The sequence below is a fragment of the Brevundimonas vesicularis NBRC 12165 genome (assembly GCF_001592205.1).
Taxonomy (GTDB): Bacteria; Pseudomonadota; Alphaproteobacteria; order Caulobacterales; family Caulobacteraceae; genus Brevundimonas; species Brevundimonas vesicularis.
Window position 1 is genome coordinate 1 of record NZ_BCWM01000007.1, and the last position, 56,834, is coordinate 56,834.

Annotated in this window: 50 protein-coding genes and 2 tRNA genes (1 of these 52 running past the window's edge); 21 read left to right on the forward strand and 31 right to left on the reverse strand. The window is 65.9% G+C overall.

All coding sequences use genetic code 11. The features are described 5' to 3' along the window. Positions 1-64: 64 nt before the first annotated feature. Both BVE01S_RS06715 and BVE01S_RS06720 read right to left on the reverse strand, forming a co-directional pair. Positions 65-138: transfer RNA gene (locus BVE01S_RS06715), tRNA-Gly, on the reverse strand. An 81-nt stretch (positions 139-219) separates the two neighbouring features. Next, a tRNA-Tyr gene (locus BVE01S_RS06720) sits at positions 220-303 on the reverse strand. A 149-nt stretch (positions 304-452) separates the two neighbouring features. Between BVE01S_RS06720 and rlmB the strand changes: the two genes are divergently transcribed. Genes rlmB through BVE01S_RS06740 form a run of 3 tightly spaced genes read left to right on the forward strand, consistent with a single transcriptional unit; the run spans position 453 to position 2,510 of the window. Further along, positions 453-1,337 carry a 23S rRNA (guanosine(2251)-2'-O)-methyltransferase RlmB gene (rlmB, locus tag BVE01S_RS06730; RefSeq protein ID WP_084375326.1) on the forward strand — a complete coding sequence of 295 codons (885 nt, stop codon included), beginning with the start codon at positions 453-455 and terminating at the stop codon, positions 1,335-1,337. Positions 1,338-1,368: 31 nt separating this feature from the next. After that, positions 1,369-2,175, forward strand: a complete 807-nt coding sequence (locus BVE01S_RS06735) for a TerC family protein (protein WP_055754934.1) — start codon at positions 1,369-1,371, stop codon at positions 2,173-2,175. Continuing rightward, positions 2,172-2,510 (forward strand): rhodanese-like domain-containing protein, encoded by a 339-nt coding sequence (locus BVE01S_RS06740; protein ID WP_055808429.1) that lies wholly within the window; start codon positions 2,172-2,174, stop codon positions 2,508-2,510. Before BVE01S_RS06735 ends, BVE01S_RS06740 begins: the two co-directional genes overlap by 4 nt. A gap of 73 nt (positions 2,511-2,583) precedes the next feature. Here the strand turns inward: BVE01S_RS06740 and metG are convergent, their stop codons facing one another. From metG to BVE01S_RS06755, 3 genes are all read right to left on the reverse strand, one after another. Continuing rightward, positions 2,584-4,287, reverse strand: coding sequence for a methionine--tRNA ligase (metG, locus tag BVE01S_RS06745; RefSeq protein WP_066625845.1), 1,704 nt, complete (start codon positions 4,285-4,287; stop codon positions 2,584-2,586). A 54-nt stretch (positions 4,288-4,341) separates the two neighbouring features. Beyond that, positions 4,342-5,688, reverse strand: coding sequence for an MATE family efflux transporter (locus tag BVE01S_RS06750; protein ID WP_066625848.1), 1,347 nt, complete (start codon positions 5,686-5,688; stop codon positions 4,342-4,344). Between the two features lie 63 nt (positions 5,689-5,751). Beyond that, positions 5,752-6,150 carry a DUF1489 family protein gene (locus BVE01S_RS06755; RefSeq protein ID WP_055755036.1) on the reverse strand — a complete coding sequence of 133 codons (399 nt, stop codon included), beginning with the start codon at positions 6,148-6,150 and terminating at the stop codon, positions 5,752-5,754. Positions 6,151-6,254: 104 nt separating this feature from the next. On the opposite strand from BVE01S_RS06755, the gene BVE01S_RS06760 reads away from it, so the two are divergent. Beyond that, positions 6,255-6,545 (forward strand): antibiotic biosynthesis monooxygenase family protein, encoded by a 291-nt coding sequence (locus tag BVE01S_RS06760; RefSeq protein WP_066625850.1) that lies wholly within the window; start codon positions 6,255-6,257, stop codon positions 6,543-6,545. On the opposite strand, the gene BVE01S_RS06765 is transcribed toward BVE01S_RS06760, so the two are convergent. Together BVE01S_RS06765 and BVE01S_RS06770 are read right to left on the reverse strand one after the other, a co-directional pair. Then, the gene (locus BVE01S_RS06765) at positions 6,542-6,913 is read right to left on the reverse strand and encodes a hypothetical protein (protein ID WP_157076441.1); all 372 of its coding nucleotides are present in this window, start codon (positions 6,911-6,913) and stop codon (positions 6,542-6,544) included. The genes BVE01S_RS06760 and BVE01S_RS06765 overlap by 4 nt on opposite strands. A gap of 20 nt (positions 6,914-6,933) precedes the next feature. Beyond that, on the reverse strand, positions 6,934-8,940 hold the full coding sequence (locus BVE01S_RS06770) for an ATP-binding protein (protein ID WP_066625856.1): 2,007 nt from the start codon (positions 8,938-8,940) through the stop codon (positions 6,934-6,936). An 87-nt stretch (positions 8,941-9,027) separates the two neighbouring features. Here BVE01S_RS06770 and BVE01S_RS06775 point away from each other — a divergent pair, with 87 nt between their 5' ends. After that, complete coding sequence (locus BVE01S_RS06775) at positions 9,028-9,639, forward strand: TIGR02466 family protein (RefSeq protein ID WP_066625859.1); 612 nt, start codon at positions 9,028-9,030, stop codon at positions 9,637-9,639. A gap of 35 nt (positions 9,640-9,674) precedes the next feature. On the opposite strand, the gene BVE01S_RS06780 is transcribed toward BVE01S_RS06775, so the two are convergent. After that, positions 9,675-10,574, reverse strand: coding sequence for an enoyl-CoA hydratase-related protein (locus BVE01S_RS06780; protein WP_066625861.1), 900 nt, complete (start codon positions 10,572-10,574; stop codon positions 9,675-9,677). 50 nt (positions 10,575-10,624) lie between these two features. Beyond that, complete coding sequence (locus BVE01S_RS06785) at positions 10,625-12,217, reverse strand: carboxyl transferase domain-containing protein (RefSeq protein WP_055808417.1); 1,593 nt, start codon at positions 12,215-12,217, stop codon at positions 10,625-10,627. 219 nt (positions 12,218-12,436) lie between these two features. Between BVE01S_RS06785 and rpsF the strand changes: the two genes are divergently transcribed. The 8 genes from rpsF (at position 12,437) to alr (ending at position 22,420) form a co-directional block, all read left to right on the forward strand. Continuing rightward, positions 12,437-12,823, forward strand: a complete 387-nt coding sequence (rpsF, locus tag BVE01S_RS06790) for a 30S ribosomal protein S6 (protein ID WP_026108635.1) — start codon at positions 12,437-12,439, stop codon at positions 12,821-12,823. A 12-nt stretch (positions 12,824-12,835) separates the two neighbouring features. Further along, on the forward strand, positions 12,836-13,114 hold the full coding sequence (rpsR, locus tag BVE01S_RS06795; RefSeq protein WP_008259463.1) for a 30S ribosomal protein S18: 279 nt from the start codon (positions 12,836-12,838) through the stop codon (positions 13,112-13,114). Between the two features lies 1 nt (position 13,115). Further along, a complete protein-coding gene (rplI, locus tag BVE01S_RS06800) occupies positions 13,116-13,700 on the forward strand; it encodes a 50S ribosomal protein L9 (protein WP_055754943.1) in 585 nt (194 codons plus the stop codon). A gap of 332 nt (positions 13,701-14,032) precedes the next feature. Continuing rightward, positions 14,033-16,489 carry a TonB-dependent receptor plug domain-containing protein gene (locus BVE01S_RS06805; RefSeq protein ID WP_066625863.1) on the forward strand — a complete coding sequence of 819 codons (2,457 nt, stop codon included), beginning with the start codon at positions 14,033-14,035 and terminating at the stop codon, positions 16,487-16,489. A 338-nt stretch (positions 16,490-16,827) separates the two neighbouring features. After that, positions 16,828-19,206, forward strand: coding sequence for a TonB-dependent receptor plug domain-containing protein (locus BVE01S_RS06810; RefSeq protein WP_066625865.1), 2,379 nt, complete (start codon positions 16,828-16,830; stop codon positions 19,204-19,206). A gap of 161 nt (positions 19,207-19,367) precedes the next feature. Then, positions 19,368-19,733 carry a hypothetical protein gene (locus BVE01S_RS06815; protein WP_066625870.1) on the forward strand — a complete coding sequence of 122 codons (366 nt, stop codon included), beginning with the start codon at positions 19,368-19,370 and terminating at the stop codon, positions 19,731-19,733. A 111-nt stretch (positions 19,734-19,844) separates the two neighbouring features. Further along, positions 19,845-21,335 (forward strand): replicative DNA helicase, encoded by a 1,491-nt coding sequence (locus tag BVE01S_RS06820; protein WP_055754947.1) that lies wholly within the window; start codon positions 19,845-19,847, stop codon positions 21,333-21,335. A gap of 38 nt (positions 21,336-21,373) precedes the next feature. Beyond that, entirely contained in the window at positions 21,374-22,420 is a 1,047-nt protein-coding gene (gene alr, locus BVE01S_RS06825) for an alanine racemase (RefSeq protein WP_066626176.1), read from the forward strand. Here alr and BVE01S_RS06830 read toward each other — a convergent pair. Continuing rightward, positions 22,414-23,061, reverse strand: coding sequence for a Yip1 family protein (locus BVE01S_RS06830; protein WP_055808406.1), 648 nt, complete (start codon positions 23,059-23,061; stop codon positions 22,414-22,416). The genes alr and BVE01S_RS06830 overlap by 7 nt on opposite strands. A gap of 172 nt (positions 23,062-23,233) precedes the next feature. Between BVE01S_RS06830 and radA the strand changes: the two genes are divergently transcribed. The 4 genes from radA to BVE01S_RS06850 are packed head-to-tail and all read left to right on the forward strand — an operon-like array spanning position 23,234 to position 27,576. Further along, complete coding sequence (gene radA, locus BVE01S_RS06835) at positions 23,234-24,604, forward strand: DNA repair protein RadA (protein WP_066625877.1); 1,371 nt, start codon at positions 23,234-23,236, stop codon at positions 24,602-24,604. 31 nt (positions 24,605-24,635) lie between these two features. After that, positions 24,636-25,232, forward strand: coding sequence for a CvpA family protein (locus BVE01S_RS06840; RefSeq protein WP_055808402.1), 597 nt, complete (start codon positions 24,636-24,638; stop codon positions 25,230-25,232). Positions 25,233-25,259: 27 nt separating this feature from the next. Then, positions 25,260-26,765 (forward strand): amidophosphoribosyltransferase, encoded by a 1,506-nt coding sequence (gene purF, locus BVE01S_RS06845; protein WP_066625880.1) that lies wholly within the window; start codon positions 25,260-25,262, stop codon positions 26,763-26,765. A 58-nt stretch (positions 26,766-26,823) separates the two neighbouring features. After that, complete coding sequence (locus BVE01S_RS06850; protein ID WP_066625882.1) at positions 26,824-27,576, forward strand: SDR family NAD(P)-dependent oxidoreductase; 753 nt, start codon at positions 26,824-26,826, stop codon at positions 27,574-27,576. Positions 27,577-27,583: 7 nt separating this feature from the next. Here the strand turns inward: BVE01S_RS06850 and BVE01S_RS06855 are convergent, their stop codons facing one another. After that, positions 27,584-28,471, reverse strand: a complete 888-nt coding sequence (locus BVE01S_RS06855) for an oxidoreductase (RefSeq protein ID WP_066625892.1) — start codon at positions 28,469-28,471, stop codon at positions 27,584-27,586. 144 nt (positions 28,472-28,615) lie between these two features. Here BVE01S_RS06855 and BVE01S_RS06860 point away from each other — a divergent pair, with 144 nt between their 5' ends. Next, positions 28,616-29,494, forward strand: coding sequence for an AraC family transcriptional regulator (locus BVE01S_RS06860; RefSeq protein ID WP_205678505.1), 879 nt, complete (start codon positions 28,616-28,618; stop codon positions 29,492-29,494). A 3-nt stretch (positions 29,495-29,497) separates the two neighbouring features. Here the strand turns inward: BVE01S_RS06860 and BVE01S_RS06865 are convergent, their stop codons facing one another. From BVE01S_RS06865 to BVE01S_RS06900, 8 genes are all read right to left on the reverse strand, one after another. Then, positions 29,498-29,959 carry an NUDIX hydrolase gene (locus BVE01S_RS06865; RefSeq protein ID WP_066625894.1) on the reverse strand — a complete coding sequence of 154 codons (462 nt, stop codon included), beginning with the start codon at positions 29,957-29,959 and terminating at the stop codon, positions 29,498-29,500. Positions 29,960-29,963: 4 nt separating this feature from the next. Further along, positions 29,964-31,583 (reverse strand): ribosome biogenesis GTPase Der, encoded by a 1,620-nt coding sequence (gene der, locus BVE01S_RS06870; RefSeq protein WP_066625896.1) that lies wholly within the window; start codon positions 31,581-31,583, stop codon positions 29,964-29,966. Between the two features lie 31 nt (positions 31,584-31,614). Then, on the reverse strand, positions 31,615-32,997 hold the full coding sequence (locus tag BVE01S_RS06875) for a PQQ-binding-like beta-propeller repeat protein (RefSeq protein ID WP_066625898.1): 1,383 nt from the start codon (positions 32,995-32,997) through the stop codon (positions 31,615-31,617). Between the two features lie 26 nt (positions 32,998-33,023). After that, on the reverse strand, positions 33,024-33,839 hold the full coding sequence (locus BVE01S_RS06880; protein ID WP_066625901.1) for a tetratricopeptide repeat protein: 816 nt from the start codon (positions 33,837-33,839) through the stop codon (positions 33,024-33,026). A 79-nt stretch (positions 33,840-33,918) separates the two neighbouring features. Further along, complete coding sequence (gene panB, locus BVE01S_RS06885) at positions 33,919-34,755, reverse strand: 3-methyl-2-oxobutanoate hydroxymethyltransferase (RefSeq protein ID WP_066625904.1); 837 nt, start codon at positions 34,753-34,755, stop codon at positions 33,919-33,921. Positions 34,756-34,824: 69 nt separating this feature from the next. Then, a complete protein-coding gene (locus tag BVE01S_RS06890) occupies positions 34,825-35,241 on the reverse strand; it encodes a hypothetical protein (RefSeq protein WP_066625907.1) in 417 nt (138 codons plus the stop codon). Continuing rightward, entirely contained in the window at positions 35,231-35,788 is a 558-nt protein-coding gene (locus tag BVE01S_RS06895; protein ID WP_055808384.1) for an RNA polymerase sigma factor, read from the reverse strand. The genes BVE01S_RS06890 and BVE01S_RS06895 overlap by 11 nt, the downstream gene beginning before the upstream one ends. 24 nt (positions 35,789-35,812) lie before the next feature. Further along, positions 35,813-36,211, reverse strand: a complete 399-nt coding sequence (locus BVE01S_RS06900) for a DUF6249 domain-containing protein (protein ID WP_055808381.1) — start codon at positions 36,209-36,211, stop codon at positions 35,813-35,815. Positions 36,212-36,386: 175 nt separating this feature from the next. Between BVE01S_RS06900 and BVE01S_RS06905 the strand changes: the two genes are divergently transcribed. Together BVE01S_RS06905 and BVE01S_RS06910 are read left to right on the forward strand one after the other, a co-directional pair. After that, a complete protein-coding gene (locus BVE01S_RS06905; protein ID WP_055808379.1) occupies positions 36,387-36,626 on the forward strand; it encodes a DUF2188 domain-containing protein in 240 nt (79 codons plus the stop codon). Between the two features lie 7 nt (positions 36,627-36,633). After that, complete coding sequence (locus tag BVE01S_RS06910) at positions 36,634-37,443, forward strand: endonuclease/exonuclease/phosphatase family protein (RefSeq protein ID WP_066625910.1); 810 nt, start codon at positions 36,634-36,636, stop codon at positions 37,441-37,443. Here the strand turns inward: BVE01S_RS06910 and BVE01S_RS06915 are convergent. The 5 genes from BVE01S_RS06915 to BVE01S_RS06935 form a co-directional block, all read right to left on the reverse strand. Next, positions 37,436-37,783 (reverse strand): ArsC family reductase, encoded by a 348-nt coding sequence (locus BVE01S_RS06915; protein WP_066625913.1) that lies wholly within the window; start codon positions 37,781-37,783, stop codon positions 37,436-37,438. The two genes, BVE01S_RS06910 and BVE01S_RS06915, sit on opposite strands and share 8 nt — an antisense overlap. A 62-nt stretch (positions 37,784-37,845) precedes the next feature. After that, positions 37,846-38,913, reverse strand: coding sequence for a sensor histidine kinase (locus BVE01S_RS06920; protein WP_084375327.1), 1,068 nt, complete (start codon positions 38,911-38,913; stop codon positions 37,846-37,848). Positions 38,914-38,944: 31 nt separating this feature from the next. Then, positions 38,945-39,880 carry a winged helix-turn-helix domain-containing protein gene (locus BVE01S_RS06925; protein WP_066625918.1) on the reverse strand — a complete coding sequence of 312 codons (936 nt, stop codon included), beginning with the start codon at positions 39,878-39,880 and terminating at the stop codon, positions 38,945-38,947. A gap of 374 nt (positions 39,881-40,254) precedes the next feature. After that, positions 40,255-40,971, reverse strand: a complete 717-nt coding sequence (locus BVE01S_RS06930; protein WP_066626180.1) for a hypothetical protein — start codon at positions 40,969-40,971, stop codon at positions 40,255-40,257. A gap of 54 nt (positions 40,972-41,025) precedes the next feature. Next, positions 41,026-43,644 (reverse strand): TonB-dependent receptor domain-containing protein, encoded by a 2,619-nt coding sequence (locus BVE01S_RS06935; protein ID WP_066625921.1) that lies wholly within the window; start codon positions 43,642-43,644, stop codon positions 41,026-41,028. A 175-nt stretch (positions 43,645-43,819) separates the two neighbouring features. Here BVE01S_RS06935 and BVE01S_RS06940 point away from each other — a divergent pair, with 175 nt between their 5' ends. Beyond that, positions 43,820-44,908: an ABC transporter ATP-binding protein gene (locus BVE01S_RS06940; RefSeq protein ID WP_066625924.1), complete on the forward strand. Its 1,089-nt coding sequence runs from the start codon at positions 43,820-43,822 to the stop codon at positions 44,906-44,908. A 158-nt stretch (positions 44,909-45,066) separates the two neighbouring features. Here BVE01S_RS06940 and BVE01S_RS06945 read toward each other — a convergent pair whose 3' ends face one another. The 7 genes from BVE01S_RS06945 to BVE01S_RS06975 all read right to left on the reverse strand — a co-directional run. Then, complete coding sequence (locus BVE01S_RS06945) at positions 45,067-48,282, reverse strand: discoidin domain-containing protein (RefSeq protein WP_066625927.1); 3,216 nt, start codon at positions 48,280-48,282, stop codon at positions 45,067-45,069. Positions 48,283-48,300: 18 nt separating this feature from the next. After that, positions 48,301-49,116 (reverse strand): carbohydrate ABC transporter permease, encoded by an 816-nt coding sequence (locus BVE01S_RS06950; RefSeq protein WP_055754970.1) that lies wholly within the window; start codon positions 49,114-49,116, stop codon positions 48,301-48,303. Continuing rightward, entirely contained in the window at positions 49,113-50,045 is a 933-nt protein-coding gene (locus BVE01S_RS06955) for a carbohydrate ABC transporter permease (protein WP_174523848.1), read from the reverse strand. Before BVE01S_RS06955 ends, BVE01S_RS06950 begins: the two co-directional genes overlap by 4 nt. Continuing rightward, on the reverse strand, positions 50,042-51,325 hold the full coding sequence (locus tag BVE01S_RS06960; protein ID WP_205678506.1) for a sugar ABC transporter substrate-binding protein: 1,284 nt from the start codon (positions 51,323-51,325) through the stop codon (positions 50,042-50,044). The genes BVE01S_RS06955 and BVE01S_RS06960 overlap by 4 nt, the downstream gene beginning before the upstream one ends. Continuing rightward, a complete protein-coding gene (locus BVE01S_RS06965; RefSeq protein ID WP_066625929.1) occupies positions 51,322-52,788 on the reverse strand; it encodes a glucoamylase family protein in 1,467 nt (488 codons plus the stop codon). The genes BVE01S_RS06960 and BVE01S_RS06965 overlap by 4 nt, the downstream gene beginning before the upstream one ends. Before the next feature lie 75 nt (positions 52,789-52,863). Continuing rightward, positions 52,864-55,935 carry a TonB-dependent receptor gene (locus BVE01S_RS06970; protein WP_066625931.1) on the reverse strand — a complete coding sequence of 1,024 codons (3,072 nt, stop codon included), beginning with the start codon at positions 55,933-55,935 and terminating at the stop codon, positions 52,864-52,866. A gap of 49 nt (positions 55,936-55,984) precedes the next feature. Then, on the reverse strand, positions 55,985-56,834 hold the 3' portion of the coding sequence (locus tag BVE01S_RS06975) for a LacI family DNA-binding transcriptional regulator (RefSeq protein ID WP_205678507.1). It continues 221 nt past the right edge of the window; the window shows 850 of its 1,071 coding nt (coding positions 222-1,071); the start codon falls outside the window, past its right edge; it ends in the stop codon at positions 55,985-55,987.

The window sequence follows — 56,834 nt, forward strand, 5'->3', positions numbered from 1 at the left end:
TGGCCAAACTCCTGATGGCCCGGGTCCGTCAGCGGAGGGGCGCGATGCTGATCTTTTAAAAACCTGGAGCGGGTAGACGGGATCGAACCGACATCCTCAGCTTGGAAGGCTGCTGCACTACCATTGTGCTATACCCGCGCGGAGACTGCGGAAGTTCTTTCGGAACGCCGCAGCCGGTTCCTCTCCGTCGTCCTGATCCGTCGCATCCGTCAAGGCGCGTGGTGGGGGAAGAAGGACTCGAACCTTCGAAGCTTACGCAGGGGATTTACAGTCCCCCCCCTTTGCCACTCGGGACATTCCCCCAGCGCGCCTTGTCGAACCGTCGGACCCCTCGTTTCCGCCCATAAAGAAGCGGGACGAAACAAAAGCCTTCGGCTTGTCGCCTCCTCTAGGATAGAGGGGGCGCCCAGACCCGAAAGCCCTTGGGGCTCCAAATCGGAGGGCGTCTTATAGTGTCGTCGAAATCAGAACGCAACGACCGTAAAAGCGGTAAAAAACCCGTCTTCGGAAACCGTCCCGACGGCCCCCGTGACAAGGGCCAAAAGCCCGCTGCGCAAGGGTTTGGCCGGCGCGAGGAAACCCCTCGCCAGCCCCGTTCGCCCGATCGGGGCAAGTCGGACGCCGATAATTTTCTGTGGGGCCGACATCCGGTTTTGGCCGCTCTGGCGAATCCCGCCCGTCGCGGCATGGGTCGTCTGCTGGCCACGGCCGAGCGCGCCGCCGAGATCGAGAACAATGCTCTCGCAAACGGCCACAAGATCGAGGTGGTCGAAATCCAGGCCCTGACCCGGATGCTGCCCCCCGGCGCCGTGCATCAGGGACTGGCCTTCAAGGTCCAACCGCTGGAGGGCGTGTCGCTGGAAGAGCTGGCCGAGCCGGCTGAGGGCGTCATCGTCATGCTGGATCAGCTGACAGACCCCCAGAACGTGGGCGCCATCTTCCGATCGGCCCTGGCCTTCGGCGCGCGGGGGATCATCGTTCAGGACCGGCATGCTCCGGCCCTCGCCGGCGCCCTGGCCAAGGCGGCCGTCGGCGCCACCGAACGCCTGCCCCACGCCCGCGTCACGAATCTGTCCCGTGCGCTGGAGCGTCTGGCCGATCTGGGCTGGCGCGCGGTCGGCCTGGACGGCACGGGCGAACAGACGCTGGAAGAAGCGCTGGATCATCAGCCGACCGTTCTGGTCATGGGGTCCGAAGGCGACGGCATCCGTCGTCTGGTCGCCGAACACTGCGACGTCCTGGCCAAGATCCCCATGCCGGGCGGATTCGAGAGCCTGAACGTGTCCAATGCGGCGGCGGTCGCGCTTTATGAAGCGGCGCGCGCGCAACGCGGCTGACAGAACGCCGCACCGAGGCTAAGGAGCGGAAATGGAATTCCTCTCGTCTCCCGAACTCGCCAGCCAAGCCACGGCCCTGGGCCAGGTCTTGCTGATGGATCTGGTCCTGGCCGGCGACAACGCCGTCGCCGTGGGCCTGGCCGCCGCCGCCCTGCCCCAGGACCAGCGCAAGAAGGCCATTCTGATCGGCCTGGCCGCCGCCGTCGTCATGCGAATCGGTTTTGCGCTGATCACCGTGCAGCTTCTGGCTCTGGTCGGCCTGTTGCTGGCCGGCGGCCTGCTGCTGCTGTGGGTGTGCTGGAAGATGTGGCGCGAACTGCGCGAGCAAGCGACGCACGACCAGGCCGAGGCCGAAAAGGAACTCGAACTGGCCATGAGCATCGAGCACGGCTCTGGTCCATCGCCCGAGGAACTGGGCCTGAAGCGCAAGAGCTTCGGCGCCGCCCTGCTTCAGATCATGGTCGCCGACATCACCATGTCGCTGGACAATGTGCTGGCCGTCGCCGGCGCTGCGCACGAACACCCCTGGATCATGGTCTTCGGCCTGGTCCTATCGATCGCCCTGATGGGCGTCGCCGCCACCTATATCGCCAAGCTGCTGCACCGCTTCAGCTGGATCGGCTACATCGGTCTGGTCGTCGTCCTTTATGTCGCCCTGCACATGATCTGGGACGGCGCCCGTCAAGTGGTGGTGCGCACCGGCCATATGGACGAGTTCAACGCCTCGGCCCCCGCCTTCCTTGAGATCGGTCCCGAGGAAGCAGCCAAACATCTGGGCCAGAAGCGCACCGAGGACAGCCCGACGCCGGCGCCCGCCGAACCGACGGTCGCGCCATGACCGTCGCCACGGTCACCGTCGAAGAGGCCGCCGCCTGGCTGCAGGCGGGCGAAGCGGTGCTGATCGATGTGCGCGAGCCGGACGAGTTCGCCGCCGCCCGCATCGACGGCGCGATCCTGGCCCCGCTCAGCCAGATGCCCGCCGCCTGGGAGGCGCTGGACCTTCCGGCCGACAAGAAGATCATCGTCCAATGCCTCAAAGGCGGCCGCAGCCACCAGGTCTGCGCCTTCGTCGGCCCGACCGGTCCCGAGGGCCAGCCGCTGTTCAACCTGACCGGCGGCATCCAGGCCTGGAATGCGGCGGGCCTTCCGGTCGTGTTCGCCGAACAGGACTGATCAAAGGCCGCACAGACAAAAGCCGCGCTCGATCCCGAGCGCGGCTCTTTCTTTGCAACACACGTGGGGTGGATCAGGCGTCCGCGCCGCCGAAGCGTTCGGACCATTCCGCGACCTGGGCGTCCTCGATCTTGGCGAACAACACGCCCTGAGCCTCGACCTTGCCGCCGACAGGCAGACGAGTCAGCAGATCCTCGTCGGCGCCGGGCCAGCTCAGGTCCTCCACCCCAACCGACGCCGCGATCTTGGGCGCGGTGAAGGGCAGGATCGGCGCGGCCAGACGCGCGAATAGGGCGACCAGATTCAGACCCGTGCGCACCCCCACCGCCGCGCGGTCGCGATCGGTCTTCAGCGCCGTCCAGGGCGCCGCGACCTGCAAATACTCGTTGCCCAGCACCCAGGCGGCGCGAATGGCGACAGCGGCCTTTCTGAACTCCATCGCCTCCAGCTGTTCGGTCGCCTCGGCGACGGCGGTCTTGATGTCGGCCTCCAGCTGGATTTCGACCGGTCCCGCCTCGCCGCCCTCGGGCACCACGCCGTCGAACTTGGATTCCGCGAATTTGACGATGCGGTTGACGAAATTGCCCAGCACATCCGCCAGGTCCTTGTTGGTCGAGGCTTGGAAATCCTCCCACGTGAAGGCCGAATCCGCGTGCTCCGGCCCATAGGCCGTCAGTCGCCAGCGCCAGTAGTCGGCCGGCAACAGCTCCAGCGCCTGATCCATAAAGACGCCGCGCTTTTGGCTGGTGGAGAACTTGCCGCCGTACCAGTTCAGCCAGTTGAACGCCTTCAGCTGGTCCACCGTCTTCCACGGCTCGCCCGAGCCGATGATGGTCGCGGGGAAGCTGACGGTGTGGAAGGCGACGTTGTCCTTGCCCATGAACTGGACATAGCGAACGTCCTCCGCCCCCTCGTCCAGACGCCACCAGTCACGCCACGATCCGCCCGTCGCCTCGGCCCATTCTTCGGTCGCGGCGATGTACTCGATGGGGGCGTCGAACCAGACGTAGAAGACCTTGTCCTCCATGCCCGGGCGCGGGAAGCCGTCCTTGGTCACCGGCACGCCCCAGGCCAGGTCGCGGGTGATGCCCCGGTCGATCAGCCCCTCGTCCAGGTGTTTGTAGGCGATGGACTTGGCCAACTGTTGCCAGCCTGTCTTGCCGTCGACCCAGGCGCGGATCTCGGGCTCGATCTTGGTCTGGAGCAGATAGAGGTGACGCGTATCGCGCACCTCCAGATTCTTGGAGCCCGACACCGACGAATAGGGATCGATCAGGTCGGTCGGATCCAGCAGGCGTCCGCAATTGTCGCACTGGTCGCCGCGCGCGCCGACATGGCCGCAGTGCGGGCAGGTTCCCTCGACATAGCGGTCGGGAAGGAAGCGGGCGTCGTCGATCGAATAGATCATCCGATCCACCCGCTCCTCGATCAGGCCGTTCTTCTCCAGCGCCTCGGCGAAATGCTGGGTCAGGCGATGGTTCTGCGGGTTCGACGACCGGCCGAACCAGTCGTAGCTGAGTCCGAACGCCTGACCGGCGGCCTTCTGGATTTCGTGCTGCTCGTCGCAATAGGCTCGCACGTCCTGGCCGGCGGCGGCGGCGGCCAGTTCGGCCGGGGTGCCGTGTTCGTCGGTGGCGCAGATATAGAGGACCTCATGCCCCTGGGCCCGCTTAAACCGCGCCCAGACGTCGGCCGGCAACATCGAGCCCGCCAGATTCCCCAGGTGCTTGATGCCATTGATGTAGGGCAGCGCCGAGGTGATGAGGATGCGGGCCATGATCGTCCAGGTGTTCGGGGAAGCGCAGGGATATAGAGCGGCGGCGCGGTTTCCTCAAACGCCTTGCGGCAGACGGCGCGCAATACGGATGAAACGCCCGGTCAGCAGGGTCGAGGACGCCAGGCTGGCGATCACCACCGCCCAGACCAGGCCGTTGACGCCCATTTGGTGCGCCAGCACCCAGCCCAGCGGCATCATCACCGCGCCGTAGGCGGCGAAATGCATGATGGTGGGCCACCAGACGTCGCCCGCCGCGCGGTTGGCCTGGGCCGCAACGACCTGAATGCCGTCCGCCACAAAGAACAGCGTCGCCAGCACCAGGGCCGGCGCGGCGATGGCCAGCAGGGCTGGATCTCGATTATAGGCGCCGACGATCAGGTGGGCGCTGGGCCAGACCAGAAGGGCGACCACCAATGTCAGGGCCGTCACGACGCCCAGCCCCACCAGACCGGCGCGCAAGACCCCTCGCCCGTCGCCGGCGCCGTAGCTGCGGCCCACCAGCACCGCCGTCGCCGACGACAGCCCCATCGGCAGCATGAAGACGATGGCCGAGACGTTGAGCACCACCGCCCAGGCCGCCGTCTCCGCCGTGCCGATTTGACCGGCGAAGAAGGTGAAGCCCGAGAAGGCCCCGACCTCGATGAAGTAGGAGGCGCCGGCGCCCAGGCCGACCTTGACCTGTTCGCGCGCGGCCTCGGGATCGCGCTCGGGCTTGTCGAAGATGCCCAGCGCCCGCGCCTCGGGTAGACGCAGGATGTAGATCACCAGGAAGATCGCCAGCGCCGCCCGCGCCCCGAAGGTCGCCCAGGCCGAGGCGAAGGCGCCGTCGAAGCCGAAGCCGAGCAGGTCCGGCACCAGTACGATGTTCAGCGCCAGATTGACCCCGTTCGCCACCCACATGGCCACCATGCCGGGCTTGGGCCGGCCCAAAGCCTCCAGGAAGAACTGGCCCGTCACCGAGATCAGATAGAAGGGCATGGACAGGGCGAAGACGACCAGGGCAGGCCCGGCGCCCTCCGCCAGACCATCCTCCAGCCCCAGCTTGCCCAGTCCCCACGGGCCAATGGCGATCAGGGCGATCATCGACACCACGCCGATCTGCAACGAATAGGTCAGGCCGCGACGCAGCACTGAGCCGACAGCGTGCCGACGCCCCTCGCCCAGCATCCGCGCCGTCATCACCTGCACGCCCAGCATCAGGCCGACCGCCGTCGTCACCACGATCGACGTCGGCGCCCAGGCCAGAGAATGGAACGCCAGTTCCTGGCTGGAATAGTTGCCCACCACGATGGCGTCGGTCAGCCCCATGGTCATGATGCCGATGCGCGCCAGGATCACCGGCCATGCCAGGTTCAGCAGGTCGCGGAAGGCGGTACGGGTCTGGAGGCTGAGCGCGATCATCGGACGCGGCACAGGCCACGCTGACCCGCCGGGGTCAACTCCCAAAACGTTGAGGGCTTGGCCTTACCAGGCGCCCAGTTCGCGAAGCTGACGCACTAGTTCTTCCGGAGCCTCGCCGGCGTCGAGGTCGGTCAGATCGACCGGCGCATCCTTGGGCTCGAAATATCGCCAGCCCTGGAAGGGTCGCCGGGCCATGGGCGCGGTGCGGATGACCTTGGGTTCGAGCGTGATCTCACAGCGGCTCTGCTTGCCCTCGCCCAAGGTTGTGATGTCCAGCACCGGTTGGCGACAGACGATCGTCCCCTTCACCACCCAATAGAGCGAGCCGCCGTCCTCGATCTCGGTCGCCCGTTTCGGCGTCATGCGTGTGTGGACGACGAGCGCCCCGCCCCGGGCGGCGCGGGCCTCCAGCCATTCGACGTCCGGCACCCCGACGCCCAGCTTGATCATGTGAAGCGGCATGGCGCCCACGTAGTGCCCCTTAGGCGCATTGGCCAGATTCTTAATCTAAAGGGGCTAGCTATGATCGCGCGCCGCTCAGCTCGCCCAGCGCGTTTAGGACCAGTATGTACGGATTGATTACCCGCCTGACGGCCCATGCCGGCCGCCGCGACGAACTGGGCCTCTGCCTGCTGGATCCCAATGTGAAGCGACCGGGCTGCCACAGCTATGTGCTGGCGCAGGATCCGAAAGACGCCGACGCCCTGTGGGTCACCGAGGTGTGGATGAGCAAGGCGACGCACGACGCCTGGTCGGCCAGCATCCGCGAGACAGGCGTCATGCGACCCGCCTTGGCTCTGATCGCCACCTTTGGCGACACCGTCTTCACCCGCCCCATCGGCGGCGTGGGGCTTTAGTCTTCTGACTTCTCTACAGCGGCAGCCGCATCGCTGAGCGCAAGCTGAGCGAACCCCATTGAGGCCATAAGGACTTCTAGGCTGCACCGCACGCCGTGATCCTCGACCATCTTGACCCTTTCAGCGTCCGAAAGACCCGATCGATAGGCCACCAGCACCCGGTCCCATCGGGTCACATTTCCACGCCCCGCAAGCTTGCCCATATAAAAGGTGACATTGGAGACGGTGGCGACGTTCTGCGCCTCATCGACGCCGGCGGTCTCCATCGCCACCACGACGCACTGCATATCCGCAAGGTCCGCGCCTTCAACCCGAACTGTCTGCATCTTGGGCTCGCTCGCCAGGCTCGCCAGCAGCGCCAGAGCCAAAAGTCCCCCCAATCCCACGATCACGCCTCGCCCTTGATGCGCGCCAGTTCGAAGCCGTCCACGACCTGATCCCCGACCAAGGCGGTCACGCTTTCCACCACGCCGTCGAACGGCGCCGTCAGGGCGTGCTCCATCTTCATGGCTTCAAGCACCACGACCGGCTGGCCCTTGGCGACGACATCACCGACCTTGGCAGGCGTGGCGACGATCTTGCCCGGCATGGGTGCCAGAAGGGAACCGTCGGCAATCACAGTAGCGCCCTGTCCGCTGGCGCGGAACCAACCAATTTTGAAAGCTTCACCGTTGCGGAAGACTAGCTCCGGCGTATCCGCATTGCGGAAGCGAACTTGCGAGTCCCGACCATCGACGTCGATACGGCTCCTTATGTCGCGAAGACTGCTACCAGGATGAACCTCAACGACGAAGTCATCGTTTCTGATGGACACGTCGAAACCATACGCGTCTCGCGGTTTCAGCCTCGCAGCGGACTGCTCTCCGTTTATCGAAACAACGGCGCATGCGGCGCCCGATGCGTTCAACCGAAAGCCGAACAAACCGTCTCCGTTCGAACTCCATGGTGAGGGCTGGCCGGAAGAATGCCCGGCCCATCGTGCGTGTGATGCGAGAAGGCCAGCGACGGCGGCCGCCAGCGAAGGTCTATCGGCCTGACCGGATAACGCCCCTTCCTCCGCCGCGATGAAGCCCGTGTCCACGTCTCCCGCGACGAAGCGCGGATGCTCCAGACAGCGTTTCAGGAAGCCGGCGTTGGCCTTGACCGGCCAGACCTCGACCTCGCCCGCCGCCTCGGCCAGCCGCGCCGCCGCCGCCTCGCGCGTGTCCTCGTGCACGATCAGCTTGGCGATCATCGGATCATAGAACTGGCTGACCTCGCCGCCCTGCTCCACGCCGGTATCGACGCGGATCCCGTCCGGCATGACAAAATGCTCCAGCTTGCCGATGGAGGGCAGGAAGCCGTTGGCCGGATCCTCGGCATACAGCCGCGCCTCCATGGCCCAGCCGTTCAGCTGGATCTGATCCTGCTTCAGGGGGATCCGCTCACCCGCCGCGACGCGGAACTGCCATTCGACCAGATCGACGCCCGTCACGCTCTCGGTCACGGGATGCTCGACTTGCAGCCGGGTGTTCATCTCCATGAACCAGACGCCGTCCGCCTTCAGCCCGTCCGAGGCGTCGGCGATGAACTCGATGGTCCCGGCCCCGACGTAGTTGACCGCCCGGGCCGCCTTGATCGCAGCCCCGGTCACGGCGGCGCGCACGGCCTCGCTCATGCCCGGCGCGGGCGCCTCTTCGATCACCTTCTGGTGGCGGCGTTGCAGCGAACAGTCACGCTCATAAAGGTGGACGACCTCGCCGTGCTTGTCGCCGAACACCTGCACCTCGATGTGACGTGGGCGGGTGATGTAGCGTTCAATCAGAACCCGGTCGTCGCCGAAGGCCGCAGCCCCCTCGCGCTTGGCGCTGGCCAGACCGGCGGCGAAATCGGCCGGATCATCGACCCGTTTCATCCCCTTGCCGCCGCCGCCCGCGACCGCCTTGATCAGCACCGGATAGCCGATCCGCGCCGCCTCGGCCGTCAGGGTTTCCTCCGACTGATCGGCGCCCTGATAGCCCGGCGTCACCGGCACCCCGGCCTGGATCATCAGCTCCTTGGCCGCGTCCTTCAGGCCCATGGCGCGAATTGAGGACGGGTCCGGCCCGATCCAGATCAGGCCCGCCGCCGCGACGGCCTCGGCGAAGTCGGCGTTCTCGCTCAGGAAGCCATATCCGGGGTGGATCGCCTCGGCCCCCGTCGCCTTGGCCGCCGCCAGCACCTTGGCGCCGTCCAGATAGCTTTCGCGCGCGGCCGCCGGGCCGATCAGCACCGCCTCGTCGGCCTCGCGCACATGCAGCGCGTTGGCATCCGCCTCGGAATAGACGGCGATGGTGCGAATCCCCATCCGCTTGGCGGTGCGGAAGACACGGCAGGCGATTTCGCCGCGATTGGCGACAAGGACGGACTTGAACATGAAGCGGTCTTAGCCGGATCGTGCGCATCAGGCGAGAGGCAGAGCACGACCCTTCTCACGCGACGCGGCAGGCGTTAAGCCCCTCCGATGTCCCTGCGCCCCCTCTTCGTCACCCAGGTCTATGAAGCCTCCCTTGCCGAAGGGCGTGGCTGGCCCGACTTCAACGAACAACTGATCGACGTCATCCGGATGATGGCCGAGGAGGACGAGGCCGGCCGTCGGTGGTGCAAGGCCAACGCCTATCGCGGCTATACCTCCTACGGATCGCTAAACGACCTGCCCCAGCGGTTCCCCGAGTTCGCCGAGCTGAAGCGCCATCTGGATCGCCATGCCGTCGCCTACGCCAAGGCGCTGAACTTCGACCTGGCCCGCAAACCCCGCCTCGACAATCTGTGGGTCAACATCTTGAAGCCCGGCGGCGGCCATACGGGTCACATCCACCCGCACGCCTTCCTGTCCGGCACCGTCTATATCGACGTGCCAGACGGGGCCTCATCGCTGAAGCTGGAAGATCCCCGCCTGCCCTTCATGATGGCCCGACCGTCGGTGACGGATGAGGCGAGCGAGGCCGAGCGGCCGTTCGTCTATCTGCAGCCTCAGGCAGGCACGGTGCTGATGTGGGAAAGCTGGCTGCGGCACGAGGTGCCGACCAACCTGGCCAAGGCCGACCGAATTTCGATCAGCTTCAACTACGCGTGAAATCGGCCGCCGTTTCCGGCGGCCGATCAGCGCAATCAGACCGTCCAGCTGGCCTTGCGCTTTTCCAGGAAGGCGGCGACGCCCTCGCGGCCTTCGTCCGATACGCGGGCGCGGGCGATGCGTTTGGCGGTTTCGTCCATCAGACCGTTGTCGATCTTGTGGTGGGCGATGTCGTTGACCAGACGCTTGGCCTCACCCATCGCGCCCGGCGCATTGTTGGTCAGGCTGTCGCTCAGCATCGAGATGAACTCGTCCACCGATCCTTCGGGCAGAACCAGGTCGATCAGGCCGGCATGGGCGGCGTAGTCGGCGTCGAAGGCGTTGGCGGTCAGGAACAGCTGGCGGGCGCGGCGCGCGCCGACGGCCTCGATGACATAGGGAGCGATGGTCGCCGGGATCAGACCCAGCTTGACCTCGGAGAAGGCGAAGCGCGCCCCCTCGACCGCCACGGCCATGTCGCAGGCGGCGACAATGCCCGCTCCGCCGCCCATGGCGTTGCCCTCGACCACCGCCACCGTCAGGGCGGGAATGTCGTGCAGGGCCTTCAGCATTTTCGCCAGGCCCATGGCGTCGTCGCGGTTGTCGCTCTCGGACCAGCCGGCGGCGTCGCGCATCCAGTTCAGATCGGCCCCGGCGCTGAAGGTGCCGCCCGCCCCCCGAATGAAGACGGCCCGCACCCGGTCCGCGCCATGCAGCGTTTCGAACGCCTCATGCAGGGCCGCGATGGTCGCGGCGTCAAAGGCGTTCTTCTTGGCCGGCCGGTTGATGGTGACGAAGACGACGCCGTCGGTGGTCGAATCGATCTGCACCAGATCGTCGTCGGCGTCCGGCGCGGCATCGGGCACCAGCGGCTGGGCGATGCCGTTGATCTCGGCCGCCTCGGCGTCGGTGACGTCCAGGGCGTTGAGGTCGTCTTCGGTCGGTTGATCGGCCATGAGTGTCTCCAAACTGCGTGTCCGCTCACAACGAGGCGCGGACCAATAGGTTACATCCGGAACAGGCCGAACGTCGTCTCCGGGATCGGGGCGTTCAGGCTGGCGCTGATGGCTAGGCCCAGCACATCGCGCGTCTGGGCCGGGTCGATGACGCCGTCGTCCCACAGGCGGGCGGTGGCGTAATAGGGATTGCCCTCGTCCTCATACTTCTGGCGGATCGGCGCCTTGAAGGCCTCGGCGTCGTCTGCGCTCCAGGTCTCGGCGTCGCGGTGTACGGTCGCCAAGACGCTGGCGGCCTGCTCGCCGCCCATGACCCCGATCCGGCTGTTAGGCCAGGTGAACAGGAAGCGCGGCGAATAGGCCCGGCCGCACATGCCATAGTTCCCCGCCCCGAAACTGCCGCCGATCAGGACAGTGAACTTGGGCACTTCGGCCGAGGCTACGGCCGTCACCAGCTTGGCGCCGTCCTTGGCGATGCCGCCCGCCTCGTATTTGCCGCCGACCATGAAGCCCGAGATGTTCTGCAGGAACAGCAGCGGAATCTTGCGCTTGCAGGCCAGTTCGATGAAGTGCGCGCCCTTCTGGGCGCTCTCGGAAAAGATGACGCCGTTGTTGGCCAGGATGGCGACCGGATAACCCCAGATGCGCGCGAACCCGCACACCAGGGTCGAGCCGTACAGGCTCTTGAACTCGTCGAACTCCGACCCGTCCACCAGCCTGGCGATGACCTCGCGCACATCATAGGGGGCGCGGACGTCGTCGGGGATCAGGCCGTACAGCTCCTCTGCGTCGAAGGCCGGCGCGCGCGGTTCGCGCACATCCATCTCGACGGCCTTGGTCGTGTTCAGATTGGCGACGATGGAGCGCACGATCTCCAGCGCGTGCTCATCGTTCTCGGCGACATGATCGACCACGCCCGAGCGACGACCGTGGGTCTCCGCCCCGCCCAGTTCCTCCGCCGAGATGACCTCCCCTGTCGCCGCCTTCACCAACGGCGGCCCGGCCAGGAAGATGGCGCCCTGGTTCCTGACGATGATCGTCTCGTCCGACATGGCCGGCACATAGGCCCCTCCGGCGGTGGACAGGCCCATGACGCAGGCGATCTGGGCGATGCCCTTGGCGCTCATCCGGGCCTGGTTGAAGAAGATGCGGCCGAAATGGTCGCGGTCGGGAAACACCTCGGCCTGGTGCGGCAGATTGGCTCCGCCGCTATCGACCAGATAGACGCACGGCAGACGGTTCTGCTCGGCGATTTCCTGGGCGCGCAGGTGCTTCTTCACCGTCATGGGGAAATAGGCGCCGCCCTTCACCGTCGGGTCGTTGCAGACGATCATGACCTCGCGGCCCGAGACCCGGCCGATGCCCGCGATGACGCCCGCCGCCGGGGCCTCGCCGTCATACATGTCGTGTGCAGCCAGTTGCCCGATCTCCAGGAAGGGCGAGCCGGGATCCAGCAGGCGCTCGACGCGGTCGCGCGGCAACAGCTTGCCGCGAGCGACGTGACGGTCGCGCGACTTGTCGGACCCGCCGCGCGCGGCCTTGGCCACATGGTTGCGCAACTCGGCGACCAGGGCGCTGTTGTGCGCGTGCAGGGACTTGTATTTTTGGCTTTGCGGATCGACCGCGGACGTCAGCTTCGGCATGGGGCTGGTTTAGGCGGGGTCGAGGGGCGCCACAAGCGTCTGCCGCCATCCTTGCTTCCTCGCCCCTTTTCGCCTATAGGCCCCGCCTTTCCAGGGCTTCGGTCCTGTCGCGGAGCACCAAAGGGTTGGACGTTCGGTCCGGCCGCCGCGCCAGGAGCCATCGTGGAGACCGACTTACCCGGTCGTTTCCGCGCCGATGCCCACAAGGGAGACTACCGCATGGCTCTTTACGAGCACACGGTCATGACGCGCCAGGATATCTCGGCGCAACAGGCCGAAGCGCTGAATGACACCATCAAGGATCTGATCGTCGCCGGTGGCGGCTCGGTCGCCAAGATCGAATACTGGGGTCTGCGCAACCTGACCTACCGCGTGAAGAAGAACCGCAAGGCTCACTATTCGCTGCTGGCCGTCGACGCCCCTCCGGCCGCCATGGCCGAAGTCGAGCGTCAGCTGTCGATCAACGAAGACGTGCTGCGCTGGCTGACCGTCCGCGTCGAGGAACTCGACCTGGAACTGTCGCCGCTGCTGGCCCGCCGCGAGCGTGAACGCGAGCGTGAGCGCGAGCGCACCCCGCGCGACGACGCCGCCGCCGACGCCGAATAAGGAACCCGGAACATGACCGATACCACCGCCCCGACCCCGGGCGCACCGGCGGGCTCCGGCGCCGCCGGCCGCCGCCCCTTCTATCGTCGCCGCAAGGTCTGCCCGTTCTCGGGCGCCAATGCGCCGAAGATCGACTACAAGGACGTCAAGCTGCTGCAGCGTTACGTCTCCGAACGCGGCAAGATCGTGCCTTCGCGCATCACCGCCGTCTCCCAGAAGAAGCAGCGTGAACTGGCCAAGGCCATCAAGCGCGCTCGCTATCTGGCCCTCCTGCCTTACGTGGTGAAGTGAGATGAAGGTCGTTCTGCTTGAACGCGTCGAGAATCTCGGCGCCATCGGCGACGTCGTGTCCGTCAAGGACGGCTTCGCCCGTAACTTCCTTCTGCCGCGCGACAAGGCCCGCCGGGCCACCGCCGCCAACCTGAAGGCGTTCGAACTCGACCGCGCCGCCATTGAGCAGCGCAACGAGAAGAACAAGGCCGACGCACAGAAGGTCGCCGACAAGATCGACGGCCAGACCTACGTCATGATCCGTCAGGCCGGTGAAACCGGTCACCTGTACGGTTCGGTCGCCGGTCGCGACGTCGCCGAGGCCATCCAGGCCGAAGGCGGCAAGGTCGAGCGCTCGCAGGTCGTCCTGAACACGGCGATCAAGAGCCTGGGCGTCCACGAAGTGCCGGTTCGCCTGCACGCCGAGGTCCGCGCCACGGTCAAGATCAACATCGCCCGCTCGATGGACGAGGCCGAGCGCCAAGCCAAGGGCGAGGACGTGATCCGCAGCCAGTTCGACGATGAGCGCCAGGCCGCCGAGCAATCGGCCCAGGAACTGATCGAAGGCGGCGCCGGTCAACAAGAAGGCTTCGGCGACGAAGCCTGATCCGACCGGATCCCAAACGACATCAAGGGCGCGTCTCGCAAGGGACGCGCCCTTTTTGCTGCGCGGCAGACGGTCGCCAACCGCACGGCCGATCGCCACCTTGATCTATGACAAGATTACAACAAACCCAGATCATTGATCTCCCAGACGGACATCTAGACATTAAGCTTGCTTGACGTCGTCACATTGCGGTCACAGCCTGCAATCGCGGCTCGCGTTTCGATTATACGCGCAAGATTATTGCGCCTCTCGAGAAGCTGGCTCAGGGCGACGGCATGGCGGCCTGCCGAGCGCCGACACAGAGGGCTGTCGTGCATCGTCGGGGACTATCAATGAAAATCGGATACGGTCGTCAGGCCCTGTTGGCCTTTGCCTCCACCAGCGCGCTCTTCATCGCCTCATCGGCGTTCGCCCAGACAACCCCTCCGCCAAGTGAAGCCACCGATGTCGATGAGATCGTCGTCACCGGCACGCGCACCGTTGGGCGCAGCCGGCTCGACAGCGTCGCGCCCGTCGATGTCATCACCGGCGAAACTCTGGCGAAACAGGGCACCGGCACAGAATTGGCCGCGGCCCTCGCCGCCACCGCGCCGTCCATCAACTTCCCTCGTCCCGCCATTTCCGACGGCTCGGATCATGTTCGTCCGGCAACCCTGCGCGGTCTGGCTCCTGACCAGACCCTTGTCCTGATCAACGGTCAGCGCGGCCATGTCGGCGCCCTGGTCAACGTCAACGGCGCGCTTGGCCGTGGCTCCACAGCCTTCGACCTGAATACGATTCCGTCGATCAGCCTTGGCTCGGTCGAAGTCCTGCGTGACGGCGCTTCGGCGCAATATGGCGCCGACGCCATCGCCGGCGTCATCAATCTGCGTCTGCGCCAGGCGTCGAGCGGCGGCGGCATCACCGCCAACTACGGCATCTACGACACCGACTTTACGACCGCGCGCGGCGAGCACAGCCGCCGCGACGGCGAACAGACCTCGCTCGCCGGCTGGATCGGCCTGCCCCTGTTTGGCGACGGCTTCCTGACCCTTTCGGGCGAAGTCCAGAAACGCCAGCCCACCAATCGCTCCGACTACGCGGCGACCACCGCCGTCAACGGAGGCAGTGCGACCACCGTCATCGGTCGCTTCGGCGATCCCTATACAGAAGCCTACACCGGCTATTTCAACGCCGGAAAACCGCTTGGCGGCGAATGGGAAGCCTATGCCTTCGGCGGCTATCAGAAGCGCAAGTCCGAGGCTGCGGCGACCGCCCGCGCCTTCAACAACTCAAACAACGTCACCGCCATCTATCCCAATGGCTTTTTGCCAATCATCGCCGCCGACATCGACGACTACAATATATACGGCGGCCTGAAAGGCCCCGCCGCCGGCTTCGACTGGGATATCTCGGTCGGGTACGGCCGAAACGAGTTGGACTATCGCGTCCTGAACTCCCTGAACGCCTCCTATGGCGCCGCGTCTCAGACCCAGTTCGACGCCGGCGGCCTCAGCTACGGTCAACTGACCATCGGAGTGGATGCGGTGAAACAGATCGAGGTCAATCTGTATGAACCGCTCAACGTCGCCTTCGGCGTCGAATACCGTCGCGAAGACTTCAGCGTCTCGGAGGGCGAACCGACGTCCTACAACAAGGGGCCGGTCACGGCGGGCGGCGCCGGATCACAGGGCTTCCCCGGCTTTGCGCCATCCAACGCCGTTGATGTCGATCGCAACAACGTCAGCGCCTACATCGATCTGGAAGGTAAGTTCTCGGAGCAGTTCACCGTCGGCGTCGCTGGTCGCTACGAGGACTATTCCGATTTCGGGGATCGGTTCACCGGCAAGATGTCCGCCCGCTACGATTTCACCGACGCCTTCGCCCTGCGCGGCGCGATCTCGACAGGCTTCAAATCGCCGGCCCTGCAGCAACAATACTTCAGCTACGTCGCCACGAACCTGGTGGCGACGGGCGCCGGCGTCGTGCTGCAGCAGAATGGCTCTTATCGGGTCAATGACCCCATCGCCATCGCGCTGGGCGCCAAGCCCCTGGAACCGGAAACCTCGACGAACTATTCGGCGGGCGCGGTCTTCCGCAGCGGCGGTTTCGAACTGACGGTTGATGCCTACCGGATCGAGGTTGATGACCGGATCATCTATTCCGAAACCCTGGGCGTTTCGCGTCCCAGCCAACCTGCCGCATCCACCGCCGCCATCCAGGCGCTGCTCGCGCCGTACGGCGTGACCGGCGCAAGGTTCTTCCTGAACGGCGTCAACACCACGACCAGCGGCGTGGATGTAGTTGGTCGTTATCGTACGACCCAGGATTTCGGCCGGTTCGACTTCACCCTGGCCGGAAACTTCAACAACACCGAGGTCACGCGCACCCCGCCCGTGCCCAGCAATCTGGCCATCGCCCCGGCTGGCGACTTCCTCTTCGACCGCTCTTCCAAACTGTCGTTTGAGCAGGGCACGCCGGAACGGAAGATCGTCGCCAGCGTGGACTGGTCGCTGAGCGACTTCGGTGCGACGTTGAAGGGCACCAGCTACGACAGCGTTCTTGTCGCCAACAACAACGCCACCCTGGACTACGAAACGGGCGACGCGCTTCTGGTGGACCTAGAGGGTCGCTACACCCTGCCCTTCGGCGTCTCGCTCGCGGTCGGCGTGAACAACCTGACCGACGAATATCCAACCGCCACGCCGACCAACATCAACGGCGCGACGGGTTCGGTGGGTTACCCGAGCTATTCGCCTTACGGCTTCAACGGCCGCTTCTTCTACGGTCGTCTAAGCTACAACTTCTAAGTCAACCGACATCATGCCGGAATGGGGCGCTCTTCGGAGCGCCCCATTTTGCGTGGCGATAGATTTCCTACTGACTGCTGCAAAAAACATGGCTGCCTGCGTCGATTGACCCGCCGCACCTTCGCCCTGATATGGCCATGACCGCCGGGACCTCCCCGACCTTGCGGTTGGAGAGGCAATGAAGATCACCACCCATATTACGGCGGCGCCGCCCGCCATCACGCGATGTTGCGGCTGAGACCGCAATACACCTGAACTTCAGATCGACTTCAAAGCCCGTCGCGATCAGCGGCGGCGATGCGCGCTCGCGCCAAAAACAGACTTTAGGAAATCTCTCAATGCGCTCTCTTTCTCAACGGGCCGCCGCACCGGCCCTGCTCGCCACCGTCTCGACCTTCGCCCTGCTGACCGCCGCCCCGGCCTTTGCTCAGAACGCCGAACCCGTCGCCGGTGAGGCGGCGCAGGTGGACGATATCGTCGTGACCGGCACGCGGGTCCAGAACCGGTCGCGCCTCGACACCCTGGCGCCCGTCGATGTCGTGACGTCCGAGGCGTTGCAGACGCGCGGCACGACCGAGTTCGCTACCGCCCTGGCCCAGGCCGTGCCGTCGCTGACATTCCAGCGGCCGTCGGCCAACGATGGCTCGGACTCGATCCGCCCGATCACCCTGCGCGGCCTGTCGCCGGACCAGACGCTGGTGCTGGTCAACGGCACGCGTCGCCATGCGTCGGCCCTGGTCAACGTCAACGGCGTGGTGGGGCGCGGGTCGGCCGCCGTCGACTTGAACACCATTCCGACCGGCGCTCTGGACCGGGTGGAGGTGCTGCGTGACGGCGCCTCGGCCCAGTATGGCTCGGACGCCATCGCCGGCGTGGTGAACCTGCGCCTGAAGGAGGCCTCCAGCGGCGGCGGCGCCAGCGTGACCTACGGCCAGTATTTCACCACCGTGAAGACCGCGCGCGGCGAACGCGACGAGACCGACGGCGGCACCGTCACGGCCTCGGCCTGGCAAGGGTTCTCGCTGGGCGACGACGGCTTTCTGACCCTGTCGGCGGAGTATCTGAACCGCGAGTCGACCAACCGTTCGGACTATGACTCCCGCGCGGCGGCGAACGGCGCGATCACCGCCCGCTTCGGCGATCCAGATGTGGAGCAGTGGACCGTCTTCGCCAACGCCGGCAAGGGGCTGGGCAACGGCTGGGAGGCCTATGGCTGGGCTGGCTATCAGGACCGCGACAGCGAAGGCGCCGCCTTCCCTCGCCTGTCCGACAACGTCAACAATGTCGCCTCGATCTACCCGAACGGCTTCCTGCCGAAGGTCGCCATCAATTCGAAAGACGCCTCGCTGGCCGGCGGCCTGCGCGGCGAACTGGCGGGCTGGAACACAGACATCAGCCTGACCTATGGCCGCAACGCCTTGGACTTTCGCACCGAGGATTCGCTGAACTCCACCTACGGCGCGACTTCGCCGACCAGCTTCGATTCCGGCAGCCTGATCTACGACCAGCTGGTGCTGGGCGCCGACTTCAGCCGTGAGTTCGAGGTCGGTCTGTCCGGCGGCCCGCTGAACTTCGCCTGGGGCCTGGAGCAGCGCTGGGAAAACTACAAGATCGAGGCCGGCCAGCCTGAAAGCTACAACCGCGGGCCGTTGGGCGCCAACACCGCCCTGACCGGCGGCGCCCAGGGCTTCGTCGGCTTCCAGCCCTCGAACGCCGTGGATGTCGACCGCGACAACTTCGCCGCATACGCCGACGTTGAAATTCCCCTGACCGACAAGCTGCGCGTCGAGGGCGCCGTTCGGTTCGAGGACTATTCCGATTTCGGCGACACCCAGACGGGCAAGCTGTCGGCCCGCTATGACTTCACCCCCAGCTTCGCCCTGCGCGGTTCGGTCTCGACCGCCTTCCGCGCGCCGTCGTTGCAGCAGTCGTATTTCACCTCCACCGCCTCGGTGATCCAGAACGGCGCCGTCGTCGAAACCGGCACATTCCCGGCCACCAGCGCGGTCGCGACGGCTCTTGGCGCGCGTCCGCTGAAGGCTGAGACCTCGACCAACTACTCGGTGGGCGCCGTGGTGCGACTGGGCCGGTTCGACCTGACGGTCGACGCCTACAAGATCGACATCGACGATCAGATCGTTCTGTCCGAACTGATCCGTTCTCCGATCCTCGACCCTCTCCGCGTGCAGGCGGCTCGCTTCTTCCTCAACGGCGTTTCGACATCCACCAAAGGCTTAGACATTGTCGGCCGCTACCGACTGCCTACTGACCAAGCAGGCAACTTTGACTTCACGGTCGCCGCAAACTTCAATGATGTGTCTCTGAACACAGCGCTCGCGCCGACCCTGTTCGCGCGCCAACGCATTCTGACCATCGAAGACGGCACGCCCGACACCAAGGTCTCGGCGTCGGCGGACTGGAGCCGGGACAAGTGGGGCGCCACGGTTCGCGCCACCTACTATGGAGATGTGCTGCAACCCGGCTCGACGGCGGCGAATGACTACAGCACCGGGGCCAAGACGGTCGTGGATTTGGAAGGCCGGTTCCAGCTTACGGAACGTGTCGGCGTGGCGATCGGCGTGGACAATGTGTTCGACGAATATCCGGACTTCGTGCCGGCGTCGCTGAACTCCAATGGCGTTCTGGGCTTCCCCTACTATTCGCCCTTCGGTTTCAACGGTCGCTACGGCTATGCGCGCCTCAGCCTGAAATGGTGAGGTCGGCCTGATCGCCAATGAGGCAGGGGCGCTCTTCGGAGCGCCCTTTTCCTTGTTTGCATTACGAAACCTTCAGCTTGACCGTTCCGCTTCGCCCCAGTTGCGACATATATCGCCGTTCAACCTGAGCGTGGCCGGAGGGGGCTTTGGAGGGGGACCAGATGAAGACCAGACTGATCGCAGCCGGCGTCCTGGCGCTGTCGCTCTTCGCCGGCGCCGCCAGCGCCATGACGGTTCAGGAATTCCTAACCACCGCCAACGCCATTCCTCAGAACCCCACCGCTCTCCTGCGCTCGGACACCCGCCGTCTGATGGCCGAGTTCCGGGGCGCCGTTCGCACCGTCCGCGCCGAACAGAGCCAGGCCAAGGCGGCCGGCCGTCAGCCTGCGACCTGCATGCCGGACAAGGTCAGCGTCTCGCCCAACGCCATCCTGAGCCGTTTCAACGCGATTCCGCAAAGCCGTCGCAACATCAGTGTGACCCAGGCCTTCCGCGAATGGATGGCCCACGACTATCCCTGCGCCTGACGCACTCCGATTGAGGAATTCCGGTTCGTCCCCAAGGCGGGATGATCTGTCCACGGTCCAGGCGGCGTCCGCGTCTGACGCAGGGGCGTGAGAGGGCTAAAGCGTTAATCGATGAACGCCTTCGCCCCCATGCCCTTTTCGTCGTCTCCGCTGGACTCCGGCGGCGTCAGTTCGATGCCGCACAATCTGGAGGCCGAGCAGGCGCTGCTGGGCTCGCTGATGTTCGACAACGCCGTGTTCGAGCGGTTGAACGACCGGCTGCGCGGCTCGCACTTCTACGAACCCTTCCACCAGCGGCTGTTCGACGCGATCGAGGACCATATCCGCCAGGGGCTGCTGGCCGAGCCCACCATTCTGATGGAGCGGTTCAAGCAGGATCCGGCGTTCCAGGAGTTCGGGGGCCTGCGCTATCTCGCCGATCTGGTCGACCGCGCGCCGCCCGCCGCCAACGCGCCAGACTACGCCCGCGTCGTCTATGATCTGGCCCTGCGCCGCGACCTGATCCGCATCGGCGGAGACATGATCAAGGAGGCGCCCAATCCGGAGACGCCCGCCGACGAGCAGATCGAACAGGCCGAACAGACCCTGTATTCCCTGGCCGAGACGGGCAAGCCTTCTTCCGGTTTCGTCAGCTTCTCCAACGCCTTGTCCGGCGCCGTTCAGATGGCGGCCGAAGCGTATCAGCGCGAAGGCAAGCTGGCCGGTCTGGCTACCGGCCTGAACGATCTGGACCGCAAACTGGGCGGCCTGCACCCGTCCGACCTGCTGATCCTCGCCGGCCGTCCGTCGATGGGCAAGACGGCGCTCGCGACCAACATGGCCTTCAACGTGGCGCGCGCCTATCAGTGGGAGCCGACGCCGGAGGGCCGCAAGACGGTCAACGGCGGCGTCGTCGCCTTCTATTCGCTGGAAATGAGCGCCGAACAGCTGGCGATGCGTATTCTGGCCGACGCGTCAGGCGTGTCCTCGGACAAGCTGCGCAAGGGCGAGATCGACGCCACCGACTTCGGCAAGCTGCGCGACGCGGCGGTCGAGATCGGCGAAAGCCCCCTCTACATCGACGCCACCGGCGGCCTGTCCATCTCCAAGCTCGCGGCCCGCGCGCGCCGCCTGAAGCGCATGGAACATGGGCTGGACCTGATCATCGTCGACTATCTGCAACTGGTCACGACCGGCAACAGCGGCGGCCAAAAGAACCGCGTGCAGGAGGTGTCCGAAATCACCGGCGGGCTGAAGGCCCTGGCCAAGGAACTGTCGGTACCGATCATCGCCCTGTCGCAGCTGTCGCGTCAGGTCGAGCAGCGCGACGACAAACGCCCGCAACTGTCCGACCTTCGCGAATCCGGCTCGATCGAGCAGGACGCCGACTGCGTGATGTTCGTCTATCGCGAAAGCTACTACCTGGGCCGGGCCGAGCCTCGTGAGGGGACCGAGGAACACCTGCAATGGCAGCAGGACATGGACCGCCTGCAAGGCCAGGCCGAGGTCGTCATCGGCAAGCAGCGCCACGGCCCGATCGGCATCGTCAAACTGGCCTTCGACGCCGACACCGTCCGCTTCGGCAACCTGGCGCATGGCTATGAGGAAGTCAGCTACGAGTAGCCTCTTCCATCGGCGCGGTGTTGGCGCATAAGGACGCCATGACCGCATCGACCCCCGCCGTCCTCTCCGTCGATCTGAACGCCCTGGCGTGTAACTATCACACGCTGGAGGCCGTTAGCGGCCAGCCGGTGCATCCCGTGGTCAAGGCGGACGGCTATGGGCTGGGCGCCCAGGCCGTGGCGACGCGGCTGATGGCCGAGGGGGCGCGGACCTTCTTCGTGGCGCGGGCGGCGGAGGGCGTGCGGCTGCGGGCGGCCTTGGGCGCCGACGGTCCCGTCATCTATGTGCTCGACGGCTGCCACGGCGACGATGCGGCGATGCTGAAGGCGGCTGACCTGCGGCCCGTGCTGAACCATCCCGCGCAGATCCAGGCCTGGAAGGCGGCGGGCGGCGGGACCTGCGGCCTGCAGATCGACACCGGCATGAACCGGTTGGGTATTCGGCCCGAGGACGCGCCCGAGGCGTTCGACGGCCTGGCCTTGGTCCTGACCCACCTCGCCTGCGCCGACGAACCGGCCAATCCAATGAACCGGCGCCAGCGTGACGCCTTTGCGGGCGTGCTGGATCGCTATCCTGGCGTGATCCGGTCGTTCGCCAACTCCAGCGGCTGTTTCCTGGGCCCGGACTTCGCCTTCGACACCGTTCGGCCGGGCATCTGTCTTTACGGCGGTGGTCCAGAGGGGCGTCCCGATTCCCGGATCGCACCCGTGGCGACGCTGACGGCCGAAGTGCTTCAAGTTCGCGACGTGCCGGCGGGCGAGAGCGTCGGCTATTCCCGCGGCTACATCGCCGAACGCCCCATCAAGGTTGCGACCGTGGCGGCCGGCTATGCGGATGGATTGCTGCGATCCTATTCGCCCAAGGGCGTCGTCTGGATCGCCAACGAGACCCGCCCGCTGCTGGGTCGGGTCTCGATGGATGTCTGCGCGGTGGACATCACCGGCCTGGATGTCGCGGTCGGCGATCCGGTCGAACTATTCGGCCCGCACCGCCTGTTGGACGACGCCGCGGCCGCTGCGGGGACCATCAGCTATGAGCTGCTGACCTCGATCACCCCCCGCGTGCCGCGCGTCTATTCTCAGTAGCCGGCGCCCATTCCCGCGAGCCCGGCCATGCCGACCGACGCGGCGACGAAGCTCATCGAAATGGCTCCGACGATCGCCGAGATGATGAAATACATCACGACGCCGGCGATCACCGTCACGATGAAATAGCCGACCTTCTTGTCTTCCGGCACCTTCATCAGGATCGGCAGGCCGACGAACAGCAGATAGAAGCTGTACAGGCCCAGGATGGCCAGAATGCCCAGCATCGGGATCAGGCCGAACACGCCCGCCAACCAGGCGGCGGTCCAAGAATAGACGGCCAGCTTCATGGCCTGAACCTTATTGGCCGTCCCGCCGAAGTTCGGCGCCAGCGCATTGATGATCAGTCCCAGCAAGAAGACCCCCAGCAAGGACATGCCGTAGCTGACGAGCGCCACGACGATCGCGCCCACGATCGACAGCTTCACGCCCATGATCGGCATCAGCTGACCGCCGAGCAGCGAACAGACCGGGCCGATCGCCGCCAGGATCATCGCATAGCGGGTGAACAGGCTTTTGGTCGTGGCGAACTCGCCGTCGATCTTCAGCCATTCGGACTTGGGTTGCAGCAGTATGCCCTTGACCCGCGCGACTAGGGCCGGATCGACAGCGGGTTGGGAGTGGGTCGTCGGATCGGTCATGACAGGCCTCGGCGAGAGAAGATGGGCGGATGTTGACGTTGCGTCGCTTCAAGAAGCAAGGGTGTGCGACACATTCTCAATCCTTCAGTATGGCAAAGGTTGCGCCTGCGACCGAAACTGTCGTGAGCCGAGGCCATGTCCGGCGCGACCGTTCGATCTGCTAAGGAAGCCCATGGCTCGCGATTCCGCCCTCTACGTCTGTCAGTCCTGCGGCTCGGTCCACAGCAAGTGGTCGGGCCAGTGCGGCTCCTGCGGTCAGTGGAACACCTTGAGCGAGGAAAGCCGCTCGGCCCCGCCGGGCGCGATCAAGCCGTCGGCGGCGGCTTCGGCCCGCACGCGCGGCATCCAGTTCGAAACGCTTCAGTCCGACACGCCAGAGCCGCCGCGCATCACGACGGGCGTGGCCGAGTTCGACCGGGTCTGCGGCGGCGGCGTGGTGCCCGGCTCGGCCATCCTGCTCAGCGGCGACCCCGGCGTCGGCAAGTCCACCCTGTTGCTGGAGGTCGCAGCCAAGGCGGCGCTGCGCGGATCGCGCGTGGCCTATATCTCGGGCGAAGAAGCCGTCGAGCAGATCCGCGCCCGCGCCAAGCGGATGGGTCTGGCGGACGCGCCGGTCAATCTGGCGGCGGCGACGGCGCTGCGTGAAATTCTGGGCACGCTGAAGCGCGAACAGTTCGACATCGTCATCGTCGATTCGATCCAGACCCTGTGGTCCGACGTCCATGAAAGCGGCCCCGGCTCGATCACCCAGGTCCGGGCCTGCGCCGGCGAAATGGTGCGACTGGCCAAGTCGCAGGGCGTCGCGGTGGTCCTTGTCGGCCACGTCACTAAGGACGGCCAGGTCGCCGGCCCTCGCGTGGTCGAACACATTGTCGACGCCGTCATGACCTTCGAAGGCGAGCGCGGCTATCCGTTCCGCATCCTGCGCGCCGGCAAGAACCGCTTCGGCGCCACCGACGAGATCGGCGTGTTCGAAATGGGCGACGCCGGTCTGCGCGAGGTCGCCAACCCGTCCGCCCTTTTCCTGGGCGAGGGCAAGGAGCGCGCGCCGGGCGCCGCCGTCTTCGCCGGGATCGAGGGCTCGCGTCCCGTCCTCGTCGAAATGCAGGCGCTGGTGTCCAAATCCGCCTACGGCACCCCGCGCCGCGCCGTCATCGGCTGGGAGACGGGGCGTCTGGCGATGGTGCTGGCCGTGCTGGAGGCCCGCTGCGGCTTCGGTTTCGGCGATCAGGACGTCTATCTGAATGTCGCCGGGGGCCTGCGCATCAATGAACCGGCGGCCGACCTCGCGGCGGCGGCGGCGCTGATCAGCTCGGCGACCGGCGTTTCCCTGCCCCAAGGCTGCGTCGTCTTCGGCGAAATCGGCCTGTCGGGCGAGGTCCGCAGCGTCGGCCGCGCCGAGGCCCGGCTGCGCGAAGCGCAAAAACTGGGCTTCGATCAGGTTCTGAGCCCGACTTTGACCGCCAAGACCAAGGGGGTGAAGGTGACATCCGTCACGCGCCTGACGGATGTGGTCGAACGAATCTCGCAGAACCGCTATTAGACCCTGGTAGCAACCGCAGGATCCCGCACGCGTGACCGGATACGACGTCTTCGCCATCGTGGTGATCCTGTTTTCCGTCGCCGCCGGCTGGGTGCGCGGCGGGGTGCGCGAGGTCATCACCCTGCTCAGCGCGACCCTGGCGGCCCTTGTCGCCCTGATCGCCCTGCCCTGGACCGCCGGCGTCACGCGCGCCTTCGTCGATCCTGAATGGGCCGGGTCGATCCTGGCCGCCGTCCTGACCTTCTTCGTCGTCTATTTCGGCCTGCGCCTGGTCGGCTCGATGATGTCCAAGAGCGCCAAGGACCATCCGCACCTCGGCGTCATCGACCGCATCTTCGGCCTGTTCATCGGCGGCATCCGTGCGCTGGTCCTGATCGGCGCGGTGCATCTGGTCATCGTCGCAGCCCTGCCGGGCGAGCGCACGCCGCTGTGGCTTGGGAAGGCGGCACTCTATCCGGTCAGCGCCATGGGCGCGCGGATGATCCAGATCGTCCTGCCCAGTATCGGGCGTGGCGCCGACGCCATCACGCCGGTCGTGGATTCGTCCGTACGCCGGGGCTTTTCGGACGACGAAGCCTTGCCCCCGACGCAATCAGAGCCTAACTCGCGCCGCGAAGCCGCCCCTTAAGTTTCCCCCGGTCATCGGAGCCCCACGATGCGCCACCATATCGCCGATCCCGTCGTTCAACGCGAGCACTGGCGCGAGCCGGAGGATGATCAGCTCCGTCTGGAATGCGGCGTCTGCGGCGTCTGGGGCGCGGACGAAGACGAAGGCTCTTCCGTCGTCGCCCTGGGTCTTCACGCTCTTCAGCATCGCGGCCAGGAAGCCTGCGGCATCGCCAGCGTCAAGGACGAGCGCTTCTACACCGAACGCCACCAGGGCCTGGTGGGCGAGGCCTTCGGCGGCGCCGACCTGATGACGCGGATGCCCGGCCGCGCGGCCGTGGGCCACACCCGCTACTCCACCGCCGGCGGCAGCTTCCTGCGCAACATCCAGCCGATGTTCGCCGATCTGGACCAGGGCGGCATCGCCATCGCCCACAACGGCAACCTGACCAACTTCAAGTTCCTGCACGCCCAGTTGGTCAGCGAAGGGGCCATCTTCCAGTCGACCTCGGATTCCGAAGTGATCCTCCACCTGATCGCGCGCAGCCGCAAAGCCAAGATCGTCGATCGCTTCACTGACGCCCTGGCCCGGATCGAGGGCGGTTACGCCCTGGTGGCCCAGACCCGCACCAAGATGATCGGCGCCCGCGACCCGCTGGGCATTCGCCCGCTGGTGCTGGGCCAGCTGGGCGACGGCTGGGTTTTGGCGTCCGAGACCTGCGCCCTGGACATGATGGGCGCCACCTTCGTGCGCGATGTCGAACACGGCGAGATCGTCGTCATCGACGACAGCGGCCTGCGCTCGCTCAAGCCCTTCCCCGCCCGCGCGGCGCGTCCCTGCCTGTTCGAGTACGTCTATTTCTCACGCCCGGATTCGGTCGTGAACGGCCGCTCCGTCTATGAGGTCCGCAAGGAAATGGGTCGCGGCCTCGCCCGCGAACTGGGCGTCGAGGCCGACATCGTCGTGCCGGTGCCCGATTCCGGCGTTCCGGCGGCCCTCGGCTACGCCCAAGAAAGCGGCATCCCCTATGAAATGGGCATCATCCGCAGCCACTATCTGGGCCGCACCTTCATCCAGCCCAGCCAGGGCGCCCGTCAGAAGGGCGTGCGGATGAAGCACAGCCCCAACAAGTCGGCCCTGGCCGGCAAGCGCGTCGTGCTGATCGACGATTCCATCGTGCGCGGCACCACCTCGCTGAAACTGGTCCGCGCCGTCCGCGCCGCCGGCGCCACCGAGGTCCACCTGCGTTCGGCCAGCCCGCAAATCCTCTTCCCCGACTTCTACGGCATCGATATGCCCGAGCGCGCGCAGCTGCTGGCCGCCAACAAGACGCTGGAAGAGATGCGCGACATGCTGGAGGTCGATTCGCTCGGCTTCCTGTCCATCGACGGCCTGTATCGCGCGATGGGTGAGACGGGCCGCAACGCCGCCGCCCCGCAGTTCACCGACCACTATTTCACTGGCGACTACCCCACCCGCCTCTTGGATCGCGAAATCGAGGAAGGCGGGCGCGAGTTCGGCGCCAAACAGCTGTCCTTGCTGGTCAGCGCCTAGGGCGAAACCTGAGCGCGCGGGCCTTGGCTTGAGGGCCGAGGCCGCGCTATCAGCGGCCATGTCCGAACTTCCCCTGAACGACCGTATCGCCCTCGTCGTCGGCGCCTCGCGCGGCATCGGTTATGAGAGCGCCCTGGCCCTGGCCAAGGCCGGCGCCCATGTCATCGCGACGGCGCGCACCCAGGGCGGTCTTGAAGAGCTGGACGACGCCATCTTCGCCGCCACCGGGCGCCATGCGACCCTGATCCCGTTCGATCTGGTGGACGGCGGGGCCATCGACCGGCTGGGCGGCGCCATCTTCGAACGGTTCAAGAAGCTGGACATCTGGGTCCATTGCGCCGCCACCATGGGCCCCTCGGGCCTGACGCCGGTGTCGCACGCCGACCCGCGCGAGTTCGCCAAGGTCGAAAAGACCAACTTCACCGCCGTCTATCGCCTGATCCGCTCGCTGGAGCCGCTGCTGCGCGCCTCCGACGCCGGCCGCGCCATCCACTTCACCACCAGCGTCGCCAGCGCGCCCAAGGCCTTCTGGGGCATGTACGCCGCGACCAAAGCGGGCGCCGAGGCCTTGGTGAAGGCCTGGGCCGACGAGATCGAGAGCACGCCCGTCCGCGTCAGCATCGTCGATCCCGGCCGCATGCGCACCGCCATGCGCGCCCAGGCCTATCCGGGCGAAGACCCGTCCGTCCTGCCCCACCCCTCCAAAATCGGCCCCCTGGTGGTCGATCTGGCCCGCCCCGACGCCAACCCACCGCTGACGATCCGCTTCCGCGATTGGGCGGCCGGACCGACGACGGAAGCACTGGTCTAGGCTGGGATCAGCCCCAGGCGCCGCCTAGCCTTGGCTCTTCGCGGAAGGTGAAGTCGCCGTCGGTTGAGGCTGAAAGATCACGCCAGGCCTCCAGTTCGGCCCTCAGGCTGTCCGCCTTCATCTCGACCACGCCGATGGCGTCCGTGCCCGCTGACCATCGCACCGGCGGGTTTTCCGCATTCGCCAAGACGACCAGGGCCTGACCCAACTTCGCAGGATCGCCCGCCTGATTATGGCTGCGCGCGTCATAGAAGGCGCGGATGGCGCGCGATGCTTCGGCATAGTCGGCGATGGGATTATCGCCGTATCGGATCGACGAGGCGTCGAGGAAGTCGGTGCGGAAGAAACCCGGCTCGACGATGGTCAGATGTATGCCGAACGGACGCACCTCTTGCGCGACGGATTCGCTAAAGCCTTCGACCGCGAACTTGGACGCGCAATAGATCGCGCCGCTCTCACCGCCCATCAGACCGCCGATGGACGAGATGTTGAAGACATGGCCCGACCTCTGCGCGCGCATGATCGGCAACACCGCGCGCGTCATGTCGAACAGACCGAAGACATTGGTGTCGAACTGGGTGCGCGCATCCTGGGCGCTGGTCTCCTCGAAAATGCCGAGGTGGCCATAGCCGGCGTTGTTCACCAGAACGTCGATGCGGCCGAAGCGCGCCATGACGGCCTCGACGGCAGCGGCGATGGCGGTCGTGTCGGTGACGTCCAGGGCCAGGCTCAGCACCGTGTCGCTATCCGGTCCGAAGGCCTTGATCAGGGCGTCGCGGTTTCGACCTGCGACGACAACGCGGTCGCCCGCGTCCAGCGCCGCGCGTGCGATCCCGGCGCCAAGGCCGCGCGCCGCACCGGTGATGAGCCAGGTCTTTTGGTTGGTTGTTGTCATGGGAAATCTCCTCTGCCTGACCGGACGGAGAAGACGCGGTTTCAGGTCGACGACGTTAGGGCGATCTGGTCGAAGGCTTGCACGATCCTGTCAAACCGCCCTCGCCCGCTTGCGAATAGCCGGTGACCGGCGCTGAATGCCGCCATGAGCCTCTTGCCCGAAATGAGCGATATCGTTGCGCGTCACGCGCCGCCTGATCTGTCGCGATCGGCTGTGCCGGGGCTGCGCCTGTATGGCAGCAACGCGCAGACCCGGCTGGTCCCCGTCGCCTATGATCCGATGCTGTGCCTGGTCGTGTGCGGCGCCAAACAGACGATCCTGGGCGAGACCGTCTATTCCTATCGCGCGGGCGATTGCCTGGTGGTGTCCGCCGAACTGCCAGTGTGCGGCAGCATCGTCGAGGCGCCGTATCGCGCCCTCAGCTTCGACCTCGACCCCGCCGCCATCGCCGGCCTGATGCTGGAGATCGACGTCCCCGCCCCCTCGGATCAACCGCCGCCGACCGGCATCCATGTAACACCGCTGGAGGACGACCTGCTGGAGCTCATGGCGCGCCTGCTGCGCCTTCTGGACCGGCCCGAGGAGATCGCCGTCATGACGCCGATGATCGAACGCGAACTGATCTGGCGCCTGCTCCACAGCCGGCACGCCGCGACCGTGCGCCAGATCGGCTCGGCCGAAAGCCGCCTGTCAGGCGTCAGTCGCGCCATCAACTGGCTCCGCGCCCACTACGCCGAACCCATCAGGCTTGAGACCCTGGCGGACATGGCGGGCATGAGCCTGTCGACGTTCCATCGGCATTTCCGCACCGTGACGACCATGAGCCCGTTGCAGTTCCATAAGCAGTTGCGGCTGCGCGAAGCCCGCGCCCGGCTGTTGACGGGCGTCGAGGGCGCAGCCGAGACCGGCTTCGCCGTCGGCTATGACAGCCCGTCCCAGTTCAGTCGCGAATACGCCCGTCAGTTTGGCCTGCCGCCGGGCCGCGACGCGGTCCGCATGCGTCAAAGCCTGATGATGGGCTGAGCCTCAGAGCGTATCGAGGATATCCGCCAGTTCCGCCGGCCAGATCGTCTCGGCCGAGGCGCGAATGTCGTCGAGGCTCCACCAGCGGTGATCGACCAGAACCCCCTGTTCTTCCACGGTCCAGCCTGCGCAAGACAGGTCGAACGCCTCGGTGCGCAGCAGGAAGAATCTCTGATCCACATCCGCCATCCGGCCGTCTGGCAGGCGGAAACTGACGCGGACCTGGGCGACCTGCGGGCCGGGGTCTTCGACGACCAGCCCGGTCTCTTCGAACAGTTCGCGGCGCGCGGCGTCCTCGAAGGTCTCGCCAGTCTCGCACCCGCCGCCGGGCGTCGCCCAGAAGGCCGTGCCGGCGAGCGGTCCTTTGGAAAACACGAAGTGGAACAGCAGCACCCGCCCCTGCCCGTCCAGGATCAGCCAACGCGAGGTGGGCCGGGCGGGAAGCGCGCTCTCGGCCTCGCTCACGCCGTCACTTCTTGGCGCCGCCCTTTTGTCCCGTGCGGATCCGGCCCGAACGCGACACCTGGCGGGCGCCGCCGCGCGCGCCCTTCTGGATCGCCACGGACGAACCGGCCTTTTTCGACGCGCTGGACTTCAACCCGCCCAGTATCTTGGGCTGGGCCTTGCGGGTCTTCTTCTGCTCCAGCGCCTTGCCGGGCAGTTTGGACAAGGCCTCTTCCTTCTCGGCCTTCTTGACGCGGCGCGGCGCGGTCTTGGCGTCGCCCTTGTAGCGTTCGGGCCCGGACTTGGCGCCGCCCTCGGCATAGGGGTTCACACCGCTGGACTTGACGTTCAGACGGATCGGCGTGCCCGGCAGGTCGAAGCTCTCGCGGATCGAGTTGACCAGATAGCGCTTGTAATGCTCCGGCATCGACTCGGCGCGGTTGGCCATCAGCACGAAGGTCGGCGGGCGGGCCTTGGTCTGGGCGATGTATTTCGGCTTGATCCGCTTGCCGTCCACGGCGGGGGGCGGGTGCCGCTGGGTCGCCATGGAAAGCCAGGTGTTCAGGTCCTTGGTCTTCACCTTGACCGACCAGGTGTCATAGGCCTGAAGCACCGCCGGCATCAGCCGTTCGACGCCGCGCCCGCTGTGCGACGACAGGGCCACGAAGGGCGAACCCTTCAGTTGCGGCAGCTTGTCCTCGGCCATGCCCTTCAGCTTGGCCATGCGCGACTGGGGCTCGTCCTCCAGGTCCCACTTCGACGCGACATAGACCAAGGCGCGGCCCTCGCGCTCGACAAGATCGGCCAGTTGCAGGTCCTGGGTGTCGAAGGCGTCGTCCTTGTCCATCATCAGGATGACGACTTCGGCGAAGGTGATGGCCCGGATGGTGTCGGCGACCGACAGCTTTTCCAGCTTCTCCTGCACCCGCGCCTTGCGACGCATCCCGGCCGTATCGACCAGACGGATGTTCTTGCCCTCGAACTGCCAGTCGACCGAGATGGAGTCGCGGGTGATGCCCGCTTCCGGCCCGGTCAGCAGGCGGTCGTCGCCGATCAGACGGTTGATCAGGGTGGACTTGCCGGCGTTCGGCCGGCCGATGACGGCGATGCGGATCGGCTTGTCCGGCTCGTCGATCTCCTCGACGAAGATGTCCTGTGAGGCCGCAACGATGGCGGCGTACAGATCGGCCATCCCTTCGCCGTGCTCGGCCGAGATGGCGACGGGTTCGCCAAAGCCCAGGGCGTGCGCCTCGCCGACGCCGCCGCCGCTTTCGCGGCTCTCGGACTTGTTGGCCAACAGGATGATCGGCTTGTGCACCCGGCGCAGGCGCTCGGCGAAGATCCGGTCCAGCGACGTTACGCCCTCGCGGGCGTCCATCATGAACATGACCAGTTCGGCGTCGTCCAGCGCGGCCTCGGTCTGCTCGCGCATCCGGGCTTCCAGACTGTCGTCGGTGACGTCCTCGTATCCCGCCGTGTCGATCAGGGTCAGGTCCATGTCGCCGATGTTGCCGTCGGCGTATCGCCGGTCGCGGGTCACGCCCGGGCGATCGTCGACGAGCGCCAGGCGCTTGCCGACGAGGCGGTTGAACAGTGTCGATTTGCCCACATTGGGGCGGCCGACGATGGCGACCTTCAGAGCCATGTCGGCCTTCTAGCTTAGTTTGGGCTGAAAATCAGCGGATGCAGATCAGTTGGCCGTTGTCGGTCAGCACATAGAGCGCGCCGTTATAGGCGGCCGGCGCGATATAGGCGGGCGCGCCCAGCTTCAGCGTCGTCTGCGCCACGCCGGTCTTCGGATCGAAGGCGACGGCCTCGCCGAACGAATTGACCATCACCAGACGGTTGGAGGCCAGCAGCGGGCCAGACCATTGCGGGCGGATGGTGCGACGGCCGAAGGTCAGGAAACCGCCCTCGCGGCGCTCGCGGCCCTCGTTCAGTTCGCGCGTCCAGTAGATCTGGCCCGTGTCACGGTTGGCCGTGATCAGCTGACCCGACTTGGACACCACGAAGACGGCGTCTCCGACCGGCAGAGGCGCGTTCACGCCCGTCACCGGCAGCTGCCACTTGGGCTGGCCCGAACGCAGATCCAGCGCCGACATCACGCCCGAGTGGCTGACGCCATAGACCATGCCGCGGCTGATGACCGGACGGCCCGCCACGTCTCGAACCTCAGACAGGGCGCTGGTGCGGCTGGTGCGCGACAGGGTCTCTTCCCACACCGCCTGGCCGTTCAGGGCGCTCAGCGCGACCAGCTGGCCCGAGGCGAACGGGGCGACGACGGTCGTGCCGCTGACGGCGGGGCTGGAGGCGCGTATGACGCGCGCCGGCTCGGCGATGCCGCGATAGGTCCAGTCCTGGGCGCCGGTGTTGGCGTCAAAGGCGAACAGCTGGCTGTCCACGTCCACGACGAAGACCCGGTTGCCCGAAACGGTCGGGGCGCCGTGGATCGGGGCGTCCACCTGCTGGGTCCAGACCACAGCGCCGGTGTTGGCGTCCAGCGCCGTCATCGAGCGATAGCCGGACGAGACGAAGACCTTGCCGCCGCCCACGGCGACGCCGCCGCCGAAGCCGCCGTTGCGGTCACGATCGGCGTTCTTGACGTTGGCCTTCCACAGGATCGCGCCGGTGTCGGCTGAAACCGCCGAGACGGTCGATTCGCCGTCCAGCACGAAGATCTTGCCGTCGGCGGCCACGATCGGGGCCATGACGTTGCCGACGTGGGCCGATCCCGAGCCGACGCCCCGCTTCCAGGCGATCTGGAAGTTCGGCGCCGCAATGACGTGCTCGACCAGGTTCTCGGACGTGCCGCCCGGCTGCGTCCAGGCCGTCACGGCCTGCGGACCCGGCAGGAAGAAGTCGCGACCCGACAGGGCGGCCGACGGCGACAGGCTCTGTTCGAACTCCAGCACCGAGATGCGCTGGCCGGCCGAGGCGGTCGCGCCGGCGTCTTCCTTGCCGCCGCCCAGACCGAACGGCAGGTTGCGGCGCACGGTGCCGCAGGACGCCATCGTTGCGGCGACGCCGCAGATCAGCGCGACTTTCAGAACTCGGTTCATCGGGGGCGTCCTGTAAGGGGTCGTCACTATTGGGCGGCCGGCGCGGCGGCGGGAGCCGCCTGAGCTGGGGCAGCCTGGGCCGGAGCAGCCTGAGCCGGTGCAGCCTGGGCGGCCGAGGGCGTCATCGCGTTCGCAGCGCCGGCGGCCGGCGGCGTCGCCTGGGCGGCGGCGTCGATGATGGGCTTGATGGCGGCTGCGGTGCCGGCGTCGATGGATTCTACGGCGATCTGGGCGCGCTGACGGATCGAGTCCGGCACGTCCTGACCCAGTTGCAGCAGCACGAAGGCCTCGCGCGCTTCCTTGGTCTTGCCGTGTTGCAGGCGCGCCAGGGCCAGGGCCTCCTGAGCGAAGGCGTGCAGCGGGCGCTTGTCTTCGGCCAGCGGCGTCAGGCGCGTTTCGATCTCGGCCAGCGGCGCGGTGTCCATAATCAGGAAGGCGGCCTTAAGGGCGGGCGGGTCCGACAGGATCGGATCGCTGGACGCCTTGGCGGCTTCGTCGAACAGGCGAACCGCGTCCTGGAACTTGTTGGCGCTGACGGCCAGGCCGGCCTGCTGCTGCAGGGCAAGGACCTTGTAGGCGCCGTTGCCTTCCTTGATCGCTTCCTCGAAGGCGGCGCGGGCGTCCATCGGCTTGTCGGCGCGCAGGGCCTCCATGCCGCGATCATAGGCTTCGGCGGCCTTGGCGGCCTTGTTGGAGTTCAGGCTGTCCCAGCCCCACCAGCCCAGGGCGCCGATCAGGGCGACGACCAGCACCACGCCGAAAACGGGCAGCCAGGTCTTGGCCAGGCGCTTCAACTTGTCGGAGCGAAGCTCCTCCTCGACCTGCTCGAAGACATCAACCACTGAAACGTCGCCCCAAAATCGCGAAATGCAAACCGGCGCGGACCCTAGAAGGTCGGCTCCCCGCCCGCAACGTCGTCCGTTACTGCGAAGCCGGCTTTTTCGAGAAGTAGGTCTCGACTTCGGCAGGAAAACGGCGGGTTTTCACATCACTGGCGAAAGCGGCGGTCGCGCGGTCGATCTCGGTGCGCAGATCGGCGTATTTACGCACGAACTTCGGGGTCCAGTCGAACATGCCGAGCATGTCGTTGATCACCAGCACCTGACCGTCGCAGGCGGCCGAGGCGCCGATGCCGATGGTGGGCGCGTCGATCGTTTCGGTGATCTCGCGCGCCAGCGATTCGGCGACGCCCTCGATGACGATGCAGAAGGCGCCGGCCTCGGCGACGGCCTTGGCCTCGGCCAGCACCCGATCACGCTCGCTCTCGGTCCGGCCCTTGGCCTTGAACCCGCCCTCGGCCAGGATCGCCTGGGGCCGCAGGCCGACATGGCCCATGACCGGAATGCCGCGCTTGACCAGAAAGGCGACGATCTCGGCCATTTCAATGCTGGTTTCCAGCTTCACCGCCTGGGCGCCCGTCTCCTTCATCACCCGCACGCAGTTAGCGTAGGCGGCTTCCTTGCCGCCTTCGTAGGAGCCGAACGGCATATCCACGACCACCATGGCCCGCTTGGCGCCGCGCATGACGGCCTGCCCGTGCAGGATCATCATCTCCAGCGTCACGCCCACGGTATTGGGCAGGCCGTGCACCGCCATCCCCAGGCTGTCGCCGACCAGCAGCACGTCGCAGTGCGGATCCAGCAGGGCCGCCATCGGCGCGTCATAGGCCGTCAGGCAGACGATCGGCTCGCCGCCCTTGCGCCCCGCGATATCGGGCACGGTAATGCGTTTGACGCTCTCTTGGGTATGGACGGACATCGCCGGGCCTCCTGACGTGAAGGGGTCAGATAGGCCCCTGCCCCGCCGGTGTCACCCTTGCAGCCGCGCTCACACGTCCTGCGACAGCTTCGCCACGCCCGCCGCCATCAGGGCGACCAGGGCCCCGGCGACGATCCAGAAGGCCATCATGCCCGAGCCGTTCATCACATCCAGCGACCCGACGCCCAGACCTTGCAGGCCCAATCCATCCAGACCCGATTGCGCTGCGCCCTGCGCCGTAGCGGCTGCGGCCCTGAGGCCTTGCGCCAAGGTCGTATCGCCGTCGGCGGTGAAGTTGATGTTCACCCCCTCGCGCACCGCCAGCACGCCGCCGATCAGTCCTGCCGCCGTCAGGGTCAGGGCGCGCCATCGCGACCGCGTCTCCATGCGCGCTTGCACCGTCGCCAGGAACAGGGCCTCGTCCGGCAGCCTCGGCGCCTGGGCGAACAGCCTTTCGATCATCGGATCGAATTCGTCAGCCGACATGGACCGACCTCCCGCCTGAGCCGTGCGCCGGTTGAAGCCGCGCACGGAGTTTATCCAGACCACGTTTGACATGCGATTTCACCGTGCCAAGCGGCAAATTCATGGCTGCCGCGATTTCCGGATGTGACATCCCCGCGCCGTGGCACAGGGAGACGCAGACACGCTCGGTTTCGCTGAGCGTCTTCAGCGCTTCGTCCAGGTCCATCAGACCGCCGCGATCGACGACCACATCCGCCTGATCGGCCTCGATCTCGGCGACGTAGCGCGCCTCCTTGGCTACCCGCTTCAGATAGAGCCGCGCGGCGATCTTCTTGATCCAGCCCGCAAACGTCCCCTGCCCGCGAAACTCCGCGCACCGCTGGAACCCTTGCAGAAAGGCGTCCTGCGCCACGTCGTCGGACAGGGACGGCGTCGCCCCCATCCGGCGCAGCAGCCCCCGCACGGCCGACCCGTGCCGACGCACCAGCTCGCCATACTCCCGCCGACCGCCGGCCGCCGCCTGGGCGGCCAGCTCGACATCGTGGAAGTCTCTCAATGATTTGACCATGACATTTCCCCCTTCCGGCGGACGTCAGTCTTTGTTCGGGTTGAAGAAGCCCAGGATGATGAAGGCGACGCCGATGGCTGCGGGAATACAGGCGATGCCCAGCAACGCGCCCTGGCCATTGCCGCCCCAGACGTGCGTCGTGCCCTGAACGACGATGCCGAACCCGGCGATGCCGATGCCGCTCGCCAGGCTGAGCACGCCCTTGCGAATGTCCTTGCTGCGCGACGGCAGGCCCTTCTGAACATCCTTGGTCATGACATCGAGCAGTTCGGGCGGCAGTTCCTGACCCTTGTCGACGGCGAGACGCACGGTCTCCTGCATGTCGCGCTTTTCGCGGTACTTCAGGAAGGTGGGGCCGAAGACGATGGCCGTAATCGTGCCGAAGACGGCGAAGATGGCGAAGATCGGAATGAAGTCTTCCATGTCGAGTATCCCTTGAACCGTTGCAGCAGCCTGATGCGGCGGCCTTCTGATCACAAGAGGCTGGCCGACACCTCAACGGATGCGCGTCGTTGCGTGAAATCTTCGTAAGGTCGCCGTTTCGGCCGCCGCCGGTTCGGTCTAGGGTCCGGTTTCATCAATCTCAGGAGCGCGTCCCATGGCCCATGTCACCTATCGCATCGTCGAGCATGACGGCGGCTGGGCCTACAAGTCCGGCGACACCTATTCCGAGACCTTCGCCACCCACGACGACGCCAAGGCCGCCGCCGTGCGCGTCGCGCGCGAACAGCGCGTGCCGGACCAGACCGCCGCCATCGAATACGAGACCGCCGCCGGCGAATGGGTCACTGAGAGCGCCGACGGCCACGACCGCCCCTCGACGGACGTCGAGGGCTGAGGCCGAGATGATCCACCGTCGCACCCTGCTGGCCGCCGCCGCCCTCGCGCCGCTGGCAGGCTGCGCCACGGCCCCAAAGTCTAAGACGCCCACCGAGCTGAAGCTCGTCACCTTCAACATCTGGCACAATATGGGCGACTGGGCCGCCCGCCGCCCGTTGCTGGTCGCTGCGCTGAAGGCCCAGGACGCCGACGTCATCGCCCTTCAGGAGGTGCTGGAGGACGCCAATGTCGGGCTGGAGAACCAGGCCCGGATGCTGGCGCGCGAGCTGGGCGGCTATCATGTCGCCTTCGTCTCGACCGACGCCGAGGGCGCCCCGCGCCGCTATGGCAACGCCCTGCTGACCCGCCTGCCAGTTCTGGCCGAGGCCTCGACCAAGCTTGAGCCGCTCGACGATTTCCGCACCGCGCTTCGCCTTCGCGTCGCGGTCCAGGGTCGCCCGGTCGATGTCGTCGTCACCCATCTGGCGTGGCAACAGGACGCCGGCCCGGTCCGCGCCCGCCAGATCGCGTCGCTGCTAAGCTGGCTGCCGCAGGACGGCACGCCCCTGATCGTCATGGGCGACTTCAATGCGACGCAAGAGGATTCCGGCCTCGCGACCCTGACGGGCCCCCGCTTCTTCAGCGCCCTGCCCCGCGGTTCGGTCACAACCACTCTGAACCCGGCCAAGGGTCACCCCGAGCGCGTCATCGACCACATCTTCGTCGAACAGGCCGCCTTCACGCCCGGCGAGGCCCGCCGCTTCGGCGATACGCCGACCAACGGCGAATATCCGTCCGACCACTTCGGCGTCGTCGCGACCGTCCGGCTCAGGTAAGCGCGGCCGCGTAGGCCTCGGGCTTGAACCCCACCAGCCGCCGATCCCCCAGATCCAGCACCGGCCGTTTAATCATCGACGGCTGGGCCGTCATCAGCGCGATCGCCTTCTTCTTGTCGATGTCCGCCTTGTCGGCTTCGGGCAGCTTCTTGAACGTAGTCCCGGCCCGGTTCAGCACCGTCTCCCAACCGTGCTCGTCGACCCACTGGCCCAGCCGCCCCGCATCCACCCCGGCCTTCTTGTAGTCGTGGAAGACGTAGTCCACCCCCTGCTGCTCCAGCCAGACCCGGGCCTTCTTCACCGTGTCGCAGTTGGGAATGCCGTAGAGGGTGTAGGTCATGGGTTTCTCGGAGGTCGGGGATCAAGCGAATGCAGCCGCTTTCGCCCCCTCGCAAGGCATCGTCAACTGTCGGTCAGACGCGACGCCGGCGCTGTGAACGTCGCCGAGAACCCCTCCACGCCGTAACGAAGATCCGCGCCGCCGCACCCCAGCAGGCCTCTCGCGAGCAGTTTGACGCCAAAGCCGGTCTTGAGCGGCGGATGGGCCGGCGCGCCCCCGCCTTCGATCCACGTCAGGACAAGTTCACCCTCATCAAACCGCCAATCGACCGAGACCCGGCCGCCGGGCTTGGCGAGGGCGCCATGCTTGAACGCGTTCGTCGTCAGTTCGTGGATGATCAAGGCGACCGTCTGCGCCACACGCGGCGACAGGTGCACCGACGGCCCCGAGATGGAAACCGGCCTGCGCACCAGATTACCGACCGCGTCGCGAACAATCTCACCGAGGTCGCCGCCATTCCACGCCTTTTCATCCAGCGTCTGCTGGGTCTTGGCGATGGCGTTCAGTCGCTCGTCGAAACGCTCCAGCACATCCCGATCGACGCCCGACAAGGTGCTCCGGGCGACCGCTTGAACCAGCGCGAGCGTGTTCTTCACCCGGTGGCCGCATTCGTCGACCAGCATCTGCCGGTGTTGCTCGCCCCGCACCCGCTCGGTCGTTTCGATGGCGATATTGAGAATGCCGACGATCGCGTCGCCATCCCGCACGGGGCTGTAGGAAAGCACCCAGCAGGTGTCTTCCGAATAGCCGTTTCGAACCATCGTCAGCGGCAGGTCTTCCAGAAAAACGGTTTCGCCTGCCAGCGCGCGCTCCGTCAGAGGGCGCAAATCGTCCCACACCTCATGCCAGACCTGATCCAGCGGACGGCCCAGGGCGTTCGGATGCTTTTGTCCGAGCAGCGGAATGTAGGCGCCGTTGTAGAGCAAGGTGCGCTCCGGGCCCCACATGACGCTGGCCGCGAAACCCATTCCCATCATCATTTCATAGGTAATGCTCAGCGCGGGCGACCAATCGCGCTTTGGCCCAAGGGGCGTCGTCGCCCAGTCGAACGCATCAATAAGGGCTGGCATCGGTGCGGCCCCTGTTGACGACGGCATTCGACGAGCAATCGACGAATGCAGCCCCAGCATCAATCTGTGATGCGAACCTCATCATCGTCGTTCAGAACAAACGAATGGTTTCGCTTGGCCGATCGACGATCACGCCCGCGACATAGAGTTTGCGCACCAGCTGCTGCGTGCCGAGGATCGTCCGGCTTTGGAAATCGAGCCAGTTCGCGACCAGGGTCTGATCCGGCAGATTGATGTCTCTCTTGCCCGCGACCCGGATGACCAAGCCTGCCTTTTCAAGCTGACCCAAGTGCCGGCGAACCGTTTCGTCGTCCATTCTGGCGGCCTTTGCGACCTCGATCACGCTCACCGGCCCGAACGGCGGGTTCAGGGGGCCAAGACAGCCGGCGTCCGGCTCCTGAACAACCCGCAAGGCGCTTCCGGTGAGATGCGACAGCCAAAGCAGGACGTAGTGCGTCGTCAGGCTGATTTCGGGCTTCAGCGATCGGGCGTGCTGGATGCCTTTCAGGACGTGCGCCGTCATCAGCCGCGTCGCCAAGCCTGCGACTGGCCAGGCTGGCGTGACGACCCGGTCGCCGTCGCGGGCGCCGCATGCGTTCAGCATCGCCAGCCCATCGACGAACTCCACCGTGGCCAAAAGGAAGGCTTCCATCGCGGACTTGAACGGTTTCGACTGCGACACCTCGGCGCGCAAGACGAAGCCGCCGTCGGTCCGCACCAGCACGCCCCGCTCCACCAATCCCGCCAGTTTGGTGCGTGCGCTCTCGCGCGGCACGCCCAGGGACATGGCGATGCTGATTGCATTCACAGGCCGCCGCAGGGCGTTCGGCAAAATGCGGGCTCCAATGGAAGAGTCGCGTGCCGCACCTTCGTCGTCGGCGCCTCTGACGTTTGCATCCACGACGCCCGCCGTCAGCAGCGCGGATATCAGGTCCTCGTCGATCCAGGTGCGGGATGCGGCGATGAAATCGAGGGTCAGCTTCGTATTCAGCCAAGCGACCTGAGCGGCCTGTAAACGCAGAGACATTGGCGGACCGTTTGAGGCTTCGACGAACACTGTCGCCCTCGCTCGCGCCCCTGTCGACAAGGCAACTACCGAAAATGAGGTTTCGAGACAGATGCGGAGCGACGACCGATCCACGCACAGAGGCGCCCACCCTTGCCGTCATTGTTCGCCGACAAATCCTCTTTAGTCTCGGGCGCTTAGAGACGGCCTTCGTCAATCGACATTACGTGTCCCTGAAGGGCACTATGATGTCGACGGGTCTTTGAAAACAGCAGCGCTCAGGAATTGCACCACCTTGCACTTTGCACGCCCTTTTTCGGCGCCGTGCAATTTCGCTCTTTCGCTGATTTCAGACGAATTAGACGAATTAGACGGTGTTTTTGTCAGGCGACCGTCTAGGCCGCGAACCCGGCGAAGACGCCGATGACCATCACGATAAAGGTCGCAACGACGCTGGACAGACCGATGGCCGTCATCACGACCAGGCCCTTGGCCAGGCCGGGGACCACGCCCCGATACCACCGTACCCGCCCCATCCGCATGAAGGCCACGATGCCCAGCACCAGCGTCAACAGGCTGCACGCCGCAGCCAGCGGGCCGGGGCTGAACATGAACCAGGCCAGCGGCAGCATCGGCACGGTCCAGGCGTTCAGATAGGCGAAGGCCGCGCGGAATCCGCATCTCAGGCCCAGGTCCTCGGCATCCCACAGGCGAAACAGCGGCATGGCCGCCAGGGCATAGAGCGGCGCCATGATCGGCACGGCCACCAGCGACATCCAGCCGTCGGCGTCGGACATGAAGGCGTCGCGCGACTTGCCCGCTTCCTGAAGCAGGGGGTTCAGCACTTCGGCCGGCATGCCTTCCAGGTAGAAGCTCAAGCCCCCGCGCAGAAAGACGATCAGCATCAGGATCGCGTTCAGCGCCAGATACAGCTTCAACGGCTTGGCGTAACGCCCGCCCCCCGTCGGCCCCTCGATCATCCAGGCCTGCAGCACCAACCGGGGCCGCACCAGCAGGTCGCGCGCGGTCCGCATCTCTGCGCCGCCAAAGCCCAGCGCGTCCTCGGACAGGTCCTTGAACGCCTGCTTGCGCGTCGTCTCGCCGTCGGTCATCGGATTCTCCCCTAGGGGATGCATACACCGCCCGATTGACCGCGCAACCGCCGATCAGAACCGCTTGCTCAGGCCGATGCTGACCACCCGTCCGCGCGGATCGGCCACGACCGGGTCATAGCCCAGGGCGAACTGCGCCAGCGGCGGGGCCTTGTCGGCCACATTGACCACCCCGACCGACAGATCCAGGTCAGCGCCGATCGTGCGGCTGTAGAGCAGGTCGATCGTCGTCTGGCTGGCGATGCTGGCGTCGGTGATGCCGCTGCGGTCGTTGGCGTATCCGTCGGTATAGTGGACCAGGGCTGTCATCGCATTCGCCCCGCCACTCCAACCCAGGGCGAATTCCCCGCGATTGCGTGGCAGGGATCGGCCGATGTTGTTCAGGTTGGTCGAACCGACGCCCGACACTTTGGCGGCCGACGCGTCCAGCCGGATGTCATAGGCGTCCACATAGGTCCAGGTCGCCGAGGCCGTCGCCTCCCCGCCCCACAGACTGCGCCGATAGCGGGCCGACAGGTCAATCCCTTGGGTCTCGATGGACGAGGCGTTGACGAAATACAGCTGGACGAAGGTCAGGGCGCCGCTGGCCGAGCGGGTGATGCGGCTCTGGGCCTCCGTGCCGGTCCGCCCCGCCGCCGTGTCGGCCGCCGCCTGGTTGATGATGGCCTGGGCCGACTCCTTGACAACCTGATCGGCATAGTCGAACCGCCAGGCGTCCACGCCCAGTTCCAGCCCCTCGATCGGCGTCCAGACCGCGCCCAGGTTCAGGCTCTCGGACTTCTCGGGCTTCAGGTTGGCTCGGCCCGAGGTCAGGGTGTTGACGAAGACGAACGCACCCCGGTCGAACACTGACGGCTGCGACGCCTGCGCCCCCGACTGGGCATAGACCGACGGCGCCCGGAACCCCTGCCCCCACGACGCGCGCAGGGCCAGGGCGTCGTTGACGTCCCACCGGATCGCGGCCTTGGGGCTGAACCGGCCCTCGTTGCCGTCGTAGGATTCGTAGCGCCCGGCCAGTTGCGCCTCGATCCGGTCGCCCAGATGGAGGCGGGCTTCGGCGAAGGCGGCCAAGGCTTCCTGATCGCCCTCGAAGTCCGGCGACACACCCGCCGTCAGCAGATCGCCCCGGTTCACCAGATCGCTCCAGTCGTGACGGAAGCCGCTGCGGCGATACTGGGCGCCCACGGCGACATCGACCGACCCGCCGTCCCAAGCCAGGGCCTCGCCGCTGGTCGAGGCGTCCGCCGTCGTCAGGGTCGCCGCGCCCCGCAGGCCGGTCGAGCCGATCAGGCTGTCGATCAGCGCGGCGCTGTTCGCCGTTCCGCTCCCCAGATAGGCGCTGCCGAACGGGTTGAAATACTGGCAGGCGCCGACGCCGGGCGTCCCCGTCGCGGGATTGCAGCCCGCCCCGCCCCGGCCATTCAGCGCATTCTGCAAGGCGCTGCCGATGGTGTCGGGCTTGTCATAGGCGACGTGCTGGCGGCTGCCGGTCGCCGACAGGTTCCAGGTCCAGCCATTGCCGAAGCGGCCATCCAGCCCGGCCGCCACACGCCATGTGCGATAGTCGAACTCGGCCTGGGACGCGCCGGCCTCCGCCCCCAGCAGCCGCCCCCGGAACAGCACCGTCTCGCCGAACGGATTGTCGGGATGGCTCGCCGGCACGGTCAGCGACCGCGCCAGGATCGGCAGCGACGGCGACTGGCGCGCGATGGTGTTCGTCGCCGACCACGCCCCTTGCAGCGACAGGATCATGTCGCCCACAGGCCGCCGGTAATCCGCGAACAGCTGCGTGCGCGTCTCCTCCGGGACCAGATCGAAGAAGTCCGAATAGTCCAGCCGGCAGAAGGCGTCCGTGGGCGAGTTCAGATAGGCGCTGCCGAACGCCGGATTGCCGCACGCCGGATCGGGCGAAAAGCCATTGCGGCTGGGTCGGAAATAGGAACCCGGCTGGCCATAGCTGGTCACGGCCGTCCAGGCCGCGCGGCCATAGCGTTCGGCCTGGGTGAAGTCCCGCTCGTCCGACCCAAGGGCCGAGCGATGGAAATGCGAGGCCGCCAGCGTCAGCTCGCCGCCCAGCAGTTTGAACCCGCCGAGGGCCTCGATCACGCTCTCTTCCGACCCGTCGGCGACGGCGTATTTGGCGCTGATCTCGGGACGGTCCACGCCCCGCCGGGTGATGAAGTTGACCACGCCCGCCACCGCGTCGGAGCCATAGACCGCCGAGGCGCCGTCCTTGACCACCTCGACCCGCTGAAGCGCGATCATCGGAACCAGCGAGTTGATGTCGACGAAGCCCGAGCCGTCCGTCGCCACCACGGCGCTGTTGGTCCAGCGCTGTCCGTCCACCAGGACCAGGGTCGAGCCGAGGCCGAGATTGCGCAGGTTGAACTGGGCCGTGCCCGAACTCTGCGGCTGGTTCAGTTGATCGACCTGGGCCTCCGATCCCGAATTGGCCGTGACCAGCCGGACAAGTTGAGAGGCATCGGCGATCCCAGCGGCGGCCACCGTTTCGCGGGCCACGGTCTCTACCGGGGCGATCCGCTCGCCGCCTGCGATGCGGGAGCCGGTGACGACCACATCGTCCACGCGCGACGCCTCCTGGGCCTGGGCGGCCGCAGCCGTCGCCAGCCAGACGATCGAGGCTGTCGTCATCAAGAAGTTGCGCTGCGTCATTCGGATACTCCCCCCGCGATTGGCAGCGGGCTTCTATCCAGCACTTCGTTTTTGCGAAAGCCCAATTTTGCAGATTTGCAATTTCAGTTGGCGGCGAGACATCGTGCGCCATTGATCCCGCCATGTAACCGGTTACGGTGCGACAAAACAGAAACGGTTCAGGGAAGCAGGAAGCATGGCGAACGTCCGTCTGGTCGACGTGAAAAAGGGGTTCGGCGCCGTCGAGGTGCTGAAGGGCGTCGATCTCGAGATTGCCGACGGCGAGTTCGTGGTCTTCGTCGGCCCGTCGGGCTGCGGCAAGTCCACCCTGCTGCGCACCATCGCCGGCCTGGAAGAGGCGACGACGGGCCAGGTTCTGATCGGCGACCGCGTGGTCAACGATCTGTCGCCCTCCGACCGCGGCATCGCCATGGTGTTCCAGTCCTATGCCCTCTACCCGCACATGACGGCCTATGAGAACATGGCCTTCGGCCTGAAGCTGGCCAAGACGGACAAGGGCGAGATCGACCAACGCGTGCGCGCCGCCGCCGAGGCGCTCAGCATCACCGACTATCTGGATCGCAAGCCCAAGGCCATGTCGGGCGGTCAGCGCCAGCGCGTCGCCATCGGCCGCGCCATCGTGCGCGAGCCCGAGGTCTTCCTGTTCGACGAACCCCTGTCGAACCTGGACGCCGCCCTGCGGGTGCGGATGCGCTACGAGTTCGCGCGGCTGCACGCCGAACTGAAGACCACCATGATCTACGTCACCCACGACCAGGTAGAGGCCATGACCCTGGCCGACCGGATCGTGGTGCTGAAAGGTGGGCGGATCGAGCAGGTCGGTGCGCCCATGGAGCTGTACGAACACCCGGCCAATCTGTTCGTCGCCGGCTTCATCGGCAGTCCCAAGATGAACCTGCTAAAAGTAGAAATCGTCGAGGCGTCTGCCACCGGCGCGACGGTGAAGACGACGGCCGGCGAGACGATCCGCGTCGCCGTGGATACGGCCTCGGCCAAGCCGGGCGATGCCGTCACCCTGGGCGTCCGTCCCGAGCATCTGACCACGACCGGCGACGGCGATGCGCTGACCGCCGAGGTCATGTTCGTGGAAACCCTGGGTGCGACGACCATGGCGCACCTGAAGCATCCAGCGTCCGAAGACACGCTGACGGTTCAGCTGGCGGCTGAACTCCGCGCCAAGGCGGGCGAGCGCCTGACGCTGCACGTCCCCGCGAAACAAGCGCATCTGTTCGACGCGGCCGGTAAGGCGTTCCAGAGGCTCTGATCCCTCTCCCATTGGGAGAGGGCTTGAGCGCACGAGAGCGTTAGCGATCGTCCTTCGCGCGAAAGGGTGAGGGTCTGATGGTGCGACCTAGCCTACCGGCCGCCCCTCATCCGGCCTTTCGAGCCACCTTCTCCCAAGGGGAGAAGGGACGCAGGTGGTCAGCGCAGTTCCACCCGCCGCGTCCCCGCCGGAATGAGCAACTCGTCGCCCGACCACGTCGCCGCACGACCGTCGATCCGTGCCTGCTCCGGCCGCCCCTGCCCGGCCGGCCATTGCAGCACGAACCCACCCGGCGGCGTCGCTTCACCGCTCAAAGTCAGCACATAGCCCTGTCGCTCCTTGCGATAGCCATAGGTCAGCGGCCCATAGGCGGTGCGCAGATTCCGCACTCCGACGCCTTCTTCCGTATCCAGCCACGCCTCCGGCACGCCCGCCGCCAGCACCAGGGCGTGATCGCGGTCCCGCTCATAGGCGAACAGATCGAGCGCCGAGCGGATATAGTCCGAGCTGATCCAGGCGTGCGGCATGTCGCCGATAAAGCGTGGCTCGCGCTTTTCGCGGCCCACGACCTCGGCCCATCCGTTCCAGGCCTCGGGCCGGCGGTCGGCCATCAGGAAGTCCAGCACATCCAGCGCCCGGTCTTTCTGACCCAGCCGCACATAGGCGCCGACCAGCCGCCATTCGTAGGGGGTGTAGTCCTTCCACGCCGTGCGGTTGGTCACACGGTTCTGGAAGTTTTCCCAGTAGCGATCAAAGGTTCGCGCCATAAGCTCGGGCGGCAGATTATCCTGTTCGCCCGCTGGCGACAGGGCGATGGTGGTTGAGGTGGCGTCGAAATCGCCCCGGTCGGCCGCCCCGGCGATCCAGTCGATGCCGTGATGGGCCGCCGTCGCCGTGATCGACGCCCGGATGTCGGCGGCGAACTGATCCCGCGCTGCCGCGTAGCGGGCCGCAGCCTCTACATCGTTCAGGGTCTCGGCGATGTAGACCGCGTCCTTGTAGCCCAGCAGGCCCCAGAAATCGTCCCAATAGGAATAGGCCGCCTTGTCCGAATAGCCCTCGTGGCTGATCGTCGGCGGCAGCAGGCCATATAGGTGACGCTGGTCCGGCGCCTGGAAGGCCGCCGTCCGGGTCGAGGCGCGCAGCTCGTCCATATAGGCGATCGCCTTTTGCACCTGCGGCCAGACCTGGCGCAGCAGGGCGTCGTCCCTAGTGTAACGGTAGGTCTCGGCGGCCAGAAAGACGAACTCGCCGTGGCTGTCGTTCTCGGGCACCGGATCGGCGCCGCGCGCATCGACGCAGCACGGGACCTTTCCGTTCTCGAACACATAGGGGGCGTACCAGCGCAGATAGTCGGCGGAATGCTCGGCCATGCCCAGCCGGTTCAGCCCCTCGGCCATCATGGCCCCGTCGCGGATCCAGGAGCGGTTGTAGCTGCGGGTTCCCGGCTGAAGGATCGGCCCCTGACGCGACATCAGCATATGGGACAGCGAAGATTTCAGCGCGTCCTCGATCCGCTGGGCGGCGGGCGGCAGGGTCAGGTCCACCCGATCCAGTTTCGCGCGCCATTCGGCCGCCAGCCGGGTCTCGACCGCCTTCAGCACAGCCGCCGCCTGCCCCACGGGCTCGGGCGCCAAGGCGTCGCCGGATAGCTGCGACACCCAGCCGACCGTGCGCGTCTCTCCGGGTTGCAGCGTCACCTCGTAGGTCAGGGCGCCGGCGGCCAGACCCGTGGCGTCGGTCGTCGCCATGACCTCGCCCGCAGGTCGCCGCGCGGATGGCAGGATCAGGGACTGCGGATCGCTGCCGGCGTCGAAGGTCGCCAGCGCGACCTGATCCGGTGCCGCCAACGGCTGCACCCGCACCGTGTCGTTCAGATTCAGTTCGGCGCCGTCCCAGCCGATCGTCTCCACCGGGCTGACGCCGCCGGGAATGGCGAGGAACTGACGCGGCGCATTGACCTGCATGGGGCGTGCGGCCAGGGCCAGGGTCAGGGTGCGCGGCCGGCTGGAGGTGTTGGTCAGGTCGTAACGGGCCCACAGCTGCGCCTGATCGGGCGGCCCGTCGGCGAAGCTGGTGATCTTCAGCGTCCAGTCGTCGGCGGTCCAGGTCACGGACGGGATGGGCAGGTCGCCGTCCTTCAGCCCTTGTTCGATATTGACGTCGGCCCAGGTGATCAGCCGCCCGTTATCGACGACGAACGGCTCGATGCTGGGTCCGGCGCGGCGCAGTTCGATGGCGCCGTCCTCGCCGATCAGGCCGCTCTCGCCGCCCCCATCGACCCCGACCAGGGTCCAGTAGGACTGCTCGCCGGAGAAGCCGCGCGGATAAAGGCCGCGGCGGTTTTCCTTGGTGACAGCTTCCAGAAAAACCGTGGGGTCCGCGCCGAACGTCAGCGGTTCGACCTCGATCTCGTTCAGCGCGTAGGTCGTGGCCTGGGCCGCGCCCAGCCGCTGGCCCGCGCCGGACGAGCCGACCACATCGGAGGCAGGAACGGGCTTCAGCGGCTTAAGTCTCAGCCAGCGCGCCGTCGCCTCGGGCGTCCTCAGCCAGTCGACGCCGCCGTTGCCGCTCGTGACCGTCGCCAGTTCGCGCCAGTCGCGCCCGTCGATCGAGGCCGAAACGCGATAGTCGCTCGCCGCGCCCCGCTCGCCCCAGCGCAGGGTCAGGCCGCCGAACTCGCGCTCGTAGCCCAGGTCCAATGTCAGGGCCGACGCCTCCCCCACCGGCGGGGTCCAGGCGGTTTTCGGGTCGAGATCGACGGCGTTGGCGGCGGTCGAGTTCGTCTGCCCATCGCTGGCGATCGGTTGGGGCGGGACCAGCGGATCGACCGGCAGGGCGCGCAGGGTCAGTTGGTCGATCTCGACCGAGCCCTTGCCGCCCTCGGCCGCGACCACGACGAATTCGACCCGCTCGGCGCGACGCAGGATGGTTTCGGGGCTTGGTCCCCAGGCTTTGGAGACCTGACGGCGTTTGATGACAAACTTGGTCCAGCCGTCGGAAAAGTCGTAGCGCGCCGTCTGCTTCCACCAGACATTGTCGGCCGAGGCGTCGGTCAGCTTGACCTCGAAGGTATTGGTCGGCCCGGCGCCCCTCACCCAGAAGCTGATCTCGTAGTTCTCGGGCAGGTCGAACGGCAGCGGGCGGCTGAGCACCGCATAGCCCGCCTTGCCGTCGAAATCGTAATCGAGCCGCACGGCTCGACCGTCATGGCCGGCGACGGCGGAGACGGCGGCGTGAACGTCGGTCGAGGCGCTGGCTTCCCACCGCGCCGCGTCGTCCATGCTGTCGAGAACGCGCGTTTCCTGGGCGATGGCGGGCGCGGCCAGAGCGAGGGTCAGGACCGAGGCGGCGGCCAGCAGGAGATTACGCATCGAAACTCGCAGTTCTGGTCAGCCCTTCACGCTGCCCGCGAGCATGCCGCGGATGTAGTAGCGTTGCAGGGCGAGGAAGAGGATCAGCACGGGCGCGACCGTGACGACGGCGCCGGCCATCATCAGTTCGATGTCCTGCACATGCTCGCGCGACAGGGCCGCCAAGGCGACCGGCAGGGTGTAGTTCGACTGGTCCGTTAGGATGATCAACGGCCACAGGAAGTCGTTCCAACTGCCCAGGAAGACGAACAGGCCCAGGGTCACGATGATCGGCTGCAAGGTCGGCAGGACGACGCGGCGGAATATCTGGCCCTCGCTGGCGCCGTCGATGCGGGCCGCCTCCAACATCTCGTCGGGAATGCTCAGCGCATACTGGCGCACCAGGAACAGGCCGAAGATGGACGCCAGCCACGGCACCAGGGCGCCGGCGTAGGTATTCACCAGGCCCATCGACTTCAGCATCAGGAACAGCGGCAGGGTGCCGATCTGGGCGGGCACCACCAGGGCGGCGACCAGGAACTGGAACAGCCGCTCGCGCCCGGCGAACTTCAGCTTGGCGAAGGCGTAGCCGGCCGGAACCGTGAACCCCAGCGCCAGGATCGTCGCCAAGGTCGCAAGGGCGAAGCTGTTCCACAGATACCGCCCCATACCCTGATTCAGGAACAGATCCCGATAATGCTCCAGCGTCCAATGCGAAGGCAGCAGCGGCGGCGGGAAGACCGCCGCCTCGCCGGTCGCCATGAAGCTGACCGACACCATCCAGACCAATGGGAACAGGACGATGATGGCGATGAGGCCGACGGCCAGATTGAGCAGGATCGCGCGGAGTTTCACTGATACGCCCCCACCCGCTTGGCGACCGCCAGCTGGACCAGGGTAATCGCGAGGATACAAAGGAACAGGATGAAGGCGACGGCGCTGGCGGAGCCCAGGTTCCACCATTTGAAGCCCTCTTCGTACATGAAGTAGAGCACCGTCACCGTGCTCTGGGCCGGTCCGCCCTGCGTCATCACATAGGGTTCGGCGAACAGCTGGAAGAAGCTGGCGACCGAGATGATCGAGACCAGCAGCATGGTTGGCGCGATGGCCGGAAGGGTCACATGGCGGAACTGCTTCCATGGGCCGGCGCCGTCGATGCGCGCGGCTTCATACAGGTCGTCCGGCACGGTCTGAAGCACCGCCAGGAAGATCAGCATATTGTATCCGAAGATCTTCCAGACCACGAACATCAGGATCGCCGGAATGGAGGTCGATGGGTCGCCCAGCCAATCCACGGCCGGCAGGCCGAGACTCTCCAGCCCCCAGTTGATGACGCCGTAGCGGGTGTGCAGGAGATAGCGCCACACCACGGCCGTCGCGACCAGTGTGGTGACATAGGGGGCGAAGAACATCACCCGCCAGATCGGCCGCCACTTCACGACCCGCGCGTTCAAAATCACCGCCGCCGCCAGGGACGCGGCGATGGACAGGGGCACGCCGAGGACGGCGAAGGTCAAGGTGTTCTTCATCGCCCCCCAAAACAGGGGATTGGTCAGAAGCCGCTCATAGTTCTGCAGGCCGACGAAACGCAGATTGTCCAGGTTCGCCAGGGCGTAGATATCGAAGTCGGTCAGGCTGAGCAGCAGGGCCGCGATCACCGGAATGGCGAAGAACAGACCGATGGCGATCATGGCCGGAGCGACGAAGGCCCAGGCGGCGCGTTCGCGTGCGCCGCGTCCCCGCGACGGCCTGACCTTAGCCAATGTCGGATCGACGACGGTCATACGGCCCTGCCCTGTTCCATCATCCAGCGGCGCTTCTCCAGCAGGCGGTCGGCGCGGCGGTCGATCTCGGCGGCGGCGGTCTCGGGGCTGTATTCGCCGCGCACCATCCGTTCGGCGACGATCTGCATCTCCGTCACGATCCGCTCCCATTCCGGCACCTTGGGCACGGCCTTGGCGCGCGCCAGCTGGCCCCGGAAGGGCGCCAGCATCGGGTCGCGCTCCACGCCCGCGATGTCCCAGGCGCTCTGACGTGCGGGCAGATCGCCGACGATGGTGTTGAACTGGGCCTGCACCGCCGGCTCGGACAGATAGCGGACCAGGGCCCAGGCGGCTTCCTGGTGCGGGGAGGATTTGAATACCGCCAGGCTGGACCCGCCCGGCGCCGAGGCGCCCAGGCCATTCGGTCCCGGCACGCCCGCCGTGGCCCAGTTCGGCTGGAACGACGCGGGCAGCTTGCCGCGGAAATCGCCCACGCTCCAAGGGCCGGAGAAGTAGAAGCTGAAATAGCCCCTGGCGAACTCGGTCCAGACGTTGGAAATCTGCGTCGACGAGGCCAGCGGCGCCAACTGCTCGTCGAACAGGCTGCGGTAGAAGGCCAAGGCCGCGACGAAGCCGGGGTTGGAGAAGTTTCCGCGCGTATCCCGATCCCTCAGCAGCGGCTCATCGATCTGAAGCCCGAAGGTCAGAAGCTGCTCGAACTCGTTCAACGGCAGCAGGATGGCGTAGTTGTCGCCGCCCGCCACACGCTTGATCGCATGCATGGCCCGCTTCCATTCGGCCCAGTCTTCGGGCGGCGCGTCGAAGCCGGCCCGCGCCAGCAGATCCTTGCGATAGAACAGCAGCCGCGTGTCGACATACCAGGGCGTAGTCATGGCGCGGCCGGCGATCTCGTTGGTCTCCAGCACCGCCGGAAACTGGTCGGTCAGCAGGTTCGCGGCCTCAGCCGGGGTCGGCGACAGGGCGCCGATGGCGGTCAGCTCCGCCACCCAGGTATTGCCGATCTGGCTGACGTCCGGCAGCGAGGCCCCGGCATAGGCGGTCAGCAGCTTTTCGTGCGCGGCCGTCCACGGCAGGGGCTGGACCGAGACGCGGACGCCCGGATTGCGGCGCTCGAACTCAGGCATCAACTGGCCCACCGTCCCGCCCTCATTGCCCATGGCCCAGAAGCGCAGCACGATCTCGCCGTCGCGGCGCGGGGTGCAGGCCGCAGCCGCCCCTCCCGCCATCAGGGCCAGCGCGCCACGTCGATCAAGATGGGGCTTGGGCGCCGTCAAACTCATCCGTTCATCCAGCCGCCGGTGAAGCCCGCGATGTCGAGCGCGCGGCGGATATTTGGCTCGCCGCGCATATAGCGCCAGACGAACTCGGACCTGTGGTTCTCGGTCATGATGACGATCGGCCCCTGGTCGATGCCCAGATAGTCGCCATCCACCCAGCCCACGCCGTCCACGATCGTGCCGTGCTGCAGCGGCCCGTCGCGCATCGTCAGGGTCGGGTTGAAGCTGTCGAGGAAGCCCCACTCGGTATAGACGCCCGCGCCATATCGCGCCTTCATCGCCTTAATGCAGGGCACGACGATTTCGGGCGCGAAGGCGATGGAGCTGGCCGCCGCCGTCGGCGCGATCGTGCCGTCGTCGCGCTCGCCCGGACCGCGCGCGGAATAGCTGAAGAACTCGCGCTCCTTGCCGTCGATGACTTGTTTGAAATCGCCCGGCCCGTCGCAGGCGGTCAGGCCCCAGACCTCAGACGAATAGCCGGCCCAGCCGCCAGGGTTGTCGTGGGCGTATTTCTGCTGCGCGTAGACGGCGCGGCGGCTGTTTTCGAAATAGTCGAGGTATTCGCCCAGTTGGGCAGACTGCCCGCGCATCCAGGCGTCCTGAATGCCGCGGAAGTCGATGAACATATGGCTGTACTGGTGCCCGAAAATGGGCGCGAAGTTCAGGTGCCAGCTGCCCCAGCGATCTGTCCAGCTCTCGTCATAGCTGGCCGCCCATTCGTGCCAGACATTGACCGACACCGGATGGGTCGGACTGCCGATGGCCAGCAGAAGCACCAGCATGCCCTCGTTATAGACGTGCCAGTCGGAGGGAATGAAGCCGCTCTCGGGGTGCCAGCCCATGGTTATGCGATTGTCGCGGATCACGGCCCACGGCCATTCGATCCGTTCGTAGATGGCCTGGGCCTTCTGACGGATTTCCGCCTCGTCAGCATGACGGCCGTCGAAGTAGCGGGCGGCGAACAACATGCCGCCGATCAGCAGGGCTGTATCGACGGTGGACAGTTCGTTGGTCCGGTAGCGAAGCCCCGTCTCCATATCCAGGAAGTGGTAGAAGAAGCCCTTGTACCCCGCCGTGCCGCTGGCCTCGGGACCCTGCGGCAGGTCATGGAAGAAGCGCAGCGTCGTCAGGGTCCGCTCACGCGCCTCGACCCGGCTCATCCAGCCGCGCTCGACGCCCACCGGCCAGCAGGTCAGGGCGAACCCAACCGCCGCCACCGAACAGAACGACGGCGTCGGCCAGCGATCCGGCGTCAGGCCGGTCTTGCGATCCGTGACCTTCTCGAACCAGCGGAACGTCCGCTCCTGCAGCTCCTCGATCTCCTGATCCAGCCTCATCGGCCGTCTCTGCGTCCCATTGACCGCCCCCGTCGCCGCCGCCTGCTGCGCCGCCGCCATCACCGGAAATCCAACGGCCAGAGCCGCCGCGCCTGTGGTGGTCCGCATCAGGAAGTTTCGACGATTCATGGGCACGCTCACTGGGTCTCAATCGAAAAAGAAAGGCCGCCTCGCAACAAGCACGAGGCGGCCCAGGCTCAGGATTTAGAATGAGTAACGCAGGCCGACTTGGAAGCTGCGGGTCGGCATGAACTGCGCCGTAGGCCGCCCAAACGTCGGGTTCAAATCGACGCCTGCACCATTCACAGTATAGGTCTCGTTAAAACCACTGTAGTTCTTGAAGTTGAACACATTGATGGCATCGAGCGTAAACTCGACTTTCTGCCCTCCCCAAACTCCGAACTCTTTCGCCAATCTGAGGTCAACCTGACGATACGCCCACTCCCACGCGGGGATGATGAAGGCGTGCTTTTCGGGATAGGCGGCATACCAGTCTGGCTTCAGGCCGGGACCGCGCCCACCGATATTGAACGGCAGTCCGGACCCCAGCGTAATGATCGAAGAGAGTTGGAAGTCCATCGGCAGCGCGACCGTACCCGACATGACTAACCGATGACGCTCGACGCCTGGCGTATTGAAGGTCGGCGAATAGCTGGTCCACGGATAGTCGAAGTCGAAGTTGCCGAGCCCTTGATCGCGGCTGCCGTTCTGCGTCGCATCCATAAAGGTGTATGCGACATTCACGCCCCAACCACTTGCCGAGCTGAAAGGCTTGTCCGCGGTGAAATAGATCGCGTGCATTTCCCGCTCACGATCATGGTTCGATACGAATACACCACCATTGTATGGGAAGGCCAAGCCGGTGACCGGGTCAATGAGGTTGGCCGGTTGAACAGCAGCAGGCACGTTGTTCGTGGTCGGATCAATGTTGGCGCGATACCAAGCGAATTCGTTTTTGGTCTTGGCATAGGAGAAGGTCAGTGCCGTCTGCCATTCGCCGAACTTCTGACGAAGACCCAGATTGAACTGATCGGTGACGGGCGGCGGTGCATCGTTCTTGATGAGGAAGACTTCGCCACGGCCGACCGTGCCACCCAACAGCGCGTCTAGACCGCCAGGCGTGGCATAGGCCGGGTTCCAAGCGATCGTATCCGTACGGCCGCCATAGGCGCCGCCCGACGGGGAGAAGTAGATCGTCCGCGACAGTTGGTAAGGCTTGAACCGCTCGTCGAACGCGAAGTTGAAGCCGATCCGGTCGTAATACCGGCCCGCTCCCCCGAACAGCACCGTTCGCTCATCGCCGAAGAAGTCGTAGGAAAAGCCGATGCGCGGCTGGTAGGCGTCCTTGAACGCTGGACGATCACCGTCAGAGATATAATCGTTGATATTGATATAGGATGGGTAGGAGAAACCTGGAACGTTGCCGATTGCGGTCAGCAAGCGCCGGATATCGTCAGGAGTCCGCCAGTCGTTGTTTACGGCGTTATCCTCGTAATCCCAGCGAAGACCCAAGTTGATTTCCAGCTTATCCGTGACTTGCCAATCATCTTGGAGGTAGAGCCCAAGAACATTGTTATCCACCGACGTAGGATCGACGGGAAGGTTTAGAGTGACAACAGTCGGAATCGTACTCGATCCGACAACCTCGGGCCGGGCATCGACGTCGTAGGTGAACTGGGGGTTTCGGTTGAACTGCTTGAAGACGCTCAGCGTTTGCATCGAATACTTCACGCCCATCTTGATGGTATGAAGGCCGAATGCCTCGACATCGTTGAACGTCAGATCGTTCTTAAACGTCAGGCTCTCTTGCGTAAGATCCTGATTGTTTGTGCCGCCACCAGCGTTAAAGATGCCCTCGCTTTGACCATAGTTGAACTGGAATCCGGGTGCTGTAGATTTGGTATCAGCGTCGCGATAGGACACGTAACGCTGGCCAGGCAGATCAAAGTTCAGGGCTCGCGGATTATACTGTGATTTTAGATAGTCGACCGATGCCTCATTGAGAAATCCACTACCCTGGAATTGGTGACGCAACTGGATCGACTGTGTTTCACCATTGATCGCATTGGCGCGCGAGAAGGCATCGGGGCCGTTGCCAAAGCCGCGGATATCCTGCTCCTTGCGATAAGTGCCGCTGAGATCCAAGCGCTGTTGATCGTTGATCGCCCAGGACAACTTTCCGAAAGCCAGATCCTGCTCAAACGGACCTTCGAAAGTTCCCAGCTCTTGTTGGAACAACGAGGTGTATTCAGCGCGTCGCAGGAACACCGAACTAGCGCGGGTTTCTTCCTTGCGCTCGTAGGACAGGAAGTAGTGCAGCTTGTCTTCGATAATCGGACCGCCAACCGAACCGCCATATTGCAGGCGATCAAGCCGAGGACGGGCGTCTCCGTTATTCTTTGTGCGGTCCTTAGAGGATACGGTCTGCGCGATCCAATCCGTGTCCTGATAGGTGACGAACATGTCGCCGCTGAGTTGGTTGGTTCCAGAGCGTGTGACCGACGTGATGATCGCGGATGATGCTTGCTCGTATTCGGCCTTGAAGTTCTGGGTCAGCACCCGGAACTCCTGCACTGCGGCTTGCGGGAAGGGGTTACCGCGGCTGTCGTCCTGACCGGCGATGCCGCCGTCGTTGATTAGCGACTTCTGGTTCTGTCCATCGATGAAGACGTTGATCGCGCTAGAAGGCTGCCCGCCGGCTGTGATCGTGCGCTCAGTGTCGCCTTCCGTCACGCGCACGCCAGGCGCAAGCGCCGCAAAGTTCAGGAAGTTGCGGTTGATCTGCGGCAGGTTGTTGATCTGCTGTTGGCTGACGCTGGTTCCGACCTCTGATGTACGAACGTCGAAGATGCGGCGCCCGGTAACGACGATGTCGCCAAGCGTCGTGGCCCCATCGGTGGAGGCTGCTGCCGGAGCCGACGCCACATCCAGGTTCAGCGTACCGACTTGGCCCAAGGCTAGCGTGACGGTGTCTTCTGTCGTTTGTCCGTCACTGGTCGTGACCTGAATTCGGAACGTTCCTGGACGTAGACCCGGAATGACATACTGACCGTTCTCGCCAATACGGCCACGCGTCACATACCCCGTCGCAGCATCTGTCGCCGTAACGACGCCACCGGTTTCCACATTCTGACCATCATAGACAACGCCCCGAAGCGTAGAAGTCGCGCTCTGCGCAGATGCGGCGCCGGCGAACCCAAGCGTCAGCGCTAGCGCCGATGCTGCGGCCAAGGCGACCTGACGTGTCGCGGCCTTACGCGTGTTGAACTGGGTCATCCTGAGCTCTCCCCTCCTGATGGGATCGGTTTTCAGCGACATGGCTGGCCTACCCTTTGTTGAACCTGGCGGACGAGGCCGCCGCGGTGGACTGGCGTTCGACCAGGATCGGCCGAACGATTTCGCAAGCGGTGTCCGTGGCGTCGGCGGTCGCGCCGGCCTGGACCAGGCCGATCAGGCGTTCGACGCCCCTTCGGCCGATTTCCGCAATATTGACGCGCATGGTGGTCAGCGCGGGCCGCATCAGGGCGGCGATAGGCACGTCGTCGAAGCCGACGACGGCGATGTCTTCAGGACAGCGTACGCCGGCCTCCTGGAAGGCTAAAAGGGCGCCGACGGCCATCATGTCGTTGGCGGCGAAGACGGCGTCGGGCCGTTCCGTCATGGACAGAAGCTGGGTCGCCGCGCGATGGCCCGAGGCCTGAGAGAAGTCGCCCTCGACGATGATCGGGTCATGACCATCCAGCGCCGCCGTATATCCGGCCGCACGCGTGTCCGCCTCGATGTTGCCGGCGGCGCCGCGAATGTGAGCGATGCGCCTGCGGCCGGTGGACCGCAGATGCTGGACCGCGCCGACGGCGCCGCCGTGGTTGTCGATCATGATGGACGCCCGGCCGGGCTCTGCCGCGCCGCCGTTCATCAGCAGGACCGGCATCCGACCGGCGAACTCGGACGACAGGTTCGCCGCGCCCAGATGCGGCGACAGCACGATCATGCCGTCCACCCGCCCGCGCATCGAACGCACGGCCGCCAAGGTGTCCTCGGCGCCGTCATGCGAGCTGGACACGATCAGATGCTTGCCGTGGGCGCGGGCGGCGAGGTCCATGCCCCGGATCAGCTCGGAGAAGAACTCGCCGAACAGGTCGGGCAGGATGACGCCGATCGTGTCGTTCTTGCTG

What these genes read in the sequence shown, in the direction of transcription:
- BVE01S_RS06775 (WP_066625859.1), top strand. Translation starts at nt 9,028, where the DNA reads ATGTCCCTGCGCCCCCTCTTCGTCACCCAGGTCTATGAAGCCTCCCTT.
- BVE01S_RS06860 (WP_205678505.1), top strand. Translation starts at nt 28,616, where the DNA reads ATGAGCCTCTTGCCCGAAATGAGCGATATCGTTGCGCGTCACGCGCCG.
- rplI (WP_055754943.1), top strand. Translation starts at nt 13,116, where the DNA reads ATGAAGGTCGTTCTGCTTGAACGCGTCGAGAATCTCGGCGCCATCGGC.
- BVE01S_RS06755 (WP_055755036.1), bottom strand. Translation starts at nt 6,150, where the DNA reads ATGCCGCTTCACATGATCAAGCTGGGCGTCGGGGTGCCGGACGTCGAA.
- BVE01S_RS06895 (WP_055808384.1), bottom strand. Translation starts at nt 35,788, where the DNA reads ATGGTCAAATCATTGAGAGACTTCCACGATGTCGAGCTGGCCGCCCAG.
- BVE01S_RS06910 (WP_066625910.1), top strand. Translation starts at nt 36,634, where the DNA reads ATGATCCACCGTCGCACCCTGCTGGCCGCCGCCGCCCTCGCGCCGCTG.
- rpsF (WP_026108635.1), top strand. Translation starts at nt 12,437, where the DNA reads ATGGCTCTTTACGAGCACACGGTCATGACGCGCCAGGATATCTCGGCG.
- alr (WP_066626176.1), top strand. Translation starts at nt 21,374, where the DNA reads ATGACCGCATCGACCCCCGCCGTCCTCTCCGTCGATCTGAACGCCCTG.
- BVE01S_RS06735 (WP_055754934.1), top strand. Translation starts at nt 1,369, where the DNA reads ATGGAATTCCTCTCGTCTCCCGAACTCGCCAGCCAAGCCACGGCCCTG.
- BVE01S_RS06770 (WP_066625856.1), bottom strand. Translation starts at nt 8,940, where the DNA reads ATGTTCAAGTCCGTCCTTGTCGCCAATCGCGGCGAAATCGCCTGCCGT.
- BVE01S_RS06930 (WP_066626180.1), bottom strand. Translation starts at nt 40,971, where the DNA reads ATGACCGACGGCGAGACGACGCGCAAGCAGGCGTTCAAGGACCTGTCC.
- BVE01S_RS06905 (WP_055808379.1), top strand. Translation starts at nt 36,387, where the DNA reads ATGGCCCATGTCACCTATCGCATCGTCGAGCATGACGGCGGCTGGGCC.
- BVE01S_RS06820 (WP_055754947.1), top strand. Translation starts at nt 19,845, where the DNA reads ATGAACGCCTTCGCCCCCATGCCCTTTTCGTCGTCTCCGCTGGACTCC.
- BVE01S_RS06830 (WP_055808406.1), bottom strand. Translation starts at nt 23,061, where the DNA reads ATGACCGATCCGACGACCCACTCCCAACCCGCTGTCGATCCGGCCCTA.
- BVE01S_RS06915 (WP_066625913.1), bottom strand. Translation starts at nt 37,783, where the DNA reads ATGACCTACACCCTCTACGGCATTCCCAACTGCGACACGGTGAAGAAG.
- BVE01S_RS06740 (WP_055808429.1), top strand. Translation starts at nt 2,172, where the DNA reads ATGACCGTCGCCACGGTCACCGTCGAAGAGGCCGCCGCCTGGCTGCAG.
- BVE01S_RS06850 (WP_066625882.1), top strand. Translation starts at nt 26,824, where the DNA reads ATGTCCGAACTTCCCCTGAACGACCGTATCGCCCTCGTCGTCGGCGCC.
- radA (WP_066625877.1), top strand. Translation starts at nt 23,234, where the DNA reads ATGGCTCGCGATTCCGCCCTCTACGTCTGTCAGTCCTGCGGCTCGGTC.
- BVE01S_RS06900 (WP_055808381.1), bottom strand. Translation starts at nt 36,211, where the DNA reads ATGGAAGACTTCATTCCGATCTTCGCCATCTTCGCCGTCTTCGGCACG.
- BVE01S_RS06945 (WP_066625927.1), bottom strand. Translation starts at nt 48,282, where the DNA reads ATGCGTAATCTCCTGCTGGCCGCCGCCTCGGTCCTGACCCTCGCTCTG.
- BVE01S_RS06890 (WP_066625907.1), bottom strand. Translation starts at nt 35,241, where the DNA reads ATGTCGGCTGACGAATTCGATCCGATGATCGAAAGGCTGTTCGCCCAG.
- BVE01S_RS06960 (WP_205678506.1), bottom strand. Translation starts at nt 51,325, where the DNA reads ATGAGTTTGACGGCGCCCAAGCCCCATCTTGATCGACGTGGCGCGCTG.
- BVE01S_RS06940 (WP_066625924.1), top strand. Translation starts at nt 43,820, where the DNA reads ATGGCGAACGTCCGTCTGGTCGACGTGAAAAAGGGGTTCGGCGCCGTC.
- der (WP_066625896.1), bottom strand. Translation starts at nt 31,583, where the DNA reads ATGGCTCTGAAGGTCGCCATCGTCGGCCGCCCCAATGTGGGCAAATCG.
- BVE01S_RS06970 (WP_066625931.1), bottom strand. Translation starts at nt 55,935, where the DNA reads ATGACCCAGTTCAACACGCGTAAGGCCGCGACACGTCAGGTCGCCTTG.
- BVE01S_RS06855 (WP_066625892.1), bottom strand. Translation starts at nt 28,471, where the DNA reads ATGACAACAACCAACCAAAAGACCTGGCTCATCACCGGTGCGGCGCGC.
- BVE01S_RS06935 (WP_066625921.1), bottom strand. Translation starts at nt 43,644, where the DNA reads ATGACGCAGCGCAACTTCTTGATGACGACAGCCTCGATCGTCTGGCTG.
- BVE01S_RS06805 (WP_066625863.1), top strand. Translation starts at nt 14,033, where the DNA reads ATGAAAATCGGATACGGTCGTCAGGCCCTGTTGGCCTTTGCCTCCACC.
- BVE01S_RS06815 (WP_066625870.1), top strand. Translation starts at nt 19,368, where the DNA reads ATGAAGACCAGACTGATCGCAGCCGGCGTCCTGGCGCTGTCGCTCTTC.
- BVE01S_RS06760 (WP_066625850.1), top strand. Translation starts at nt 6,255, where the DNA reads ATGTACGGATTGATTACCCGCCTGACGGCCCATGCCGGCCGCCGCGAC.
- BVE01S_RS06810 (WP_066625865.1), top strand. Translation starts at nt 16,828, where the DNA reads ATGCGCTCTCTTTCTCAACGGGCCGCCGCACCGGCCCTGCTCGCCACC.
- BVE01S_RS06965 (WP_066625929.1), bottom strand. Translation starts at nt 52,788, where the DNA reads ATGAATCGTCGAAACTTCCTGATGCGGACCACCACAGGCGCGGCGGCT.
- BVE01S_RS06955 (WP_174523848.1), bottom strand. Translation starts at nt 50,045, where the DNA reads ATGACCGTCGTCGATCCGACATTGGCTAAGGTCAGGCCGTCGCGGGGA.
- metG (WP_066625845.1), bottom strand. Translation starts at nt 4,287, where the DNA reads ATGGCCCGCATCCTCATCACCTCGGCGCTGCCCTACATCAATGGCATC.
- purF (WP_066625880.1), top strand. Translation starts at nt 25,260, where the DNA reads ATGCGCCACCATATCGCCGATCCCGTCGTTCAACGCGAGCACTGGCGC.
- rpsR (WP_008259463.1), top strand. Translation starts at nt 12,836, where the DNA reads ATGACCGATACCACCGCCCCGACCCCGGGCGCACCGGCGGGCTCCGGC.
- BVE01S_RS06780 (WP_066625861.1), bottom strand. Translation starts at nt 10,574, where the DNA reads ATGGCCGATCAACCGACCGAAGACGACCTCAACGCCCTGGACGTCACC.
- BVE01S_RS06875 (WP_066625898.1), bottom strand. Translation starts at nt 32,997, where the DNA reads ATGAACCGAGTTCTGAAAGTCGCGCTGATCTGCGGCGTCGCCGCAACG.
- BVE01S_RS06750 (WP_066625848.1), bottom strand. Translation starts at nt 5,688, where the DNA reads ATGATCGCGCTCAGCCTCCAGACCCGTACCGCCTTCCGCGACCTGCTG.
- panB (WP_066625904.1), bottom strand. Translation starts at nt 34,755, where the DNA reads ATGTCCGTCCATACCCAAGAGAGCGTCAAACGCATTACCGTGCCCGAT.
- BVE01S_RS06785 (WP_055808417.1), bottom strand. Translation starts at nt 12,217, where the DNA reads ATGCCGAAGCTGACGTCCGCGGTCGATCCGCAAAGCCAAAAATACAAG.
- BVE01S_RS06920 (WP_084375327.1), bottom strand. Translation starts at nt 38,913, where the DNA reads ATGCTGGGGCTGCATTCGTCGATTGCTCGTCGAATGCCGTCGTCAACA.
- BVE01S_RS06925 (WP_066625918.1), bottom strand. Translation starts at nt 39,880, where the DNA reads ATGTCTCTGCGTTTACAGGCCGCTCAGGTCGCTTGGCTGAATACGAAG.